This window comes from Marivivens aquimaris (genome assembly GCF_015220045.1).
Taxonomy (GTDB): Bacteria; Pseudomonadota; Alphaproteobacteria; order Rhodobacterales; family Rhodobacteraceae; genus Marivivens; species Marivivens aquimaris.
Genome location: NZ_JADBGB010000006.1, coordinates 57,672 through 112,582, shown reverse-complemented (window position 1 = coordinate 112,582; position 54,911 = coordinate 57,672). Strand labels below are relative to the sequence as shown.

The following is a 54,911-nucleotide window of genomic DNA, read 5'->3' as shown; positions in this document are numbered from 1 at the left end:
GTTCGGGACGCTTTATCCACTGATCCTGGAGGCTGTCACCGGGGACAAGATCTCGGTCGGTCCACCTTTCTTCAACGCGGCCTTCATTCCGATGATGCTGGCACTGGTCGTGTTCATGGGTCTTGGTCCATTCCTGTCGTGGAAGCGGGCTGATATCGCCGGTTTGCTCGATCGCATCCAATTCGTGGCCGTGCTGGCGGTCATTGCAGCCTTGGCCGCATGGTATCTTCTGAACGGTGGGCCGATCATGGCCTATCTTGCCATCCTCGGCGCAGCGTGGCTGCTTTTTGCGACCCTGCGGGAATGGGCGCTACGCATCCGTCTGTTCGAGGTTTCCCTTGCAGAGAGCGCGAGACGCGTGCGCAACCTGCCACGCGCCTCTCACGGTATGACGCTTGCCCATGCCGGCGTCGCTGTGTTGATGATGGGGATGATCGGCTCGACCGGATGGAAGAGTGAGGAGATCGTCTTTGCCGCCCCCGGGACCGAAGTCACGATCGCCGGGTTCGACATCACCTTCGAAGGGGCCGCAAAGGTTCAAGGGCCGAACTACATCGCGGATCGCGGCACCCTTGTGGTGCGTCGGGATGGCGAATTGGTCACGACACTTTTCCCGGAACGGCGGTATTACCCGGTCGCGGAAAGCCAGACGACGGAGTCGGCCATCCGCTCCACATTGGCGGGTGATCTCTATACGTCGATTGCAACGCCAGCCTCCGATCAAGTGAACAACGCCGGAGCATGGACCCTTCGGATCCTCTATGAACCGCTCGTCAACCTGATCTGGATCGGCTCGATCCTGCTGGTGATCGGTGGCTGTTTGTCCTTGTCGGATCGCCGTTTGAGGGTCGGGGCGCCGCGCCGTGCCAAACAGCCAGCCACCGATGCCGTTCCTGCCGAGTAGGAGAGAAGATGAAACGTCTCATTGCCGGGCTGCCGTTTATTGCGGCGGTCATATTCGGTGGGTTTTTTCTCTGGGGGCTCAATCCCGACCGGGATCCCAACGAGATCCCTTCCGTCCTGATCTCGCAACCGGCCCCGGCGTTCGACCTCGATCCCGTGCCGGGGTTGGAGACACCCGGCCTGGCCCGAAGCGATCTTGTCGGCAACGAACGACCGGTCGTGGTCAATGTCTTTGCGTCCTGGTGCGTGCCCTGCCGCGCGGAACATGCCGTGTTGACAAGATTTGTCGAACGAGACGGCATGCGGTTGTTCGGAATAAACTACAAAGACAAACCTGAGGATGCCGTGAAGTGGCTCAATGACCTCGGCAATCCCTACGAGCGGATCGGGTCCGACCTGTCGGGCCGGACCGGGATCGAATGGGGCCTGTCGGGCGTGCCGGAAACCTTCATCGTCGATAGCGATGGCACCGTTTTGTTTCGCTATGTCGGGCCGGTCGTGGGTCCGGACGCCGTCGAACGGTTCACGCAAGCCCTGAAGCAGGCAGGCGCACTGCCAAATGGAGCAGGTTCATGAGACAGTTGATTTTCGCGTTTTGCATCGGGCTCCTTCCCTTTGCCGCCAATGCGGTGGAACCGGACGAAATGCTGACCGACCCGGTATTGGAACAGCGTGCGCGGGAGATTTCCAAGGATCTACGATGCGTCGTCTGTCAGAACCAGGACATCGACAGTTCGAACGCGGGTGTGGCGCGGGACTTGCGTCTGCTCGTACGCGAGCGCCTGGTCGTTGGAGACAGCGACGCGGAGGTGATCGAATACATACGGGCGCGGTACGGGGATTACGTGCTGCTGAAACCGCCTCTGGAGCCTGCGACCTACGCGCTTTGGTTCGCTCCGATCGCTTTCGTTCTGATCGGGGTTTTCGTTGGTGGCGGGCTACTGATGAGTCGGCGAAAGCAAGAGGCATTTGAAGACTTGGGCTCGGAGGATGAGAACACCGTGTCCGAAATTCTCAGGCAAAACGAAGCGGGGGATGCGTCATGATCTGGGGTATTTTCGTTCTTTTGACGCTGGTCGCAATCGGAATTGTCCTCTACCCGCTGCTGCTGTCCAAATCGAACACTCTCACCAGAGGGGATGCGGTACCGGCGATCCTCGCCGATCAGATGCGGGAAATCCAACGAGACATGGACCGCGGTTTGATTTCTGAACAGGAAGCTCAAGCGGCCAGACTCGAGATCAAGAAACGGATCCTCGCGACGACCCGCAATTCGGAAGAAAAAGCCGGATCATCCCGTAATGGTGGCAGAGTCACTCTCGTTGTCGCGGCGGTCCTCGCGCCGGTTATTGCCGCGGGCTACTATCTGACGATGGGATCGCCGGAGGTTCCTTCAATGGCCTTCGCTGCCCGTGCAGAGGAGCGGGCACAGACTGATGAAGTGACGGCGCTGGCAATACAACTTCGCGAAAGGCTTGTATCCGATCCGACCGGCGGCCCTAGCGAAGGGTGGATGCTGTTGGGCCAGACCTATCAGCGCATGGGCAGAGCAGCCGATGCCGTCGAAGCCTTCGAAGTCGTTGCCGAACGGGAGGATGCCACCTCCGCGACATTCTCCATGCTGGCAGAGGCTGTCGCGGTTGCCAATGACGGCGTTGTTATTCCACGGGCGAAATTGGCCATTGATCGCGCTTTGGACCTTGACCCATCCAATCCTGCGGCAACCTACTTCGAGTCTCTGTATTACTTTCAGCAAGAAGAGACGCGTAAGGCCTACGATCTGCTTGTTTCACGACTGAATCAGGAAGAGGCTTACGTTCCCTGGATGGAGACCTATGCAGCGCAGATCAACCGGATTGCAGCGGCAGCTGACCTTCCGGTCGTCAATCTACCCAGCGGGCCGACGTCGCAACCAGGCCCGAGTGCCGCAGATGTCGCGGCGGCGTCGGAGATGAATGACGCGGATCGCGCGGAGTTCATCCGATCGATGGTCTCGCGGCTGGCCGAGCGTCTTGAGGATGAACCGGACGATCTGGATGGTTGGATGCGGCTGGCAAATGCCTATACCGTCCTTCAGGAGCCCGATCGCGCCGTTGAGGCCTACCGCAAGGCTGAAGCGCTGTTGGAGCAGCAGCCCGCCAGTGATCCTCGGCGTGCGGCGGTCCGTGCCGCGCTTGAGCGGCTCGGCGGCTGACTACTGCTCGGTGTCCCGGTCGAGCAGGTCACTCCTGTCCGGCAACCTTTGCGGAAACATCCCGACCACTGGCTTGCGCCAAGGCGTTCATCACGTCCTCGGTTTTTAGCAATTCGGACAGCACAATGCCGTTCGGTGCCGATGGTCCGTAGACGGCATTGAAGGGGATGCCGTATCTGCCGAAACTCTCAAGGTAGCGGGAAATGCGCGTGTCCGGGCGTGTCCAATCTGCCTGCATCGCCGTGACTCCAGGCGCTTCAAGCGCGCTCCGGACTGGCTCCCGATCGATGATAAGTGTCTTGTTCGCTTTGCAAGTCAGACACCAGTCAGCGGTCACATCGACAAAAACGACCTCTCCTGCGGACACGCGTTTCGCTATTTCCGAACGATCAAATGCGATCCAAGCCATTGCCAACTGCGGCGTCGAACGCGCAGGTGCTGATTGCTGCAAGAGAGGACCTGCGGCAATGGCCAGGACAAGGCTGGCTATGGCAATAGACCACCTGAATTGGGACTGCACATTCGGGAGAGATAGTATCAGAACGGCGAGACCGGACAACGCCGCGACCGCGATGACAGACGCAAGCCCGGCGACACCGTCGAGCACCCAGAACAGCCACACGGCGGTTGCAAGCAACAAAACCCCCATGACGCTTTTGATGATCAGCATCCATCGACCAGGCTTGGGCATCAATGCGACCAGACGCGGGAACGCGGCGATGACGAGATAGGGCAGGGCGAGGCCGAGCCCGAGGCTCGTAAAGACGATGAGGATTTCCACGCCACGCCCGGCCAAAGCAAAGGCCACCGCGGTGCCGAGGAACGGTGCCGAACAAGGCGTCGCCATGACGGCACCGAACATGCCAGTGAAAAAGTCGGCGGAATACCCGTTGCGTCCTCCGGCCCCTGCAAGCCGCGTCTGCATGCCGTGTGGAAGGGCGAACTCGAACGCTCCGAACAGATTTGCCGAAAAGACGAGCAGGACAGCGATCATCGCCGCAAGAAACAGCGGGCTTTGAAACTGCAAACCCCACCCGACGCTGAGGCCTGCCGTCTGGAGCGCCCAGAGGACGAGCGCCAGACCCCACATGAACGTCATGATGCCGGCGCTGGCAGCGACGAAACCGAACCGGACACGGGTTGTGTCGTGATCGGTGTGTTTGAGCACAGACGACACCTTGATGGACAGCACCGGCAGCACGCAGGGCATCACATTCAGGATCAATCCGCCCAGCAGCGCGATCGCGGCAATCCAGATCAGTTCCATCATGTCCGGTGTCGTGGCGGCCAGTTCAAAGGGTGGTGCTATTCCTTGCGCCACGCGATCCGCGATGATCGTGAAGGCCCGGTTCTCGCCGTCGGTGACGGTAATCGACGGAGCCACTGTCACATCCGTATTCGACGAGAGGATCGGCAAGCGCGCCCAAAGCAAACGATCCTCTTCTCCCAAACGGATATCGGGTTTGCCAAGCGCAACACCCATACCCAGTTCGGGAAACACATCCGGCGACTGGAGTGGTTCATCGACGCGAAGGCTGACGATCAACTCCGTGAGGTCTTCGTCGATGAAGGCATTTGCCTCGCTGACGCCGCTCGTCTTGGCCCCTTCGGGGACGCGCTCGGAAAACGTACCGATCAGCCCAGCCGAAGTGCTGTCGATGACGTTGCCCCGTCCGAGGCGAAGTGACAGGTCAAACTCTTCCGGGACACAGACATTGGAGCACACCAGCAGTTTGACCTGCGCGGAAAGAGTCACAGGTGCGCCGGGATCTTTGAGCGTTATGCGCAGCGGAAAGACGACTTCACCCGCATAACCAAAATTTTCGATGCCGAAGGCGGTGAAGCGCGTCGGGGCGGGCCACATGAATTCGACATCTGCGACGTTTTCGGAACCGCTCCATTCGACCGAAGGCGGTATTCCCACCTCGCCCGCCGACCGCCAATAGGTCTTCCAGTTTTCGTTCAGTTGAAGGTGAAGCCCGGCTGACAGAGTCTGTGTGTTCTCGGGAACGCCGTCCTGTACACTAATGAGATGCGCGGTGAGTGGCGCGCTCTGGTATTCAGCAGAGGTTGCTGCCGCGACACTTCCAGAGACAACGGCCAGGAGCACGAAGGGAATAAGCAAAACCCGTCGCAGGATCAAAAGGCAATCGATCAAGATACCTGCTTCCTTCCCATATTTTCCGCAGATTTCGCCAGGACGGCGGAAATTGCGTCAAAGTCCACCTGTGGCAAAACCCTGACGACCGTCCGCACAGACAATTCGCGCAACACCAGTCGCAGAAGATGAAAGGGTTCGACACCCATCCGGCAGAAGGTCTGACGCTTGCTTCGTGGACACGATAGCCTTCAGATCTAGGCAGTCTGCAAGGCTTCCCGCGCAACCTCCAAGTAATGTAACCATCAACAGCAATACGAATACCTTTGCTTTCCCTCGCACATCACTGCCTGTTGCGGGCGACGCTAGGAATCACGGAACTTATGGGCTCGGGCGCTTCCTCGATAGTATCGTTTGCCTTGTCGGAATGGCACGATTTCCCCATGAATCTATGCATCACAAGATGCGCTCCAACGCACAACAGGAGCGGGGCGAAAGCCGATGCATTGCCCCACATACCCGCAAGCGTTCCGCCAGCGAGAAAAAAACCGATCACGGGCAACAGCATCACAATGCAACACGCCATCATTCCGTAATGCATGAGCTTGTCTGTAATCGGCTTATTCTTGGGATTTTCGTCGTCCATGACACCCTCTTTGTCTCGTTCCTGGCGTCATTTGCGACCCTCCAGCAGGGTAAGGTCAAGGATACAAATGGATACACTTCTCGCGGCCTTGTCAGGTTGCCTGATGCCGGGTCTCCCGTAAAAGACATGTACAAACCGTAGGCTAGGAGTGTGTCATGACGACATCGCGAAACAACAAGGTCAACCGGCGAAGCCTATTGGGTTTCGCGGCGGTCGCTTTGGCTGCACCAAGTGTGGTTAGATCCGAAGTCAGTCGTCGCAACATTTCCTCTTTCCGAACTCACGACTGGCAAGACCATTTCGATAAGCTGGGAAAGGGGATCATCATTTCCGATACTGTGACGAAGGCGCTTCAGCACTGGACGGCAGACGGCGAAATGCGGATCTATCCGACATCTGTTCCGCTGACAGATGAACTTACGAAGCGCGGCTATACCGAAGTTGTCGAAAAACGCAAGAATCCCAGCTGGGCACCAACACCTTCCATGCGGGAACGCAATCCGGAATGGCCGGCACGTATCGCGGGCGGCGATCCAGAAAATCCTTTGGGCACTCGGGCGCTTTACCTTTCATGGCAGTATTACCGTATTCACGGAACACAGGATACGCGCAAGATAGGCCGGCGATCGTCGAATGGCTGCATTGGCCTTTTTAACGAACAGGTGGAAGAGCTTTATGAGCGCGTGCCCGTCGGCACTCAAGTCAAGCTCATCTGAACCAGCAGGCAAGACGGAATTTACTGGCATGGACAAATTGACTGCGCTGATTGGGGCCGTGTTCATCTTGGGTGGAGGGGTTGCCGCTTGGCAGTTTTTTGGGATGGACAATGCAACAGTTGGCCACTCCATGACGCCACCTGACACGAGTGATATCGCTGAGGGCGGCCCGATCGTTCAGGTCCAGCTGCCTGACGAGCTCTCGCAGCAGGCGGCGCTTGGGAAGAACATATTCGAGGCAAAATGTTCCGAGTGTCACGGCGAAAATGCCGCCGGTCGCAACGGTGTTGCGCCGCCTCTCGTGCACAAGATCTACGAACCGAGCCACCATTCGGACATGGCTTTTGTTCTGGCAGCTCAAAACGGCGTCCGTGCACATCACTGGAATTTCGGTAATATGCCTAAGATCGAGGGATTGACCCAAGGAGACGTCAAGATGGTGGCCGCCTATGTCCGCGAATTGCAGCGGGCCAACGGGATCAACTGATGCGTTGGTCGAAGACGAACCGATGGATTCTGTCGGCCGTTTTCGGCCTTTTCCTTGTAGTACTCGGGGTGCCAGAGGCGCCGGTATATCATGGTGAAACGTCGTTGGGGCAGGAATACCATGGTCACGAAGACGCAGGGCCATCGACCGAGGCCTCTGGCCACTGCCATCCAGGCCTCGATTGTTCTGTCCCGGCAGCGTTATTGCTTCAGCCGAACATGGCGTACGAGCCTTCTTTTCTGAAAGCCGTCATGCAAGACGGCGCGATCCAACGAACCGAATTGCGCCCGATCAGCGATCCTCCACCGCCCCGACGGTGGGTCTGATTTCACATCGCTCGAAAAGCAGACCCAAAGAAGGATCGAAGACATGAAAAAGACGACTATCGTAGCGGCAGTGTTGATTGCAGGTACTGCGGTCACGGCATTCGCGCATAGCGGAGCCACCGGCATCGTGAAAGAGCGCATGGATGCCATGCTTGCAATGGGGAAGGCGGTCAAGACCGTGGCCCCGATGATGCGGGGCGAAACGGCCTATGACGCAGAAACAGTGCGCGATGCCGCGCGCCTGTTCCAGCAGCACGCCGGTGAGAGCATGACAAAGCTGTTCCCAGAGGGCACAGGGGGCATGCCCTCGGAAGCCAAGGACGAGGTGTGGACCGACTGGGAGCGCTTCGCGGCATTGGCAAGTCAGCTGGAAGAATACTCTGAGGGCCTGGAACGCGCAGCCGACAATGGATTGGGCGGCATGAGCGGCAATACCTCCATGGATGGCGCCTCGATGATGGGCGGCGGGTCAATGATGGGAGGCGATACAACCATGATGGGCGGGAGCACGATGATGGGCCGAGGCGACATGATGGATGCGGCCGCCATTGCCGAAATGCCCGCCGACGCAGCATTCGCGATGACGACCCAGGTCTGTTCCGCATGCCATGAACGCTTCCGGGCGGAAGAAGACTGACCATGCGCCGGTTCTTGACACTCGTCAGCGGGGCCGCCGTGCTGGGCGCGGCCAGCCTCGGCGTCGTGATTGCATGGCCTGTCGGCAGTGCAGTGACTCCGATTGCAATAGAGGGCAATGTCGACCGGGGCGCGTATCTGGCGCGCGCCAGTGGGTGCATTGCCTGTCATACCAATTTCGAAGCGGGCGGCGCGCCACTTGCCGGAGGGGCGCCGCTCGAAACCCCGTTCGGAACGTTCTACCCGCCCAACCTGACGACAGACCCGGAACATGGCATGGGCGAATGGACGGCAGAACAGTTCGCAAAAGCCGTGCGGCAAGGCATCGGCCCCGATGGAACGCCGTACTATCCGTCTTTCCCGTACACCTTCTATGCGGATTTTTCTGATCAGGATATCGCTGACCTCTGGGCGGCGTTTCAAACCGTGCCGCCCGTGGACGAGCCTGCACCAGAAAATGATGTCAGCTTCCCATTCGACCAACGATGGGGGCTGAAGCTCTGGCGAGCGGCGTTCTTCTACGATCCGGATACCGAACCGATTGAAGGGCGAAGCGACGCATGGAATCGAGGACGGGAATTGGTGCGCGGTGCGGCACATTGCGGAGCCTGCCATACGCCGCGCAATCTTGCGGGAGGCCGCGATATCGGTGCTTCCTTTGCAGGCAACGCCCAGCTTCCCGGTGGCAGCAAGGCCCCCGCGATACGGCCAAAAGACCTGGTCAAAAATGACTGGACGGTTTCAAACCTCGCTTATGCGCTCCAGACCGGCATCACCCCTTCGGGCGATGCTTTCGGCGGCAGCATGGCGGAAGTGGTTCGCGAGGGAACTCGGTTTCTGACACCTGCCGATCGCGAAGCGATGGCGCTTTTCCTGCTGAACAAGGACACGGTCGAGGCGGAGAACCCCGCGTCGAACTAACACCACGCGGGGGCAACACGCCCCCGCTTTCTCGAGGATCGAAATGAGACAAACACGTCGGGATTTCTTGCGCCATGCAACACTGGCGGCCTGCGCGGCGGCCATCCCGCAGTCGGCTTTTGCCGCGACCCCGTTCGAGGACCTGATTGCCAAGGTTGCACGTCGACAGCTTCTTCCGGACACCTACCCGGAAACAGAGATCTGGGGCTATGACGGCCTCGTTCCGGCCCCGGAAATCAGGGTCACACAAGGCGATCGGGTGCGTCGCAGGTTTCGCAACGAGGTACCCGATCCCAGTTCGGTTCACTGGCACGGAATCCGGATCGACAACGCGATGGATGGCGTTTCAGGGCTGACCCAAGAGGCCGTAGCGCCGGGTGGAACCTTTGACTACGACTTCGTCGTACCGGACGCGGGCACCTATTGGTATCACGCGCATAATCGCTCATACGAGCAAGTCGCGCGTGGTCTGCGCGGTGCCTTGATCGTCGAAGAGGTCGATGGACCGGACATCGACCGCGAGGAAGTCATCGTTCTGGAGGACTGGTTGCTCGACCCTGAGAGCGGGCAGCTGTTCGACAATTTCGAACAGCCCATGATGATGAGCCACGGTGGACGTACCGGCAACTTTATCACGACCAACGGGCGCTATGACCTGACCTTGCCCGCGCAGCGCAACGAGCGCATTCGCTTGCGGATCATCAACGCAGCAAGCGCTCGAATTTTCCCGCTGAGGCTCTCTGGATTCAGTGGCTGGACGGTGGCCGTGGATGGAATGCCAACCGGCCAACCCCAGTCGGTTGACGGCGAGTTGATCCTCGGCCCGGCACAGCGCGTCGACTTAATTGTGGATGTGACCGAAGACGAAGGCGGCACCGCCCAATTGCTTCGCATCGGCGATGATGATCAACTGACCCCGTTGGTGAGTTTTCTGGTCAACGGCACAGCCAGTTCAGTACCAAGAGGCAAGCCACTGCCGTTGCCGCCGAACCCCGCGGCACACGCCCCGGACCTTGCCGATGCGCGTGATTTGCGACTGGTCATGTCCGGCGGGGCAATGGGGCGAATGCAGTCCGCATTGCTTGGCGGGGAACGTCTTGGATTCCGTCAGCTTGCCCAAGCGGGCAAATTCTGGGCCCTGAATGATGTCGCCGAAATGACCTACACGCCACTGGCCGATCTATCCCTGAACGAGCCGGTGCGCCTGAAGATCGAGAACCAGACCGTTTTCCCACATGCGATGCACCTGCACGGGATGCATTTCCGCGAGCTGCGCCCCGGCGGCGCGTTCGGGCCGATGCGGGACACGATCCTGTTGGCCGGCAACGAGTCCCGGGAGATCGCCTTTACGGCAGACAATCCCGGCAAGTGGCTGTTCCATTGCCACATGCTCAGCCACGCCGCATCTGGCATGACAACCTGGATACGGGTCACATGAGATATCTCGTTTGGTCCCTTCCGATCACTGTCGCAGCAGCCGCCTTCACGTATTGGCTCTCGACCAGTGCATCCTCGGATGTCGGCAGCGCGTCCAGGGCGGAGAGCTACGACATCGAAGAAGGCGCGTTGCTCTACGCAGAAAACTGTGCGTCTTGTCATGGCGCGGGTCTGGAAGGCCAGCCGGAATGGCGAACGCCCGGCGCGGATGGGCGCCTGCCAGCACCACCACATGATGAGACGGGTCACACCTGGCATCATCCTGACAGCCTGCTCTTCGATTACACAAAACTGGGGGGTGCGGCGCTTCTGGCGCGTCAGGGCGTCGAATTCGACAGTGGCATGCCCGGTTTCGCAGACGTGCTGACCGACCAGCAAATTCACAACATCCTGGCCTTCATCCGGTCCACCTGGCCAGACCGCATCCGCGAAGTCCAGGCCGCGCGGACAGAAGCCGACGAACAACGGGGAGAGAACTAAAATGCGTTTCAGACAAGCCTTCACGACGGTCGCGATAGCTGCCTTGCTTCCGATACCGGCACTCGCGGACGAACTGTCAGAGTCCCGGGTCAAGGAACTTGTGCTCGAGGCAATCCGCGAGAACCCGGAGATTGTCATGGAGGCCGTGGCGATCCTCGAACAAAGGCAGGCGCAAGCGCAGGAGCTCAGTCAGGCCCAAGTTCTGAATGACCAGCGCGATCTGATCGAGAACGATCCGAATGCGCCGGTTCTCGGCAACCTGGAAGGGGACGTCACTGTTGTGGAATTTTTCGACTACAACTGTCCCTATTGTCGGCGGGTCAAACCCGAGGTGCGGGCTTTGATCGAAGACGATCCCAACATTCGCCTCGTCTATCGTGAATGGCCCATTCTCGGAGACGGATCGGTGTTTGCCGCGAAAGCGGCCTTGGCAGCGCGCAAGCAGGACAAATACGAAGAGTTTCACTGGGCAATGATGGGGCTGGAAGGCCGCGCGGAAGAGGCCTCCGTGCTGCGCGTGGCCGAGGAGATCGGCCTGGATATCGCGCAGTTGCGCAAGGACATGGAGGCCCCCGAGGTCGAAGAGCACATTGCGACCTCCATGCAACTGACCCAAGCTCTGGGCTTTAACGGCACGCCGTCTTTCGTGATCGGGGATGCGCTGGTCCCGGGCTTCGTCGAAAAGGCGCAGCTTGCCGACTTGGTCGAGGAAGCCCGCAAAGTCGAAGACTGAAATTCTGTGCCCGGACCACCCTTGGGTGGTCCAGGCACTGCATCAAGCGGCCGCAGGTTCCACGTTGTAGCCCGCATCCCGAATGATCGCTTGGACCTGATCGGCTGGTAACACGCTGTCGACATGCACCTGTCGGGCAGAAAGGTCACATTCTACGCCTGCATTCGGATCTGCGCTCTTCACCGCGCTTTCGATTGCTGCGGTGCAATGCCCACAGCTCATGTCCGGAACGCTGAACTTCATCGGAACCACTCCTTGATCTGATTTCTATCGGTGACATGGGGCTTCCCCCCGCTGGAAGGTCAAGTGAAGAAATTTATTTGGCGCCCTCCCATTGACCCTCCAGTAACTGGAAGCCTCATATTCCACTTCGAATGGAAAAACAGGTGACACATATGCCCGAACCCAAACAGATCAGCCTGCCGATCGAAGGCATGTCATGCGCGTCCTGCGTTGGCAGGGTCGATCGCGCATTGAATGCAATCGACGGCGTAGAGGATGTGTCGGTGAACCTTGCCTCGGAAACTGCTCGCATGAGCGTGGACGCGCTCAAGCGCATTCCCGACATCATCGAATCCCTTCGCGAGCTGGGCTACCCCGCGCGGAAGGCCAGGGCCGAACTCACGATTGCAGCGATGTCCTGTGCCTCTTGCGTCGGGCGGGTCGATAAGGCGCTTGCCGCGGTGCCCGGGGTGGTCGAGGTGAACGTCAACCTCGCCTCAGAGACGGCGACGGTCGTTTACGTCGAAGGTCTTGTCACGACATCCGATCTGATCGAATCAAGCGGCGCGGCAGGGTATCCAGCAACCGTGGCAACGGCCCAGGCCGGTGACGACAGAGTTGCGCGCAAGGAGGAAGAGGCTCAGGCGCTTGCCAAACGGGTCACCTTTGCGGCCATCCTCGCCTTGCCGGTCTTCCTGATCGAAATGGGTGGCCACGTCATTCCGGCCGTTCATATGCTGATCGAGACCACGATTGGCCAGCAGACGAGTTGGCTTCTTCAGTTCGTGCTGACGACAATCGTTCTCTTCGGCCCGGGCCGGACGTTTTACACCAAGGGTTTCCCGGCCTTGTTCCGGGGTGCCCCCGACATGAACAGCCTCGTCGCGGTCGGCACCGGGGCGGCTTACCTTTATTCCGTGGTTGCGACATTCGTACCGTCGGTCCTGCCTGACACGCTGCGCACCGTCTATTTCGAGGCGGCAGCGGTCATCGTCGTTCTGATCCTTCTGGGGCGGTTTCTTGAAGCGCGCGCCAAGGGGAGAACGGGCGCGGCCATCCAGAAGCTATTAGGGCTTCAGGCGCGGACTGCACGCGTGATGCGGGACGGAGAAAGCGTCGAGATCGAGATCGATGCGCTGGTTCAGGGTGACATCGTCATCGTGCGCCCTGGTGAACGCATCGCGGTCGATGGCGAGGTCATCGAGGGGACCAGCCGCGTCGACGAAAGCATGCTGACAGGCGAGCCGATCCCCGCTGAAAAAGGTGCCGGAGATACGGTGACCGGCGGGACGGTCAACGGCGCCGGAAGCCTACAGTTCCTCGCCACGCGGGTCGGCGCCGACACGACCCTGGCGCAGATTATTCGCATGGTCGAAGAGGCCCAGGGCGCCAAACTGCCGATCCAGGGATTGGTCGACCGGATCACCTTGTGGTTCGTGCCTGCCGTGATGGCGATCGCGGCGGCGACCGTGCTGGTCTGGCTGTTTTTCGGGCCTGATCCGGCCCTGACGATGGCGCTGGTCGCCGGTGTGTCGGTGCTCATCATCGCGTGCCCCTGCGCGATGGGGCTTGCGACGCCGACCTCGATCATGGTCGGGACGGGACGTGCTGCGGAAATGGGTGTCCTGTTCCGTAAAGGTGACGCCTTGCAGCAACTTGATTCCGTTGATGTGGTCGCCCTCGACAAAACAGGCACGGTGACCGAGGGGCGACCCGCACTGACTGACCTTGTGCTGGCGGAAGGGTTCGATCGCCCAACAACGCTCTCGAAGATCGCTGCCGTGGAGTCGCTCTCCGAGCATCCTGTCGCGGACGCCATCGTGCGGGCCGCGCGGGCCGAGGGCGCACCTCTTGTGGCGGCCGAAGGCTTTCAATCGGTCACAGGTTACGGCGTGCGCGCCGTGGTCGAAGACGTGGAGGTGTTGGTTGGGGCCGACCGCTACATGGCGCGCGAAGGCATTGACGTCTCGGCATTGGCTCCAGAGGAAACGAAGATCGCAAGCAAGGGTCGCACGGCGCTTTACGCTGCCATAGATGGGCGTGTCGCCGCCGTGATCGGCGTGGCCGATCCGGTCAAACCGGCAAGCCGCGCAGCCATCGCAGCGCTGCACGAAAAGGGTCTTGCGGTTGCGATGATCACCGGCGACAAACGCGAAACCGCCGAAGCCATCGCCCGCGAAACCGGTATCGACCACGTCATCGCCGGCGTCCTGCCGGACGGCAAGGTTGCGGCGCTCGACAGTTTGCGCCAAGGGAACAAGCGCATCGCCTTTGTCGGCGACGGGATCAACGACGCCCCGGCGCTGGCGCATGCCGATGTGGGCATCGCCATTGGAACCGGCACCGATGTGGCCATCGAATCTGCGGATGTCGTCCTGATGTCGGGCGATTTGCGCGGCGTGGTGAACGCCTTCGAAGTATCGCGGCGGACCATGCGCAACATCCGGCAGAACCTGTTCTGGGCCTTTGCCTACAACGTGGCACTTATTCCGGTCGCTGCCGGGGTGCTTTATCCCGCCTTTGGGTTGCTCCTGTCACCAATCCTTGCGGCGGGTGCGATGGCGTTGTCCTCGGTGTTTGTCCTGACCAATGCCCTGCGGCTGCGGCGCATCGCGCCTGCGATGGACGAGCAGCGCGCAATCCCGGCAGAGCTGGCAGCCGCCACTCCTGCTCCAGCAGAATAACGGAGGTTCGACATGAACATCGGAGACGTTGCCCGACAATCGGGTGTGCCCCCAAAAACAATCCGCTACTACGAGGACATCGGGCTGATCCGCCCGAACCGTAGCGAGAACGGCTACCGCGCGTTCACCGAGAGCCACATTCACAAGCTGGCGTTTCTGGGTCGCGCACGGGCCTTGGGGTTCACCATCGAAGATTGCAGGACGCTCCTGTCGCTCTACGATGATGAAAACCGCGAAAGCATGCAAGTGAAGGCGGTTGCGGAAGACCATCTGCGCCAGATCGAGGAAAAGATCGCGAAACTGCAATCCATGCGCGCGACGCTCGCCGAACTGGTGGAAAAATGTGCCGGGGATCACCGGCCCGACTGCCCCATCATCGAGGATCTGTCGCCGGAGCGGTTGGCCAAGTGACAGGCAAGAAGGGGCTGTACCTCAGAACCAGATCGCGCGGACCGGCATCCAGATACCCATGAAGATCATCATCAGGTTTTCCGTCAGCGAAATGAACCCCAGCGGGACGGAACTGTCACCGCCGACGCAGGCGCATTTCAGCTCTCTCTTGTCGATATAAACAGCCTTGAACACGCTGACAGCGCCGACCGTGCCGATAAACAGGGCGACAGGCGCCGAGAGCCACAGCAGCGCGCCGGCAGTCATCAGGACACCTGCCAACGCTTCGCCGAACGGGTAGACCTTGCCGTATCGCACCCATTTGCGCGCCAGCAGATCGTAGTTGAGGAACATCGTCGAAAACCCTTCGACATCCTGCAATTTCTGGATCGCGAGAATGGTCATGGACAGCGAAATGAACCATTCGAACCCCCGCAAGGTAAGGACCGACCCGTACTGGTGCCAAGACAGGCCCAATGCCAACAGCGCGGCAACGGAAAAGATCGCGATGACCGGCTGGTAGGTCGTGTCGCTTTGCTCTTCCTCGGGTGGGTCAATGTCGAAAAACACCCTGAGATCATCGTAACCGCCGATCCGTTCGTCCCCGATGAAAGTCTGCGGCGTCGTCTCGACCCCGTGCTTCTCCATGAAAGCATCGGTGTCTTCACGGGTGTCAAGCGGATGGTCTTCCACCTCGAAGCCTTGCCGCTCCAGCAGGTCTTTCGATTTCAGACCGTAGGGGCAGACATGGCCCGGCATGACCATGCGATAAAGCTGCGCGGATTTACTGTCTGTGTCGCGGGGCATGTCCTTTCCTCCTTATCCGCTGCACGTAAGTTGACCACGGAACCCGGCTTCGTAGTCGGTTCCCGCGCTGACGATCAGATCGGTCAGGTCACCGTTCGTCTCTGCGATCTCGGCCGACAGCGGGCCTTCAGAAAATGCATTTTCGCCCTGCGCATTCAGGCGCACCAGATCACCGCTGATCTTCATTGCGGCGGCAGACCCTTCGCCGGTTTCACCAGTCACCAGTACAGCCGGACTGTCCGAGGTGTAAGCAAAGCGGCAATTTCCGCCATTCGGGAACACCGCAGCGATTTCGTCTTCCGTCAGAAACTCAGGATCGACCTTCGACACGACCTCCGTTTGAAGCGCCTGTTGCGCATCCACAACCTGCGCCGGCGTTTCGCTTCGCGTGGCCGATGCTTCGCCGTTTGCTCCAATGTCAGCAATAAGGTAGCGCATTTCGGCGATTTCCTTGTCCTGCGCATAGATAATGTCGTCTGCGAGCCCCCGGACGCGCGGGTCGGTGATCTCGGCACGAGTCGACGTCATGATGGCGATCGAGTGGTGCGGGATCATGGCGCGCATGTAGGACCTGTCCTGCACCGTGAATTGTCCGCGAACCAGCCAGAGGCTCGCCGCGAAAAGGACTATTGCGCCAACGAAAATCGCGATGTTGGCTTTGGTGTTCTGATACATGGACAACATGTACGCCAACATGATCACGGCCATGGTCGCCCCCATCAGGATGGCCATGTAAAGGCGTGTCTCCGAAAAGAAGATATGGCCCCAAAGATAGGTGTTCAGGTACATCAGAACGAACATGACCACGGTCGATGTTCCGATCATCATAAAGAATCGTGAGTAGTGCATTTCCAGTCACCTCCTTGCAGTTCTCTGTAAAACAACAACATTCCAGCGCTGGAGAGTTCCAAAAGCACGAATTTTCGTAGTTTCAAGGCAACAAAGGCGCGTCGTTTGCCCCGGTTCACGGCTTCTTTTCTTTGCCCCTGACGCGCACTGAATTTTCATGGGTCCGAGGAGATCGCGCCATGCAGAATTTCACGAGACGAGAATTGATTTGTGCCGGAGCGATGGGTTGCTTTCTGCCCACAACTGCCTGGGCCCACAAAGTCAAATTGCCCGAACGGTTCGAACCACAATTGGTAAACACCCGTCGTGGTGACTGGGTTAAAGGCGATGTCCACGTCGTTCCCGACGATTTTTTCCTTTATTTCATGCTCGAGGACGGGATGGCGATCCGCTACGGGGTCGGGGTAGGGCGCAAAGGTTTGTACGAACCCGGAGAGTTCACGGTAGCGCGCAAGGCCAAATGGCCATGGTGGCGGCCAACGAACGCCATGATCCGGCGCGAGCCACGCAAATACGCAAAGTACAAGGATGGACTGAAAGGCGGGCCAAACAACCCGCTCGGGGCCCGCGCGCTCTATCTCTACGATGCCGAGGGACGCGATACCTATCTTCGCATTCATGGAACGAACGCCCCGGAGACAATTGGGTCTGCCGTGTCGAATGGATGCGCGCGGTTGACGAATGAACATGTGAAGGATCTGTACGAACGCGTTGAAATCGGCGCCCGCGTCTTCCTGTATCCCAAAGTGACAACGGCGTGAGGAGTGTTCTGTCGCCTTGAAGTTCCTCTTCCGGAAATGGCACAAGTGCGGCAGTTGGCGAAAGCCAGTCTATCATTCATGAGGTGACGGAATTGTCTTTGAGCCGGAGGTCTTTCCTTGGCGGGATGACCGTTGCGCTGGCTGGTACCCGCTTGCCAGCAGCGACACACGAGTTGATCCTCGCGCCCCAATCGATCAAGGCGCACCTTGCTGGGTACGACGTGTCGATGTTGGGCTTCAACGGTGGTCTGCCGGGCCCAGAAGTCAGAATGCGACAAGGACAAACCGCCCGCATTACCCTCGATAACCGATTGGAGGAGGGCGCTCTCGTTCACTGGCATGGGTTGCGGGTTCCAAATCGGATGGATGGTGTCAACGTCCTCACTCAGGATGTGGTCATTCCGGGCGACTCGTATCGTTATCAATTCGGCGTCCCGGATGCCGGCACGTATTGGTATCACTCGCATTACCTGTCTTACGATCAGGTCAGCCGCGGTCTTTTCGGCGCCTTCATCGTCGAGGAGCAAAATGCGCCGGCTGTCGACCATGACATCGTTGTTCAGTTCTTCGATGTCTTGTTGGATCAGTCCGGACAGTACGACGAAGGGTTCAACCCGGCTCATTTCGCGACCGAGGGCCGTATCGGCAATACGGTCACGGCGCTTGTTTCCAATGGAACCAGCAAGAATGTGAGACAAGGCGACCGCCTGCGCTTGCGCCTGATAAATCCCTCTATCGACAGGGTTTACCGTGTCGGGCTGGACGGTCTGGCAGGCAAGATCGTTGCACTGGATGGTATGCCCCTGGCGCAGCCACAGACACTCGAACCCATCCTCCTAGCTCCGGGGCAAAGATGCGATGTGATTGGTGATGCGACCGGGCCTATTAGATTTGACGACAGCTTTGGAGAGCGGACGTTGAGCCTTGGCGAAATCGCTGTTTCCGGCTCTCGTGAGCCTGCGAAAGCGCCCATCACCGCGTTGCCCGCCAACCGAATGCCCGCCCCGCAAAACCCCGGCCAAACCGCGGAGCTGGTGCTCCAGGGAGGCGCGGGAAGCGCGTCCCACAGCGGCACAGGGACATGGGCGCTCAATGAAGTATCCGGCCTGCCTCGAACCCCTTTCCTATCTGTCGCGCAGGGGACGACCGCGCGCATTTCGATCCGCAACGAAACCGGGTTTCCACACGTCATGCATCTGCATGGCCACCATTTCTGGGAACTCGATGCGGCGGGTGAAGCCGGTCCATACCGGGACTCGACCTATTTGGAGATCGGCGAGACGCGGGAAATTCTCGTCGTCCTGGACAATCCGGGATCCTGGATGCTGCATTGCCACATGTTGAGCCATCAAGCCGACGGTATGGCAACGTGGATCAGAGTCGGCTGAGGGTCGCGACGGATACATACCGTTACAAATCTCTGAATGATAACAGGCCTTCTGCCGTTTACGTAACCTGACAAGCGAGAAACAGGTCCATCGATTGCCAACGGGAGCGTTCATTGACCCTGACACCAAAATCTCTCGGCATGACTGCGGCGGCAGGATCAGCCGCCTTGCTGTTAGGGGCCTTCGTTTTCCAGGCTCTTGGCTACGCGCCTTGCGCAATGTGCATCTGGCAACGCTACCCACACGCAATCGCCATTGGAATGGGCGCTATGTTGCTCTTTGCTCTGCCGATCCTGCCAATCCTGATAATCGGTGCCCTGTCGGCACTCAGCACATCCGCGTTGGGAGTGTTTCATACCGGGGTCGAGCGCGGCTGGTGGGAGGGACCGACTTCTTGCACAGGATCCGGCGTCGATGTCTCCCAAATGTCGGTATCGGAATTACTGCCCTCTGCCAGTTCAAGTGCTTCGACCCTTGTTCTGTGCGATGAGGTTGTCTGGGAATTTCTGACGTTGTCCATGGCGAGTTGGAACGCGATCCTAAGCGGTGTCCTTGCTTGCCTTTGGTTGGTCGCAATCGCAAAGAGTCTTAAGGTTCGGTGGCGTCGGGTCGCAGACGTTTCTTGAATCGTCCCGCATTCATCCAAAACAAACAAAGGGCTTCGTTTCATGGTTACAAGACGACACTTTCTTGCACTCTCCGGCTCGCTGTTTTCAGCGTCTCTGAGTTCGCCCGTGTTCGCAAAGACCTGGCCGACGAAAGCCGAAAAAGCGGCTTGGGATGCGCAGGTCACGCCCATCAACTATGACCCGGCAACATCCAACCCATGGGGCTTGCATCCCAGGCTGTTGCCGCAACGCGTTTTGGCAAATGACGGTTTGCGCCCGGGTGACATTCACGTCGATGCGATCGCGCGCTATCTGTACCATATCGAGGAAGGTGGCACCGCGATGCGATACGGGGTGGCGATTGCCAAGGGCGATCTCTATGAACCCGGCACCTATACGATCCGCCGAAAGGTCGAATGGCCGCACTGGACGCCAACGCAGTCAATGATCGAACGCGATCCGGAGGCTTACGAGCGGTTTGCCGACGGTATGGAGCCCGGCCCCAACAATGCCTTGGGCAGCAGGGCTTTGTATCTATTCGTCGGAGATCGGGATACGTACCTTCGAATTCACGGAACGCCGAGCCCTCGCAGCATTGGCGGCCGGGCCAGTTCGGGATGCGTGCGCATGGTGATGGCCCACATCAATGATCTCTATCCGAATGTCGCTGTCGGATCGACGGCGTTTCTTTACTCGGCCGAAGACAGCGTTACCGCTCGAAGCTAACCTATTGCATCTTTGGCTCACACGCCGAGGACTGCGTCGTGCAGGGACATCTTCCAATGAATTGTTGGACGAACACTCACGGCTGTGTCGCAAGTGAACTTTCGAACTGTGCGATCGCTACGGATTTGTCGTCCTCATCATTCTCGAACAGCTTTGTGGTTCGCACGCCCGGCAACTTGCCAAAATCCGCCATCAGGCGCTTTGGAAAAAATGTGCGTCCGATGGATTCAAATCCTGGTAATTGTCTGAGTACCGCGGAGGTACTGGCACTACAAAAACCGGAAGCGGCTGGGCCGCTGGCAATTGCAAGCCGCAAGGCCTGCTCCGCGACTTCGGGGGACACATCGATCTCTTGTATGACGACGTGGTAGGTCTCCCGTGCATGAGCCCGTGCGTAAAAATCGGCCACTTGTGGAGTAATGCCATAAAGCACATCTCCCCGTTCCGGTACCGCGCTCAGCCGGACCGTTCCTGCCGGATCGAAGATAACGCGCTGCGACCCATTGATCATGACGCTGCTATGCGCACCCGCCCCGGATCTGTTGCTGATCATGGTGTACAGCGTCAGCGCAGCCGGTCCGTCGTGACGGTAGGATGCACTACTGATGACTTCGGCTGAAGCATCAGGGCGCATGTCGTTTCCTGCACCGCACCCCGCCAAAATCACCACGGTTAGAACTGAGAAAATGCGATTGGAAAAGCGCACCTTGCAGCCTCCTGCCATGAGTTGAATGATTGAATTTTCGGGATATTCAGGGCCTCTAGCAATCTCGACATCAACTCTTCCGGATTTCACCTCTACCGAAACATGGGTTCGGTTTCGGTTGGTATACGGATCCTCGACACCTTTTTTTCTGGATATCGCATGTTTCAGATGAAGAGGAGCGTTCGCCCCGAATTGATTTGTCGCAATTTGTAACAGACCCCGCCTTTGTGACCTCGCGATACAAAACACCGGCTCGCGTGGCATTCCGCATCTGCAGGTGCCCCCCATATGCTGGGTATCGCAACACTGACACGAGGTGATCGAAATGAAACGCAACACTTTACTCGCTGCAATGACCCTGGCTGCAACCGCCCTTGGCGGTGCCGCATTCGCGGACGCCAACCACGGGCGTGGGGGACAATTTGGCGCCCAGAGCGGACCAGGCATGATGCAGAACGGTGGTCCCGGTATGATGGGGAACATGGGCGGAATGATGGACATGATGAAGCGCATGCACGGAAACATGATGGGCGCAGGCATGATGGGCGCAGGCATGGGCAGTGGTATGATGAGCCCAGGCATGGCTGGCGGCATGATGCAAATGTTCGACACTGATGGAGACGGCACAACGACGCCGGAAGAAATGCGCACGCAGCTGGAGGCCAAGCTTTCCGAGTTTGACAGCGACGGGGATGGAAGCCTCTCGATTACTGAATTTGAAGCTCTCCACAGCGCGATGATCCGCGAAATGATGGTGGATCGCTTCCAACACCTCGATGCCGATGGCGACGGCGCGGTGACGCCGGAAGAGATGGCCGCTCCGGCCGATAGGATGGAACGGATGCAGATGATTCGGTCGAACATGGCAGATGACGCGCCCGTGCGGCCCGGCAATGGCCAGGGCATGGGCGACGGCACCATGATGCAGGACAACTGAGTCGTGGCGTGCCGGTTCTTTTACCGGCACCCTTTCTCGAAGCGCCAAAACCATACGCCGGTGGGACATTGAACCCAACAGCGGCATGAGGCGTTCAGCCTCCGTAGGCAGACAGTTTTAGAAACGGAAAGGAAACAACCCATGTCATATACCCATGATCGCGTCTTGAAAGATACCACTATCGATGACGCGGAGATGCGCGTCCGAGACGCTCTGTCAGACAAGGGATTCGGCGTTCTGACCGAGATCGACGTCAAGGCGACGATGAAAAACAAGCTGGATGTGGATATGCCAGCCTACCGCATCCTGGGGGCCTGTAATCCGGGCATGGCGCACAAAGCCATCGAGATCGAGCCTCGTATCGGCGCGATGCTCCCGTGCAACGTGATCCTGCGGCAAGTGGACGGCGGTACCGAAATCAGCGCCGTCGATCCTGTCGCTTCGATGCAGGCGGTACAGAACGAAGACCTGGCCGCGGTCGCCGGCGAAGTCCGCGATCTACTCCGGGACGCCCTCGACGCCGCGTGATGGGGATTGGATATCCTATCCCCGATTGAGCACCTTTGGCATTGCTCGATCAATGCCATTTGAACCCACATCTGTCTTTTATTAGGAACTCACCCAGTGTTGCCAGCGGCTTTGCCATTTCCGGACATCGGAACCGACCTCTTCTCCTTCGACATCGGGGGGGTCACATTTGCACTCCGCTGGTACGCGCTAGCCTATATCTTCGGTATCCTGATTGGCTGGCGCATTTGTTTGAGTGCCATAAGCCGTCCAGCGCTCTGGACGTCAGCTGGACCGCCGCTTGACCGAACGCAGATCGAAGATCTTCTGACGTGGATTATCATCGGCGTGATTGCTGGCGGGCGTCTGGGCTTTGTATTGTTCTACCAGCCCGCATATTATCTCGCCAATCCCTTGGAAATTCTGATGGTCTGGCAAGGCGGCATGTCTTTCCACGGGGGGTTCGCGGGCGTTGTCATTGCGGCCTTGCTGTTCTGCCTTAGACAGAACGCGTCATTGCTCAGCACTGGCGACTTGCTGGCTTTGGCAACACCACCAGGCTTGTTTCTTGGGAGGCTGGCGAACTTCACCAACAATGAGTTATGGGGGCGTCCAACGGACGTTCCCTGGGCGGTGATCTTTCCCGGCGAAGTCGCGCAGGCCTGCCCAGGGATTAGCGACCTCTGCGCGCGACACCCGTCGCAGCTGTATGAGGCGCTATTGGAGGGGCTCATTCTTGGAATGCTGCTCATTTATCTCGCTTGGGGCCGGGGCTGGCTGAAAATGCCCGGTGCCTTGGCTGGCGTGTTTCTGACCGGCTATGGTCTTGCCCGAAGTTTCGTCGAGATGTTCCGGCAACCGGACCAACAATTTGTGACGGCGGACAACCCGATTGGCCATGCGTTTCATTTTGGTGAGTGGGGTTTGACGATGGGCCAGTTGCTCTCCATGCCGATGGTGTTGGTCGGGCTGGCGTTGATCGTGTTCGCCAAGCGGGTATGGGGCCGGAAAGCGCCACCCCGCAGAGCCGCAATGTAATCTCCATACTGATCTCTCTTGACCTTCCTGTGGATGGAAGCCTTAGGCAAGAGAAGCATTCTCGGAAAGGACCGCAAAATGAGCACCCCCGACAGTTCTCAAACCACAGCGACTTCTTCGGTATTCGTTTGCCCCATGCACCCTGAGGTGCGACAGGTTGAGCCCGGCAATTGTCCGAAATGCGGAATGCATCTCGTGCCGGAATCGGAGCTCGATGTCCATTCAGCACATGATCATCACAACCACCACGCGGATGCCACGCCGGCCGATGGCCGTTATGATCTGGTTCCTACAGGGCATAATGGTCCCATTTACACCTGCCCGATGCACCCTGAGGTGCGGCAGCCTGATCCGGGCGCGTGTCCGATCTGTGGTATGGGATTGGAACTGGAATCCGGTGTGCCGGGCGATGAAGGTCAAAATCCCGAACTGGTGGATTTCACACGGCGGTTCTGGGTCGGCACAGTCCTGACGATCCCTCTCCTTGTCCTCACGATGGGGCCATTCGTCGGTTTCCCCGCAGTCCGGACTTTTTTTGGCGAAAGCACTACACAATGGATCGAATTGATCCTGGCAACGCCAGTGGTCTTGTGGTGCGGCTGGCCGTTTCTGGAACGCGGATGGATTTCGTTCCGCACATTGAACCTCAACATGTTCTCCCTGATCGGCATGGGCGTTCTTGCCGCCTGGCTCTTCAGCGTCGTTGCCGTTCTCGCACCGGACATATTCCCTGATGGGTTCCGAGACTCCGAAGGCCATGTCGGCGTCTATTTCGAGGCGGCGGCGGTGATCGTGACGCTGGTGCTGCTCGGCCAGGTGATGGAACTACGCGCCCGCGAGGGGACCGGCAAGGCGATCCGCGCGCTTCTCGACATGGCGGCAAAGACCGCGCGGGTCATCCGGGACGACGGATCCGAGGAGGAAATCCCGCTGGAGGACGTGCAAGTCGGGGACCGGCTGCGCGTGCGGCCCGGTGACAAGGTGCCGGTCGATGGCGTGGTTCTGGACGGCCGGTCCTCGGTCGACGAAAGCATGATCTCCGGTGAACCCGTGCCGGTCGAGAAGACCGAGGGCGACCCGCTGACCGGCGCGACGATCAATGGCACCGGCAGTCTGGTGATGGAGGCGACGCGTGTCGGGTCCGACACGATGCTGGCTCAAATTGTCGAGATGGTGTCGAACGCGCAGCGCTCGCGCGCCCCGATCCAGAAATACGCCGACAAGGTGGCGGGATATTTCGTTCCGGCCGTCATCGGTATCGCGGTCCTGTCCTTCATCGCCTGGGCGATCTGGGGGCCCGCGCCTGCGCTTTCCTACGCATTGATTTCGGCGGTGGCGGTTCTGATCATCGCCTGTCCTTGTGCGCTTGGCCTGGCGACACCGATGTCGATCATGACAGCGACAGGAGGGGGCGCTCAGGCAGGGGTGCTGATCAAGAACGCCGAGGCGCTGGAGCGGTTCGAGAAAGTCGATACCCTGATCGTCGACAAGACCGGCACGTTGACCGAAGGCAAGCCGCGGCTTGTCGACGTACTCCCGCAACCCGGCCACGACGAAGGCGAGACGGTCATGTTCGTTGTGCTGGATGGCGAGATCGCCGGTCTAGTTGCTGTCGCCGACCCAGTGAAGGAGACCACGCCAGAAGCCATCGAGGATCTGCATGAACTGGGGTTCCGCGTCATCATGGCGACCGGCGACAACGAACGCACGGCCAAGGCCATCGGCACGCGGCTCGGAATCGATGAGATCCGGGCCGACGTGCTGCCGGAGGACAAGGCGCGGATCATCCTTGAGTTGCAAGAGGCGGGCCACAAGGTCGCCATGGCCGGGGATGGCGTCAACGACGCCCCCGCGCTCGCGCAGGCCGATGTCGGCATCGCCATGGGCACCGGCGCCGATGTGGCCATCGAAAGCGCGGGCGTCACGCTGGTCAAGGGCAACCTTGATGGTATCGTGCGTGCGCGGCGGCTCGCCCGGGCCACGATGCGCAACATCCGCCAGAACCTGTTCTTCGCGCTGATCTACAACGCCTCCGGCGTGCCGGTCGCGGCGGGAGTTCTGTTTCCCTTCTTTGGCATCCTCATCAGTCCGATGTTTGCTGCCTTCGCCATGAGCGCGTCGTCAATCTCGGTGGTGCTCAATTCGCTGCGCCTTCGCGGCGTTCGTATCTAGAAGCGCGCAACAGCGTTCGGATGAACCAAAATTAAAAGGGGGCCATTTATGCAGAGCGAAAAAGAAACGTACCGCGAAAATTCCATCAGTCTGGGCGGAGCCGTTGCGATGGGGACAGGCGTGATGATCGGCGCTGGAATCTTTGCGTTGACGGGGCAAATCGCGCAGCTCGCCGGCCCGCTTTTCCCGCTTGCATTCATCGCCGGCGCGGTCGTCACAAGCTTCAGCGCCTACAGCTACATCAGGATGTCGAACAAATGGCCGTCCTCGGGTGGCATCGCCATGATCCTGCAGAAATGCTATGGCCCCGGAGCCATCGCGGGCGGGGCCGCACTGCTGATGGCGCTCAGCATGGTGATCGCGGAAAGCCTCGTCGCGCGAACCTTCGCCACCTATGTCCTGCGCCCTTTCGATATCGAAGGTGGCCCATTGGTCCCCGCTCTGGCTGTGGCCGTGATCGTTTTCGCCTTTTTGGTGAACATGGCCGGAAACCGCTCGGTCGGGCTGTTCTCGTTGATCATGGCCGCGATCAAGATCGGAGGCATAGCTCTGTTTGGCATCGCGGCCCTGTGGTCCAGTGGTTTTGCGTTCGCCGCGGCGTCCGAGACCTCACAATCCTACGGGCTCACGGGGTTCATCGCCTCTACGGCGCTGGCCATCCTTGCGTTCAAGGGATTCACCACGATCACCAACAGCGGAGCCGAGATCACTGAACCAAATCGCAATGTTGGCCGAGCGATCATGTTCTCTATCGGAATCTGCGTCGTCGTCTACCTGTTGGTCGCCTACGGGGTCGGTTCGAGTCTCACGATCGAGGAGATCATCTCAGCGCGTGACTATTCGCTGGCACAAGCGGCGCAGCCCGCCCTTGGACAAACCGGCTTCATACTCACGGTGATCCTGGCCGCTGTCGCAACGGCGTCCGGCGTTCTGGCCAGCGTCTTCGCGGTGTCGCGTATGCTGGCGATGCTGACCGACATGGAAATGATCCCGCACAGCCACTTCGGTATGCCAGGTCCCATCCAACGCCACACCCTGGTCTATACTGTCGTCATCGCCGCGACGTTGGCCGTGCTCTTTGATTTAGGCCGGATCGCATCCCTCGGTGCTTTCTTTTACCTCGTCATGGACATGATCATACATTGGGGCGTGTTCCGCTATCGTCGAGCAGACGTCGGCGCCTTCGGTATCGTGCTTTTGACTGCCCTGTCGCTCGATGTAGTTGTATTGGCAGCTTTCACCGTGATGAAGCTTCAAAGCGACCCGATGATCGTTCTCTACGCCGCTGTCGGAATGATCGCTGTCTTCGCCTTCGAGCGTGTTTACTTGTCGCGGTGGGTGGCACCGCAAGTCGCACACGCCCACGGTGATTAGCCTGCCATCACTTGGCCTGAAGAGATGCGATGGCTTGTGCGCCGATCGTGATCAGCCCGACCGACAAGGCAAACGCAGCCAAGGCAAGCAACATCACGCCCGTGTTCATGGGAAAGCGACGACAAATCGGTCCAAGAAAGTTCGACCGCCCGAGAGCCGAAACGTAGAGCGGCAACGCGCTAATCATGGTCGCATAGAGGTAAACGCCGGAGATGTTCTCGAAAAACGCCGAACGCGCAAGAGTCGGGGACACGACCGCCAAGGCGGTTGAACGATTGCCGCCGAATGACCCGAACCAGTCGGCAGATAAAACGTAGATAAGCGCGTGGAGGCCTAGAAAGAGAAGGGCTCTGAGCAAGACATCGACCAGCACGAAAAACGCCGTGTCTCTTGGGCCGGCCTTTGGATGTTTTGTAATGGCGAACAGGAAAAAACTGACATAGTTGACGGCAAACACTACGAGCAAACCGTTGGTCGCAACCTGCCTTAGAAAGCGCATGAGTGCCGGTCCGCCGGCAGCAAGAGCCTGAGCAAAGCCCGGAGCCAGTAAGACATAGAGAAACAGGACTGGCAGTAATGCAGCGAAGCTGACCAGCAGGACATTCCTAACAAACTGAGCCGCGGGCATACTGATAGAGAAAAATCTATCCATTGAAATAGCCTGCCATGTGGGCACCACTAGGTCGATGATACGGGGCGTTGTTGCACAAGTCTGACGCCTCAGGATTCCCTTCGCGAACCCATGCTGTTAGCCGCATTCCATGAGCAACCCATCTCCCGCCCGCTATCGTACGACCAACTGGTCCAGCTACAACGCATCGCTGCGCAAGCGGGGGTCCCTGCTGATCTGGGTCGACGAAGACATCACTTGGCGCGCGCCCTCACCGCCGCCCTCCTAGCCGGCACGATATCATTTCTGTCCCCCTGCGTGCTACCTCTTGTGCCAGGTTATGTCTCCTACGTAACCGGGCGCACAGCCGCTGAGGGCGGGGTGGTCGGCGCTTCGCCGTCGCGCGCGGTCTGGCTGAGCCTGTGTTTTGTCCTCGGCTTCTCCACCATCTTCATGGGACTTGGCGCATCCGCGACTGCAATGGGTCAGGCCCTGCTTCGGTGGCGGTATGAACTCAACCTCGTTGGGGGCGGCATCATCATTTTCTTCGGGCTCTTCATGATAGGAGCCGCGCGTGTTTCGGTCATGGAACGCGACTTCCGATTCAATCTCAACATCCCCGGGGGCCAACCCGCTGCGTCCTATGTCCTCGGTCTTGCCTTCGGTTTCGGCTGGACTCCGTGCATCGGCCCGATCCTCGGCGCGATCCTGACAGCCAGTGCGGCGAGTGCCACGATGGGCGAAGGTATCATGCTGCTTGCCGTCTATTCCGCCGGCCTTGGAATACCGTTTCTGATCGTGGCCGGATTCACCGACCAGATCGCGGGACGGTTGCGGGCCATCGGCCGGGTTGGCCGCCGCCTCCACCAGCTTGCGGGCATAGTGATGATCTTGATGGGGCTGGCGATGATGACAGGGCAGTTGAGCGCGCTGTCATACTGGATGCTCGACGTATTTCCGGTTCTGGGACGGATCGGATAGCTCCATTAGTAGCAGCGTCTATTGATAACAGAAAATTTTCTTGAACCTCTAGTAGCTTTAGGAGTTAAGCCACCGACAAAGAACGGCACCATGGAGCAAGTTGCCAATAACGCCTCACTCCTTCCCGGGCGAACAACACTGCGTTCGGGGTAAGGTTCGGTTTGCCGTCCAATGCGTGAACGGAGCAATCTATATGCTGACAAGACGACATTTCATCCAGACGACCACCGCGCTGTTTTCGGCATCGATATCCAGCCCGCTCCTTGCAGACACGTGGCCTACCGATGCGCAGAAGGCAGCTTGGGACGCACAGGTTACACCTCCCGGCTACGACCCGGCCACGTCCAACCCTTGGGGCCTTCACCCTCGCTTCCTGCCACAGCGGGTCCTCGCGAAGGACGGACTTGTACCCGGTGATATCCATGTCGATGCTGTTGCGCGCTATCTCTACCACATCGAAGAAGGCGGCACGGCGATGCGCTATGGCGTGGCGATCGCGCGCGGTAAACTTTACGAACCGGGCACCTATACGATCAAGCGCAAGGTCAGGTGGCCGCATTGGCAGCCGACACAAAACATGATCGACCGCGACCCAGAGCTTTACGCCGATATCGCTGACGGTATGGAACCCGGACCTGAAAACGCGCTCGGATCGCGAGCCCTCTATCTCTTCGTCGGCGACCGAGACACCTATCTAAGGATTCACGGGACACCGTATCCAAGAAGCATTGGCGGCCGTGCGAGTTCCGGCTGCGTCCGAATGGTCATGGCACACATCAATGATCTCTATCCCAACGTCGAGATTGGCTCGACGGCATTCCTGTACTCGGCGGAAGACAGCGTCACCCCGAGAAGTTGACTGGCGCATCATGTGTTACGCGTGGGCTTGACGCATCTATGGGCTGATCAGGACTGGCGCGAAGTGCAGATGGGGTTGCCACCTGCCGAGCGTAGCGGAACCAAGGTGTTTTCCACCGGACCGCTGTGTTCATACCAATAACAGCCATCCTCGGGACGAAGCCGCGCCGTGGTGAGATCCTGACCAGGCGCAGCAAGGGCAATGACGGCCTCGGGAACACTTCCCACTTCGTTGCGAGCGCCGCCGTCGTCCAGCGTTGGCACCGCGCAGCCAGCAAGCACCAATGTCGCTGCGATAATCGGCGCGTTTCGTTTCTGCATGTCTACCTCACTCATTCTGATCGCTTCGTACCGGCAAGCGTTGCTCCAACCGCGTCGTTTCAAGGGGGCGGCTAGCTTCAAGCCTCCGCAGGGCGCCTTTCTTGCTGGACGAATATCCACTTGTTGCCCTTGAAGCTCTAGTTACTGTAGGGGCTATGTCAATGTGGAATCAATGAATCCTGAGGTCAATCCATGTCTTCCGACGGCAACCGCAACGATCACGGCCATCCGGGTGATCAAGAGCATTCTGACCCAAGAGGCAACTCCTGTTGCGACGCCAGCAAGGACGTCGCGTCCACGGCGCCAGCGCCGTCTGGCGGAAGGAGCTTTCAGGTCTCCGGGCTCGATTGCGCCGAAGAGGTGGCGATCCTGAACCGGGTTGTCGGGCCGAAAGTGGGCGGAACCGAACACCTGGCATTCGACGTGATCAACGGGCGAATGACCATCCTCGATAGCGCCGAGAGGATACCAGACGACGAAGTCACGCAGTTGGTCGCAACGACCGGCATGAGCGCCAAGCCATGGGATGCCGACAACGCAGCAGAGGACCAGGCGGCGCATCTGGCACGTCAGAAGCGCTTTACCTCGTTGAGCGGCGGCTTCTGGGCGGCGGGATTCCTTTTTCACATTGTCGAGACCGGCATGGGCGGCGCGCTCGGGCTCTTTGCGGGCCATGGCGAGGTGCCTATGCCTATGGTGGAAGCAGGGATCTTCGCCGTCGCGATTCTTTTTGGCGTCTGGCTTGTCGCGCCCAAGGCCTGGTCTTCGGCGCGGAGGCTTAGCCCCGACATGAACCTGCTCATGGTGGTGGCCGTCGCGGGCGCCATCGGCCTCGGCGAGTTTTTTGAGGCCGCGACGGTCGCCTTCTTCTTCTCGCTTTCGCTTTATCTTGAGAGCTGGAGCGTGGGGCGGGCGCGTAATGCGGTTTCCGCGCTCCTCGATCTGGCGCCGCCAACGGCGCGGGTTCTTTACGACGACGGATCTGAATCCGACGTTCCGGCCGCGGCCGTGGCAGTCAATGCAAGGTTTATCGTGCGCGGCGGCGACCGGATCCCCCTCGACGGTGAGGTCGTGGACGGGGCAGGGGCCTTCGATCAGGCCCCAATTACTGGGGAAAGCGCGCTAGTGCCCAAGGAACCAGGCGACGAGGTCTATGCCGGCACGATCAACGGCGAGGGCACACTGACGGTGCGGGCGACGAAGGCCGCCTCGGACACGGTGCTCGCGAAAATCATTCGCATGGTGGGCGATGCCCATGCCCGCCGCGCGCCGGTCGAACAGTGGGTGGCCAAGTTCGCGCGCATCTACACACCCATCGTGATGGCTTTGGCGATCGCCATCGCGCTGGTGCCGCCACTGCTGCTCGGCGGCGCCTGGGACTACTGGTTCTACAATGCTCTGGTCCTTCTGGTCATCGCATGTCCTTGCGCGCTGGTCATTTCTACGCCGGTCTCCATCGTGGCAGCGCTGACCGCGTCGGCACGGGCGGGGGTGCTCATCAAGGGCGGCGCCTATGTCGAGGCGCCGGGGCGGACCACGGCACTGGCGATGGACAAGACCGGGACGATCACCATGGGCGAGCCTGAGGTGGCGGCGGTTCACCCACTGGTCGGCGTTTCCGCACGCGATCTCATGGCGCTGGCAGCAAGCCTGGAGGCGCGGTCTTCACACCCGCTGGCACGCGCCATCCTCTCGCGCGCCGAAGCCGATGGTGTTTCCGTGTCTGCCGCAGAGGACACCCGTACCGTGCCCGGGCGCGGTCTGGAAGGACGCGCCGACGGGCGCGCTATCTGGCTCGGCTCGGATCGCTTCGCCGAAGAGAAGGGGTTCGGCAATGCCATTCCGGCGGATCTGCGGGATCGGATCGAAGGGGCAGGGAGCACCCTCGTTGCCGTGGGTGACGAGACCGGCGTGACCGGCGTACTGGAGCTTCGCGACCGCATCCGCCCAGATGCAAAGGGGATCGTTGCGCGTCTGCATGCGCAGGGTGTGAAGACCATCGTGATGTTGACGGGCGACAACGAACGCACCGCGCGCGCGGTGGCAGCCGAAGTCGGCATCGACGAGGTGCGCGCCGAACTTTTGCCAGAAGACAAGGTGACGGCCATTGAGGAACTCGTCGAAAGCCACGACATGGTGGCGATGATCGGCGACGGTGTGAATGACGCACCGGCCATGGCGCGGGCGCATTATGCCATCGCCATGGGCGCTGTCGGATCGGATGCCGCGATCGAGACGGCCGACATCGCGCTGATGACCGACGACATCGGCAAGGTACCCTGGCTTATCGGCCATTCGCGCCGTGCCATGACGATCATCCACCAGAATATCGGCATATCGCTGGCGACCAAGGCGCTGTTCGTCGGGCTGACCGCGTTCGGTATGGCCTCAATGTGGGGCGCCATTGCTGCGGATGTAGGCGTGTCTCTGCTGGTGGTCGCCAACGCACTTCGGCTCCTGAACGGCCATCAGGTTGAGGCCGGGCCTTCAGGCGGAGAACCGGTGGGCGAGCAGATGGCGAAAGGAGCACTGGCGCACGGTCATTGATCCGGCGGTTTCGGTAGCTCGATATCGCTTTTGCGGTCCAGCCACGCCAGCGCCCCGACAGAGAATTCCGAACCCCGGTAGGGTTCCGTCCAGGCGGTCTCGATGTCGTCCCAGGGCAGAGGCTCGAGATTTCCAAGAAAGAGCGTCAGACGGTAGGCCGCTGCCTCGGGAAGCCAAGGCGCCTCCTTGGCCGGCGTCGCGGCGACAGGTCCGGACAGGAGGAGCGCACTTGCGAGTGTGGCGAGCAGCACTCTCATAATATTTCGCATCACCACGGCCTCCAAAGTAAAAAGTTAGACATGGCTAACTTATCTACCCGAAGCAAACAAGTTGTCAATCCCGCTGTTTCGCTGCAAAGTCCCGAGTATGACAAAGCTACAATCACAAGGGCGTGAGCCATTCGAAGCGGTCGACCGGGCTCCCGAGGCGCAGGCCGATGGCTTTGCGACCGTGCGTCAGGCACATGAAAGCGAGATGGCGGAGGATTACGTCGAACTGATCGCGGAACTGATCGAGACGCGCGGGGAGGCCAGACCGGTCGAGATCGCCGAGCGGCTTGGCGTGAAGCCGCCGACCGTGACCAAGAACATCTCGCGGCTCAAGGCTGCTGGTCTGGTCCGGCGGGAGCCATACCGCGCGATATTCCTCACCGATGCCGGGCAGGACCTCGCGGAGATCTGTCGACGCCGCCACAGGGTCGTCGTCGCCTTTCTTCTGAGCCTGGGAATCGACGAAGAGACCGCGGAACGCGATGCGGAAGGGATCGAGCATCACGTCAGCGGGACGACATTGGAGGCGTTCGAGCGACGGCTCAATCAGAAATGAGCTCGCCTAGATGCACATTCGCGCGATTCTCTATCGGGACCTCGAGCTATCAGGTCTTCAAGCCGCTGACACGTTTGCGCAATTTCGAAGCTCGCTAGCCGAGAACCCGCGACAGCACGATGGTTGCAAACAGGGCGACAAGTCCGAAGGCGATCGCAGACGCTACCGCATATTGGAGGATATCCAGGTGATTCCCCCTCCTCCGTCGTGCCAGATAGCCACCCCAGATCGCGCCTCCGATAGCGCTCACGATCACAAGCATCAGGATACCTCCGTTCCAAAATGCCGCGCATCGGGATCTCGTCCGAGCAAACTGGCCAGCCAGCCGAAGACCCAGCACCCAAAAACAAGAACCAACAAGGTCCAGTCGCCGAACCGCGCATAGGGCGTTGGAGTACGCGCGCCCGGCAGGCCGGCATCAATGGTGCCTGTTTCCCCGGTATCAAGACGCGCGACGACATTTCCATTGGCGTCGATGATCGCGGATATCCCAGTGTTGGCCGCCCGGACCACGGGAAGTCCCTCCTCGACCGCGCGCATCCGCGCGGAGGCGAGGTGCTGCTCGGGTCCGATGCTGGTTCCGAACCAGGCATCATTTGTGGCGTTGAATATCCAGTCGGGGCGGAAAAGGTCATCGACCACGTGGCCCGGAAAGATGATCTCGTAACAGATCGCCACCGCGACCAGAGGCGCGCCAGGGATCGCCAGCGTGCGCGGCCCTGGTCCCGGCGTGAAATCGCCCAACCCTTCGGTCAGCCGCTCGATGGGCAGCCAGCCTTTCAGGGGCACATATTCCCCGAACGGAACAAGATGATGTTTTGCATACCCCGTCAGAACCTCGCCGCTGCCGTCATAGGCCTGAACCGTGTTGAAATATCTGGTTCCCCCATCGCCCTCCACTCGGTCAGGCGCACCTGTCAGTAGGATCCTGCCGTCTGGCAAAGCTGCAGATATCCGCGCGCGTGCCGCAGCATCTTCGTCCAGAAAGCCGGGGAAGGCCGTTTCCGGCCAAAGCAGCAAATCGAAACGTCCGGGTTGCGCGGACAAGCCCAGGTATTTTTCCAAGGTTCGCTGGCGGCTGCCCGGTACCCACTTCTCGACTTGTGGCACATTGCCTTGGACGATGCGCAAAGCAACGTCTGTCGGCGGCACGTCCTGCCCTGACCGAAGCGCACCGCCAACCCAGAAACCCGCCACAGCAACGGCGAAGAGCACGAGAACAGGCGCGCGTCTGTTTGGTGCCGCCACAATCAACACACCGGGCAACAGCCCGATAAAGACCGTGAGAAAGCTTAGCCCATAGCTTCCGACCCAGGCGGCCGGTTGGCGCAGGGCGGCATGTTCGACAAGAGCATAAGCGGCAAGGTTCCAGGGAAACCCCGTCAGGACATGACCGCGCAGCCATTCTGCGGCAACCCAGCAGGTTGCAAGCAGAAGACCTGCCGTAATGCCGCCGACAGCACGGCGCTGCATGATGGTGGCAAATAACATCGCCGCAATCGCTGGGAATATGGCCAGTCCGGCGGACAGTCCCGCGACTGCCGGGATCGCAAGGGCACCGAAACGTTCGGCATCGACGTAGAAGCTCTCGGCGATCCAGGAAACTCCAAACCCGAACTGGCCCATTCCGAAGACCCAGCCGATGAAGAAGGCGGGCGCTGTCGAAACCTGCCGGAGGACGAGAAAGAGTGCTGAGAAGGCGACCGGAACAACGATCAGCCATGAGAATGGTGGAAGGGTTAAAACCGTTAAACCGCCCGCTGCAAAGCTAATCCCTGATCGCAGGGGAATGTAACGGCCACGACCCGTCAGTGGTCGCAAGCCCGCCATCATGTGCCAGTTTTCAACTTGGCGCTCAACCAAGGGGCTATGAGCAGTAGGCCCACGCCACTGACCACGAAAACATCCGCCATGTTGAAGGCGGGCCAATGCGTGGATCCGACATAGAAATCGAGGAAGTCCGTCACACCCCGAAACCGGATGCGGTCGAGGACGTTGCCGAGCGCGCCACCGATAATCGCACCATAGGCGATAGCCTCGGCCCGGTTGTCAGTGCGCAATAACATGACAGTCAACCAGCCGCAGACCGCGAGGGCCAACACTGTAAGGCTCCACCATGGCGCTCCACCAAGTAATCCAAATGTCACGCCATCGTTGCGCAGGTAGATGAGATTGAAACCGGGAAAGACCGGAACTCCGGCGCTCAAATCTGCCGCATTGGCGACGACAATTGCTTTTGTCACCTGATCGACAAGAAAAGCAGTTCCAGCCGCAAAGAAACCTTGGAAATGGGACTGTTTCATCTCATCCTCCCAGCCATACATCGAGGAACAACATGATCACCAGGCCAACCGCGAGACCGAGTGTCGCCCTGTTTTGATGGCCAGAACGGTGGGTTTCGGGAATGATTTCGTGGCTGATGACGTAGAGCATCGCCCCGGCGGCGAAGGCGAGGCCCCATGGCAACAGCGGCTGCGAGATGCTGATGATCCCAGCCCCAAGAAGCCCGCCTACCGGCTCGACAAGACCTGTCAGGGCGGCAATGCCCCACGCACGGCGCCTGGAATATCCCTCACCAAGCAATGAGACCGCTACGGCGAGACCCTCGGGAGCGTTTTGCAGCCCAATGCCAATCGCAAGCGGCAAGCCACCAGAAAGACCGTCAGCCCCGAACCCGACACCAACGGCGAGTCCTTCGGGGAAATTGTGGATCGTGATCGCGATGATGAAGAGCCAGACGCGGCGCAGCGAAGCAGAGTCAGGGCCTTCCCGCCCCGACTTGAAATGCTCATGCGGCAGCCGTTCGTTCATCAGAGCGACCGCGCCCATGCCAAGCAAGATAGCAACACAAACGATGGCCGCCGGGAGAGCACCGTTGTCGAACTGTCCTTCGGCTGCATCGAGAGCCGGGATGATCAGCGAGAAAAACGATGCAGCGAGCATGACACCCGCTGCAAAGCCAAGTAGCAGATCGCGTGTAGCCCGGGATGGGATGCGCCCGAAAAGAACGGGGATCGCCCCGACCGCTGTCAGCGATCCGGCGGCCAGACTTCCTAGAAAGCCAAGGGTAATTGGGGAGAGGGGTTCCAAGCGTTGAGGTCTCGTCGATACGTCAGTCAGCGGCCGAATAACTGCTAAAGATCTCGGTCGATCCATCGCCGCGGATCAGGAAGACCTCATAAGCCTCTCGATCGTCTTCCGGTCCCATGCCCGGCGATCCATAGGGCATTCCGGGCACCGCCAACCCCACTGCATCTGGACGCTCATCCAACAAACGCTGAATGTCTGATGCCGGTACATGTCCTTCGATCACGTAGCCGTCGACCAAAGCCGTATGGCAGGAGACCATGCGCTGAGGCACGCCATTGTCGAGTTTGAAGCGCACAAGAGATCCCCCGAACATGTCCTCGCCTGTCGGCGCGAATCCGCTTTCCTCGAGGTGCTTCATCCAGGACAGACAACAGCCGCAGCCGTTTGTCTTCCGGACATCAATCTGGATCGCATCGGCGACCGCTTGCGCTGCGGGAAACAAGGCCAGCGTGACTGCAAGGGCGGGAGCCAGTCGTTTCATGGATTAAAGCCTTTCGGTTGTTGTTTGCACAAATTCGCTGGTGAGCCTCTCGGCCAGTAGCGAGCGTGCCTCAGCCAATCGCTCAAGTGCAGCCGTGTCATCCGCATCCCGCTCGGCCGCCTCTGCCAGTCTGTCGTCTGAGAGAGGATCGGTCGGGCGACCATCGACTAGAACCTCATAATGGAGATTTGGGCCGGTCGCGGTGCCGGTCGCACCGACGCGACCGATCATGTCTCCGGCCAAAACGCGCTGCCCTTGTTCGAGTGTGTCCGGCACCTCGCTGAGATGTGCGTATCGTGTCAGGGTGTCGGATCCATGCGCTATCTCCACCACCCGGCCATATCCACCACGACGTCCGATGAAGCTCACGCGTCCGGGTGCTGTCGCTTTCACCGGCGTACCGCGGGCCGCAGCAAAGTCGACCCCGGTGTGCATGCGCACATTCCCATAGACCGGGTGTGTGCGACGGCCAAAGACGGAACTCAGCCGCGCTCCTTCCACCGGTTGGGCAAAAAAACGCAGGACCTCTCCATCGACATAGATCGTTGCTTCACCGCTGCCGTCATCCGGCCAGACGATCTCGTAGACCGTTTCACCAAGGTCCAGTGTGGCAAAGGCAAGTTCGGGCTGACCGATCCTCTCGTTTCCGTCGCGGGCTTCGCGCCAAAGAATACGCATCGTCTCGCCACCGGAAAGTTCGCGTCGAAAATCTACTGTGCCGCCCAGCATCTGCGCCATGTCGACCGCAAAACGAGCAGGGATGCCTGCTTTGTCCAACGCCGCGAAGACAGAGCTTTCGATCACTGCCTCGCCCGCGAACGTCACCATTTCAGGGTCTGGCTCCAACACGCGTGTGACAAGTTCTTGACCAAAGACCGTTTCGATCCGCACCCCATCGTCAACTGCCAGTTCCACGCGGCTCGGATTTCCGTCCACCTTTGAGATCACAGTGATCTCATGGCCCGGGCGCAATCGGCGCAGGTCATATTCTGCACCAAGCGCGAGCGCGATTTCGGCACGCGCAGGCGCAGCGATACCCGCGTTCGCCAGGACCGCATCCAGCGTCTCGCCCGACGCGATCTCACGCGACCAAGTGATCAAAGGCGGTTCAATCTCGGGCAAGGCGGTTTCTGCGAAGACAGATTGCAAGAGCGGCAGAGGTCGCATTGGGCTAGCATTGTCGGCGTGAAATGCAGCGGGCGGTGTCACATCGTAGTCGGCGATCTGAGGCATCGAGAGCGGATCGGGAGTCCAGAGGGTCGCTTCAGCAATCGCAGGAGGCACTGGCTCTTTAGAAAGAACGCCAGAAATGGCGATGGCGGTCAGCGAAAAAGCGCCTGCGACCACAGCGCTCGCCAAAACAATTCTAATCTTCATGTTGCCCCCTCTACGTCTTCTGTCAGTGCACGCCGGATCTTCGGCACTGCGAATTCTCTTGGCTCGTGATAGTCAATCATGGTGACGAGTTCACCCTTGGCATCGAACAGGAATACGCTTGCCGTATGGTTCATTGTATAGTCGCCGCCTTCGGTCGGGACGCGCTCATACGAGGCACGAAATCCTTCTGCAGCGCGGGCAACCTGGTTTGCCGGCCCAGTCCAGCCGCGAATAGCCGGATGAAAATAGCCGACATATTCGGCCATGGCCTCGACCGTGTCCCGCTCCGGATCGACTGTGATGAAGACCACGTTCATCCGCGCGGCGTCGTCCCCGAGATCTTCAAGCCAACCTGAGATATCCGATAACGTCGTGGGGCAGACATCCGGGCAGTAGGTGAACCCGAAAAACACCATGGTCGGGCGTCCGATCAGGGTTTCCGGGCCCACTTCATTGCCTTCGTGATCGGTCAGTCGGAAATCCATCGCCGACAGGGGGAGAGGCCTTTGGCCGGCCGGTTTTGGTGCACCGGGACCATCCACCCGCCACCAACCGACGCCGAGCATCAGAGCGACAGCGCCTACACCGGCTGCACCGTATTGGACCACATGTCGACGCTGCATCAGCTCTCCGGCCCGCGCGCGGCGATCCCCAGAATTGGGACCTCAACAGTCACTTCACCACCGTCCGAGAACGTCAGTGTCAGTGGGAAGGTCTCGCCTTCGATCATCGGGTTTTGCAGCTTCATGAGCATGGCGTGCAGCCCTCCCGGTTCCAATGCTACGCTTTGGCCCGGTTCAATCGTGATTTCGTCAGCAGGCGCCATAGAACTGACGCCGTCGGCGTTGGTTTTCGTCTCATGGATCTGGGGCATCACGGCCAGTGGTGTTGTAAGCCCGGTCAGCGTGACCGTGTCTTCACCGGTGTTGCGCACAGTCATATAGGCCGCACCAGGGCGGTTGACCCCGATTGAAGCACGGGACCACGCGTTTTCGACGACCACATCCTCCGAACCGGCAAATGCCGGAGTCGACATGCCCGAGAGTAGCAAGACAAGGGGCAAACCATTGATGTAAGATCGTTTTGTCATGAAGAATTCTCCTGTATCTGGCCGAGCATCAACTTTGGCTGGCCGCAACTTCCGCAGCCACCAGTCGCCGCAGTTCGGCCTCACCGAACGGGTCTAATGGCTTGGCGTTGACGAAGAACGTGGGCGTTTGTCGCACGCCTACCGCTTCGACATCAGCGCGGTCCTGATTGAGCACCGCCACGACACCGGGGGCCAGCATCTGTGTCCGAGCAGCTTCGACATCCAGACCACCGCTTGCGGCAATCTCAAGGATCAAACCCGGTGCCGGAGTGCCATGGGACGCCCATCGCGGCTGCTCGCGCAGGACCGCTTCCAGCACGGGTTCGAACACATCCTGCATCCGCGCAGCTTCGAGAACACGGATCGCTTCCACCGAAGCGTCCCCGTGAAACGCGGTGTATCGAATTACGACACGGATCGCATCACCGTGCTCAGCCATGATCTCTTTGACCACGGGATAGAATGCGCGGCATGCCTCGCAAGCTGGATCGAAAAACTCGACAATCGTGACAGGTGCCGTTTCGGGGCCGAGGATCGGGGAATAGGGCCGGATCAGCACATCGTTCACTTCGGGCGCGACAGGGACTGCCTCTGCCATGGGTTGGGGGCGGGTGGCATACCAGGCCGCGCCGCCAAAACCTGCGGCGCCAACAGCCAGAACGGATAGAACGAGGCCGCGTCGATTCATGTTTGTTTTTCCTTCAGTGAAAGGGCCGACAGCATCCCGATCATCGTGAAGGCGACAAGCGCCAACAGCGGAATCGGAATGCCGAAGACCACCTGGTTGTCGTCGGTACAAGAGGGGCCGGTCGCCGTGCAGGGCTGGATCGCCTCGGGGATCAGCCCGACATAGAGGCCGATGTGATACAACGCCACTGCCGCCCCCCCAAGCGCTAGCGCAACGCCATAGCGCCCCACGCGGGGATCCTGCCACCACAGCCCGAGCCCAAGAACGATAGCCAGGGGGAACATGAAGGCGCGCTGGAACCAGCAAAGGACGCAAGGCGTTTGACCAAGCACCTCGCCAATAAAGAGCACGGCAAGCGATGCGATAAGCGCAATGATCCAAGCAAGAACAAGGGCCGCTTCTCCGGAAAGGCGGGTCATGGCAATCAGATCCTCTTTCTCAGATCCGCAAGGATCTCTTCGGCGGGTGTGCCGTAGGGCCAGGAATTGGCGAAGCCCGCCCGCGGATCAAAAAGAAACAGGTGCGATGTGTGCCCCATTGTGTATCCACCCGGCGCGGTGGCCTCCTCGATCCTCTCAAAGAAAATTGGGAAGGTCTCGGATGTTGCGGCGATCTGCTCCGGCGTGCCGGTCAGCCCGATGATCCCAGCGTCGAACAGGGGCACATACCCGGCAAGTGCTGTCGGCGTATCCCGCTCCGGATCAATCGTTATAAAGATCGGCTGGACCTTTGCCGCCTCGTCGCCCAAGCCCTCCATCACGGCCGCGACTTCGGACAGTGTTGTTGGACAGACGTCGGGGCAATTGGTGAAACCAAAGAAGACCAGCATCCAGCGCCCTGCGAAATCTTCGTCTGTTTGGACCATGCCGCGATGATCCGTGAGTTCGAACTGCGCAAAGAAAGGTGGTTCGGTCTCGGCTTGGGCAATGTCGGCGCGGTAGTCCGCCCACATTAGCAGCCAGATGAAAACGAACGCCGCCGCGCCCGCCAAAACCCATAGTACTTTCTGAAGATTTGAAAGCTTCACGCGCTCCGCCCGAATTTGATTCTATATTTTCAGCGCGTTTACACCCTCTAGCTACTGTAGGTTCAAGACTTATTATGGATGGAAGAGCGATGTTCACTGACCTGTGAGATGCCAAGCGGAACTTGTGCAAAAAAACGCTTAAAGCTACACGGGCTGTAGATAGTCTGGAGAGATGATATGCTGACAATCGGCACTTTGGCAAAAAAGACCGGGACGAAGGTGCAGACGATCCGCTATTACGAGCAGATCGGACTCTTGCCCGAGCCCGGGCGATCGGCTGGCGGTCAGCGGCGCTATGGAGATAGTGAGCTTGACCGTTTGTCTTTCGTCCGGCATGCGCGGCAACTCGGGTTCTCGCTGGACGCGATCCGTGAGCTTCTCGATCTGAGCGATCATCCGGACAAGTCTTGCGCGGAGGCCGATGCCATCGCTCGCAGGCAACTTAAGCAGGTTGAGCAACGTATGGCCCGACTTGAAGCCCTTCGGACAGAATTGCAGAGGATGGTGCATGAATGCAGCGGCGGGCACACGGCCGATTGCCGTGTGCTGGAGGTGTTGCGCGACCATTCCGAGTGCCTGACGGACCACGACGAGATCGGCGCCTGAGATGACCGCAGTGCTCGTCTATCCGCTCGCGGCCTTGGCTGAGATCGCCGGATGCTTTGCCATCTGGGCATGGTGGCGTCTTGGCGCGTCCCCTCTTTGGCTTGTCCCCGGTGTAGCGGCGCTGGTGGCGTTCGGCTGGCTTCTGGCTCAGGTCGACACTGTGGCTGCGGGACGCGCCTTTGCGGCCTATGGTGGGATCTATATTGCCGCGTCCATTCTCTGGATGTGGCTCGCCGAAGGGCACCGGCCGGACAGGTGGGATCTGCTCGGCACCGCTGTATGCTTGTTGGGTGCCGCTATCATCCTCGCGGCACCCCGCGGAGCGTAAAAAACGGCATTGCTCCTACAGTAGCTTTAGCTTTTACAACGGTGCGCGTTTCACAGGCTAAAGCAAGGCAGGAATTGAATGTTCGAAATCTCAGGTGTTGGAATCGTCGCGGCTTTTCTGGGTGGCGCTATATCCTTTCTGTCGCCTTGCGTCTTGCCTCTTGCACCTGGCTACGTCTCTTACATCGCGGGACAGCCCGCCGCGAAATCCGGGGCGGCGCGCAGCATTGCCGAACGGGCGCGCAGCGTGGTCCTGAGTTTGTGGTTCGTGCTCGGGTTTTCGACAGTCTTCGTGGCGCTCGGGGCCGGGGCAAGTCTTTTGGGCGGGATGCTCTTGCGCTGGAAATACGAACTCGGGCTTGCGGGTGGCTTCTTGATCGTCTTGTTCGGACTTGTCATGATGGGCGCGATCAAGATCCCCGCAATGATGCGTGACACGAGGCCCGACGTAAAAGTTGACGGCGGCAGCGCCGTTGGAGCCTACCTTTTGGGTCTTGCCTTTGCCTTTGGCTGGACGCCCTGCATAGGCCCTGTGCTTGGGTCGATCCTGGCAGTAAGCGCGACATCTGGAGCGGACGGGATGGCCTTGCTGGCAATCTACTCCGCAGGGCTTGGACTGCCGTTTCTAATCATAGCGCTCTTCACCAACGAGATTGCAGGCAGGCTAAAGCGGATCGGTGCGGCTGGTCGATGGCTCTATCGTATATCGGGCGGACTGATGGTGCTGATGGGTATCGGCGTGATGACAGGTCAGATCAGCCGCCTTGCCTTCTGGCTGCTCGAAACCTTCCCGGCCCTTGGCACTATCGGATAGAGCTGTGATCGAAAGTAACATTTGAGAAAAGGCTTGTCTCTCTAGTCACTGTAGAGATTAAGACTCCTCGTGAACGATTCGAGGAGAGACCCTGTGGCACCCACCGATTCCTATTTAACCGCAACAAGACTGCTGGATTTTGACTCGCCCTCAATCTCGAACCTGGTACGAGATCGTGGCTGGCATGACCTTGCCCGTGTCGACCGGATTGGCGCGGTTTATGACTTTGTCCGGAACGTGATTGCGTTCGGCTACAACCGCGTCGACGACATTCCCGCCTCTGCGGTGCTGACCGACGGCTACGGGCAGTGCAACACGAAAGGGACGCTTCTCATGGCACTGCTGCGCAGCGTAGGCATCCGCTGCCGACTGCACGGCTTCACCATCCACAAGGCCCTGCAGCGTGGCGTGGTGCCCGAATTGGTCTACCCCCTCGCACCGTCCGAAATTCTGCACTCGTGGGTCGAAGTCGAAACAGAAGAGGGCTGGATCAATCTCGAAGGCTTCATTCTGGACGCCCCCTTCCTGCAGTCGCTTCAGAAGGAATTCAGCGAAACAGAAAGCCTTTGCGGCTACGGCGCTGGAACGGATTGCCTGAGTGCGCCACCAGTCAGTTGGAACGGCGGCAGCACTTATATTCAGAAAACCGGTATCGTTCGTGATTTTGGAACCTTTGATGCGCCCGATGACTTTTATTTGAAATATAGTCAGAACTTCGGATTTGCGCGTGACTTTCTCTATCGCCACGTCATCCGTCACTGGATGAATGCCCGGGTTCGCCGCATCCGTCGTGGAATGTTGCCAAAGGTCCCTGGTCTCAGTCGACCGAACCACAGCCATGAGGAGAACAACCGTGCCGCATGATCATGGCCATACCCACATTGATCCTGAATCAGGTGATCGTAGGGTCTCCATCGCAATCTGGGCCAACGGGCTTCTGACCGTCGCGCAGATCGTTGGCGGCATCCTTTCCGGCAGCCTGGCGCTGATCGCAGATGCCCTACACAATTTTTCGGACATGGCGTCACTGGTGATCGCGTTCGTTGCGCGCAAAATCGCCAGACGACCCGCCGATGAACGCATGACATTCGGCTATGGTCGGATTGAAATCGTCGCGGCACTCATCAACTACACGACCCTGATCCTGATCGGTTTCTACCTGATCTATGAGGGTGGCATGCGGATGATCGACCCGCCCGAGGTCGCTGGTTGGACGGTGGTGATCCTGGGCGGTGTGGCACTCGTCGTCGACACGTTGACGGCGCTGCTCACCTATTCGATGCAGAAAGGCAGTGTGAACATCCGTGCGCTTTTCCTGCACAACCTGTCGGACGCTTTGGCCTCTGTGGCAGTCATCATTGGAGGGTCCCTGATCATCCTCTACGACATGCGATGGGTCGATCCCGCAATCACCATCGGCATTGCCCTTTACATCCTCTATCTGGCTTTCACTGAGATTGGCGGTCCGATCAGAACCCTGATGCTCGGCAGCCCACCCGACATCGACAATGCAGCCGTCGTTGAGGCGCTGCGGAGCGTCGATGGTGTAGCGGACGTTCACCACGTGCATCTGTGGCAGATGGAGGAGCACAAGGCGGCGCTGGACTGCCACGTGGTGCTGACAGCGGGCGGCTGGGGTAAAATCGAAAAGATCAAGGCAGCGATCAAGGACCGGCTGAAGGAGGACTTCAACATCGCCCATTCCAGCCTGGAGTTCGAACACGAAGACCGCGCACACGAAAACGCTGACCTTTACGGTCACGGCAAACCGGAAAAAGAGGAGGAAAACCATGTTCACCGAGACACTGACAGCTCATGACGACACGATTGGCCTCGCCTGCGAGGGCAAGCTCAGCGAAAGCGACCTGAAACGGATGCACGCCCTGCTTCATGAGCGCCTGCAAGAGACAAGTAAGCCCGGCCTGGTTCTCGATCTCACGAGGTTCGAAGGCTACGATGGGCCGTCCGCTCTGCTCGAAGATCTGAAAATCGACACAGCCCATAGGAATGACTTCCGCCGCGTCGCTGTGGTGGGCGAAGGGGCTTTGTTGGAGTGGGGAACCAGGTTCGCCGACGTGCTGACCACGGCAGAACTCCGTTAGTTCGACCCGGCGGAAATGAAGGCGGCAATCGCCTGGGCAAGTGAAAGGTAGAGTAGCTTTCAATCAGATGCCTTCGCAGAAGACAGCATCTGTTCGAAACCATAAACAAAAGAACTACAGCAGTTGCGAGACCCAAGAGCAATCCGAAAGTTCTGAACATGGTCGCTCCTTTCGCAAAGGAGTAACTTTGGTACGGTGGCACTGCCCTTGCCGGGGCATTATCAAATCGTAATGTTTTAGCGGCTCAGGGCGCCAGTTGGTTAACATAAACTTCATTATGCGTAACTGACGCCATTTCGTGCCATGGTGTATTGACGGCACTTTATACGCGCTATAGTAGCATTTCTAACATTAGGCTCCTGGAACTACATGCAATTTGGTCCTTTATCTCTAAGCACCGATTTTCGACTTTTCCGCACCCCCAACTTTGAATGTAACATATATCGCGTGGCGATATTTCGTGCGCCGTGTCCGTCTCAAAGGCATGAGACTGCGGGACCGTGTAGCACTGAACATCCAGGAATTGAGACGCGCCCGCGGCCTCAGCCAGGAAGCGCTTGCTCATCAGGCCAACGTAAGCCGCGGTCACATGGGCAGGCTCGAGAACTCGAAATTTGCGGCCTCCCTCGACCTTCTCGAACGCATCGCCAAGGCGCTCAATGTCGATCCCGAAGAGCTTTTTGCGAGGCGTTAATCCGCTTCCTGAGGCTTTGATCCCGCCGCAATTTCAAAAGGCAAAACGGCAAGAACTGTACGAGTAGCGCGGGTACATGGCGAAGAGAAAGACAGGCTGGCCTTTCCAGGAAGGGTTTATCATCGACGGAACGAACGAAACCCATGTGTTTACCGACTACCGCTGGGATGATGGAAGCGTGAGCCGCCGCCAGTTTGTGGACCCATGCAGTTACGACCCTACGCTTGTCGTAGTACGGACAGTTTCACTCAAGCTGCCGGACAGCCACGATTAGTAGGAGAACCACTCCGAATGGCCCATGTTGCCCTCAAAGTCACCAAACTCGACCATGATGCTGCGGGCATAAAAGTGCCATAAGCCTCCGCCCGACGGATAGGCGATCTCCTGTCCACTTTCCGAGATGAATGTCGCGGGCCAAGGCGTGTAGGAACCGTAGACCCGCTGGATGTAGCGGCAGCTTCGGTTCTCGCGATCGCAGGAGCGGATCGACCAGTCCCATTGACGCGGCTCGTCGCGCGGCTCGTAGGAGCGCCCGGTGAACCAGATCACATGAGTGCGGTTCAGCCATTCATACTCCGGCAGATTGGTGTCGAGCTCGCCCTCGCCGCCGGGTCCGCCCAGCTCGACCGGCACATGGGCAAAGGTGCAGACCCCGAAGGGCGGCAGGCTTGGCCAGGGCGTGATGCGGCGGATCATGGTGCGATAGGCCCGCGCGCAGACAGCGCTCGGGGGGAAACCACCTGCCATACAGAGCATGATGGCGCAGTCGATGTCATAGGCCTGCGCCTTTTCCGGGGCGCCAAACACCGCCAATACCCCCATCGCCGCTGCCATCACCTGTCGTCTCATGTCGCTCTCCCGCAAAAGTTGCGGCAACTATCTTGCAATATGTATTTTCCTGCAATATGTCGTATTGACTCCGTATGACTTTATGGATTTAAGCGCAGGAAGTAGAAGGGCTCTCGTGGGGAGAGTCCGAACATGCCGATAGCGCGCAACCAGATCCTGATCACCATCGATGGTGTCAAAGACCTGTCCGAGAAGGGCATCGCGTTCCGCTGCCGGTATGAACTCGTGGGGTTCACGGACGATGGCAAGCCGCGCTACCAGTGCATCTACCTGCGCGAGGGCGAGCCGGAAGCCATTCTGGTCTCGACCCGGATCACCCCGCACGGGCCAGAGCCGCGGTACTTCAACATATGGCCGGGCCTCTTCAAACATCATCTCGAATTCGGTGACGGGCGCGATCTGCGCTTTGGTCCTGACTACAGCATCACCCTCGAGGAGCGCGGCTGACGTCATCGCCTTCGGCCGCGACGGGACAGCCCGGACCTCGGGCTGGACTTTTCACGGTGAGCGCCCTGCATGGGCTGGTTTGGATCATAGCGCTGAGGCCGAAGTCATTCTGGCCTCGCTGGACACCACGCCGCCTTCCGGTCGCGATGACATCCTCGCCCTGATCCGGACGACTGCTGACCGCCACCAGGGGAACCGCGCCCTGCGTCAGGTTGGTCTGAGTGCTGACGACTGGCAGGTCTTGTTCCGCGCCCTGGTCGAAGCTGAAAGCAGCTACAACCCGACCGCCGTCAGCCCGAAGGGCGCCTATGGTCTCGGCCAGCTGATGCCGGACACGTCCCGCGGCCTCGGAGTCGATCCGCGCGATCCCTCCCAGAACCTCGACGGTGCCGCGCGCTATCTGCTTGCACAACTCGGAACGTTCAAGGACATCGACTTGGCGCTGGCAGCCTATAACGCCGGACCGCACCGGGTGGTCGAGTATTCCGGCATTCCGCCTTTCGCCGAGACCCGCGACTACATTGCGCGCATCCATCGGATCCGGTCCCGGCTGGCAGGCACGCCCATTGCTGCTCGGGACATTCGCGTCGCAGCCCGGGTGCCTGCGCGCGCTCCGGTCCTCATCGATCTTCAGTAAAACAAGGGAACTTCGCATGCTTCGACATCGCCTCAGCCGCCTCTTGCCTGCCGCCACAACCCTGGCGGCTTTCGCAACTCCCGCCCTCGCGCAGGACTTGTCGCCGATCCAGACCATGCTGGAAACCGTCGAGGCCGCGCTGACCGGTCCGATCGGGATCGCGGTCGCCACGCTCGCGGTCATCGGCACCGGTTTCATGTGCATGATGGGACGGCTGAACTGGGGCTGGTTCGCCTCGGTCATCATCGGGATCGTGCTGATCTTCTCGGCCGGCACCATCGTCGACGGCTTCTCCTGAGAACCGAGTAGAGCAGTGGCAGAACGATCCCCCCTCTTCCTGGGTCTCGCCCGTCCGCCCAAGTATCTGGGTCTCCCTGTCGGATACCTGGTGGTGCTGGCGACCGGGGTCGTTCTGCCGTTCATCTGGACGAAGTCCATGGTCTTCTTCCTGATTGGTCTCGTCGCCTATCCGATCCTCTGGTTCGTCGCCGACCGCGAGCCGCATTTCTTCGAGGTCCTGCGCGTCTCCTACGGCTCGGTGCGCCCGACGAAGAACCGGGCCCTGCACGGAGGCGACAGCTTTGGCGCTTGATGCGGGCACTCTTTCCACTTTTGGGGCCGCCCTGCATCAAGCCGGCGGCGGGGCGTTCGCGCGGGAGAGCTATCTCGCCGAACACCTGCCGTATTTTGCCCTCGCGGATGACGATGTGATGGTGCTGCGCGAGGGCGACCTCTTGGCCACCCTGCGCCTTGATGGTCTGAACCCGATGACCACTGAAGACGCCCGGCTCGACGCGCTCAAACGCGCGGTCGCGGCCATCGTCGCCCAGACCGGCAACGCCTTCGGCTTTTACATCCACCGGATCTCGGTCCCGCAGGATCTCGGAATGCGCCCCATCGAGGAAGACAGCTTCGCCGCGGCGATCGACGCGCGCTGGCAGACCCATGTCAAAGACCTGCGCCCAGCCAAGCGCCAGCTCTATCTCAGCGTCATCCGGCGCCCCGATATCTCCGCCCGCATTCCGCTCCTGCGCGCGCTGGCCCGAAAGGCTTGGGTCAAGGACCGCGCGACGCGCCTGCAGGAGCTGAACGAGGTCATGGGCTTCTTCGAGGTGGCGCTTGCCTCGGCCAATCCCGTGCGGCTCACGAAGTCCGGCGGGGAATGGCTGGGCTATCTCAACACGCTGAACGCTGGGGCATTCTCCCCCATCGCCTTCGGACAAAGCGCTCTGCCTCTTTCACATACTTTGAGCAATTGCCGCGCGACCTTTGACGGCGACGTGGTCACCCTGACCGATGCCGTGACCGGCGAGGTCAAATACGGCGCGCTCTTTTCGATGAAGACCTATCCTGCGCTGACAGATGTGACGCTGCTCGACGCGCTCGACCTGCCGCTCGACATCGTATTGACGAACTCTTTCAGCCCGATACCGAACAACATCATGGCCGAACGCATCCAGCGGATCATCCGCCAGATGCATGCCTCCGACGATGCTGCCGTCTCCCTGCGCGAACAACTCGGCCAGGCCGCAGATGATCAGGAAGCAGGCCGCATCGCCTTTGGCGATCATCACCTCTCGATCGCCGTCTATGCCCCAGACCGCGACACGCTCGAACGCGCCGCCGCCCAGATCAAGCGCGTCGGTCAGGAGATTATGTCCGTCATTGTGCGGGAGAACATGGCTCTCAAAGCCACCTACTTCGCGCAATCCCCCGGCAATTTCGGCTACCGGGCGCGGAAGACGCCGATCTCCTCGATCAACTTCGCTGATTTCGCGGCGCTCCATGGCAGCGTCGAGGGGCGTGGCCCTGATCAGTCGCCCTGGGGCCAAACCATCTCGGTCCTGCCGACGGTCGGCACCTCGGGCTATCGGTTCAATTTCCACGAGGCGGGCGGCCCCGGTAAGGAACCGACCGTCGGCCATACACTGGTTCTGGGGCGCACCGGCACGGGCAAGACGCTGACTACCGCCTTCCTCGCGGCGCAGGCGCAGCGGGTCGGCGCACGGCTTTTCTTCTTCGACAAAGATCGCGGCCTCGAGATGGCCGTCCGTGCGCTTGGCGGCCGCTACAACGAAATCCGGGCCGGTGTTCCCACGGGCCTCAACCCGCTCGCCACGGAGACCGACAAGCGCGGCCGCGCCTGGCTCTCGGACTGGCTTGCGACCCTGCTCACACGAAATGACACGCTCTCGGGCGAGCAATCCCGCCATATCCAGAGCGCCGTGGGTCAGAACGCCGATGCGGGCGCGGCCCTGCAAAGCTTTGTCAGTTTTGAGACCCTGTTCCAGTCGCTCGATGATGATGGCGAGCTGCAGTCCCGCGTTGCCGAATGGGCGCCGGGTGGTCGCTATGGCTGGGTCTTCGACGAACCAGAACGCGGCGCGGGCCTCCAGCTCATAGGTGACATCGTCGGGTTCGATATGACCGAGATCCTCGACATGACCACCGAGCGCATGGCGGTGCTCTCCTACATCTTCCGCCAGATCGAACGTGTAGTCGAGGATCGTCGTCCCACAATCATCGTGCTCGACGAGGCCTGGAAGCTCTTGGACGATCCGTATTTCGGGGCGCGGCTGGAAAACTGGCTGGTGACGCTCAGGAAGATGAACTGCGTCGTGATCATGATGACGCAGTACCCGAGCCAGCTGCGCGACAGCCGCGTCGGCAAGACCATCGTCGAAACAGTCCCGACCCAGATCCTCTTCCCGAACGATCGCGCCACCGTCTCCGATTACGATTTTCTCCGCATCAACGCCAAGGAGGCGGCCCTTCTGGTGCAGCCCACCATTGGCCAGCGCATCGCGCTCGTGCGCTCGGCGGGGGATAGCGTCTTCGTTGACGCCGATCTCTCCGCGCTCGGCGCCCTTCTCCCCATCCTTGGCGGTGGCGCCACCGGCGAAGCGCGCGTGCCCGCCGATTGGCGCGTCGACCCTGATTTCTGGAGACATGTGATATGAGTTCGAAACCCCTCCTCGCGCTTTGCGCCGCCGCGAGCCTTCTGGCAGCTTGCGAGAAATACACCGAGAAAACCTCGCCCTGCTTCGGACGCAATGGCGAGCCGCAGGTGACGCGGTCCGCGCTTTCCTTCTCGACCATGGGCGCACCGGTGCAGGAGACGGCCAAGCCCGACTGCACCTTCGAGCCCCTGCCCCGTCCGGAATGAGCCGTGGCGCGATCATATCCGCCGGGCTCTGCCTTAGCCTCGGTGCCCTGCCTGCGCATGCCCAGGGCGTGCCGACGCAGGACAATTCCGCGATCGGTCGCGCCATCGCGCGGGTGACTGCGCTTGCCGAAGATCTTGGCGTCCAGCAGGACAAGGATCGGACGGAGTCCACGTTGGCCGATGTCCAGGCCGACCAGCTGCGCGTCCTCGAAGAGATGACCGCCGCGATCACCGGGCCCGGCTTCGATATTCGCGCGCTTGAGGGCAATGCGGATTTCGGGGTGGCAGCGGTCTATCCCAATACCGATGCGAACCCGATGAACAGCCGTCTCTTCGGCGAAGGCCGCGAGACGGTCGAAATGATGATCGTCGAGGTGGCAGGTGAGTTCGCAGGCGCGCCCGGTGTGGCCCGCGCGGGTCTCTCGGCCACACAGTGGCGCTGCCTCTTCCAGGCCCTGATCAAACAGGAAAGCCGCTTCAACGTCGCCGCTGAAAGCCCGGTCGGGGCCTATGGACTGACCCAGCTCATGCCCGGCACCGCCTCCGATCTTGGAGTCGACCGCTATGACGTGAAAGACAACCTGCGCGGCGGCGCACGTTACATCATCACGCAGCTGAACCGCTTCGGCAACATCCCCCATGCACTTGCGGCCTATAACGCAGGCCCCGGTCGGGTCATCGAATATGGCGGCGTGCCGCCCTTTGCCGAGACCCAGGGCTACGTGCGCAACATCTCGAAGTTCTACAACGAATACCTGGCCGTGGTGGGCGGTGCCGATGCGCTTGGCACGCTCTCACCTTCAGACTTTGCGCTCGCCGAATATGCCAGCATCTCCGAGGCCGGCGTCTATTACGCCGCCGACAGCTCGGCCACGACCGAACAGGTCATCAATCGTCTGCGCGCGATCATCCTGCAGATCGATGCCCAACCCAATGCCAAGGCGGCCTGGGAACTCAACACCTACGCCAAGGCCGAGATCGGCCGCATCCTCAATCTCCGCGTCCGGCTGATGGCCGCCAACCAGCAGCGCGAGGCGGCCTATGCGCAGCACCTCGTCGCCGATCGGCTGGCCGAGCGCGACTTCATGCAGATGGGAGTTCCCGAATGAGACATCTTCTCCTGACGGTGGCCGCAGTCACCACACTCGGACTCGCCTCGCCCGCCACGGCCCAAGGCGTGCCAACCTTTGATGGATCACAGCTTGGTCAGCTTGTCGCCCAGCTCGAGCATATGGCCGAGGACCTGAATGTCCAGATGCAGCAGCTCGCCACCATGCGGTTGGAACTGGAAACCCAGCTCTCGCAGTTGACGAACCTCGAGGCGCAACTGACCTCCCTCATTGAGGGCAGCGGGCTCGGAGAACTCTTCGCCACAGTCGAGGAGTTCCGAGCGCTGCGTGGCGAGCTGGTGGCCCCCCTCAATACTGCGCAATCGCTGGCGAGCGGGGATTTCCTGAGCGGCTTCAATCCCGGCGCCGAGCTTTCGGCCTCGGTCGAGCGAGTGCTGTCTGGCAGCGGCTTCACCTCGGAGCGCCTGAGCACGCTCTCAGGCTCCGATCAGCCCGCCGACAACCGCATCGCCACCTCGGCCGGGGCCAGCGCCATGCTCTCCGTCGCCGCGCAGGAAAGCCATGAGGAGGCGGGTCAAAGCCTCGAACGGCTCGAGACCATGGTCGGGCTCATCGACGATCAGGACGGTCTGAAGGCCGCCGTTGATCTCAACACCCGTGTCACCGCCGAGCTCGGCATCATCCTGACCCAGATCTGGCGGCTTGAAGCGGCGCAAGGCGTCAGCGCCGGCCAGCTTGGCGTCGTCGATGCCGCGACGCTCGCGGATGAACGCAAGTTCCGGTCGATGGCGGTGGATCCATGAGGCAAGTCATGACCCTCAGCTTGGCACCGGTTCTATCTCTTGGTCTCGCCGCGCTTGTCGTGGCCGCCCTGCCCAGTGTTGCGTTGGCCCAAACTCCGACCACGCAGCCCTCCGGTGACACACCCTTCAACTCGATGGCCATCGCGCGGGACGAGGCCGACGCATGCCGTGTCCCGAAACCGCCCGCCGATCTGGCCGAGACCGCCTATCTCCGCAACGGCTACCGCGCGATCCTGCGCATCCTGATCGCCGAGGAAGCCCTCGCCTCGGAGAGCTGCACTTGCCTGCTGGATCAGTTCACCTGGGAACAGGCGCTCACCGCTCTGCCCCGGTTCCAGACATCGGACAATCCTCGCCTGCCGTTCAAGGTGCTCGACCTCTACGCGCAGGCAGACGCGCTCGAGGCGCAAGTTGTGGAGGCCTGTGCGGAATAAATGGGGGTCATTCGCGACATCCTGAGCCAGGTCGACGCCGCGGTGGATACCGTGGCGCAGGACGGCTTTGTCTCTTCGGCGGGCACGGTTGGCGACGTGATCTCCGCCGGGGCCGCGCTCCTTGTCGTGCTTCTCGGGATCAATGCAGTCATGCAGCTCCGCCCCCTGCCCTTCGGCACCGGCTTTGCCTTCGGAATGAAGGTGGCTCTGGTGGGCATATTCGCGCAGAGCTGGGACAATTTCAGCGTCATCTATGGCATCGTCACCCAGGTCCCCGACTCTATCGGCGCATCCATCTTGGCCCTCACCGGTTCGGGCGACGAAGCTGGCGTCTATGAAAGCCTCGACAACATGGTCGCCCGCATCACCGCCTATGGCGATACGATCGGCGACCGGGCGGGCTGGGTCTTCGGCGCGGTCCTGGGTGCCATCTTCTTCGTCCTTTCCGCCGTTTTCGCCGCCGTCACCGCCGGGATCATCGCCTTCGCCCGCATCGTCTTCGCGCTGATGATCGTGATCGCCCCCTTCATGATCGTGACCTCGCTCTTCAAACCGACCCAATCCCTCTTCGAGGCCTGGACCCGCGCCACCATCGGCTATGCGCTCATGCCGGTCGCGGCCGCCGGGGCCGCGGGCATCATCGTGGCGATCGCCGAGGCCATTGGGGATGCTTCCGCCGATCCGGGCGATGTCGAGACCGTCAGCCTCATCCTGCCCTTCCTCGTGATCCTGATCCTCAGCGCCGGGATCATGGCGTCGGTGCCCTACATCGCCTCCAACCTTACCGGCGTGGTGGGCATTGCCTCGAATGCCGTGGGTCTGACCGGCCTCGCACGTCAGGGCTTCGTGAACACGCGCGAGTACGGCACGGGTGCCGCCTCGCGTCTCGTCACCGGCAAGTCTCCGCAGGAACTGAACCAGATGGCCAATGCGGGCGTGGTGAAGACCGGCGAGCTGATCCGGCAAAGCCCCGGCGCGCTCCTCTCCGCCGCCAAGGCCTTTCGCAAACCCTGATTTGAAAGACGACCACTTTGAAGAAGACTGTAACCAGTTCCTCCGCGCCTGACCGCGACGCTTTCGAGGCGGATTTCATCTACGGGCCAAGGCGGCGTGAGCGCTTCGCATGGTTTGTCGCGGCGGCCGGTGTGCTGGTCGGCGTCGCCGGCATGGTCGCGGGCGCCAGCCTCTTTCCGCTCAAATCGACCGAAACCTTCGTCGTCGTGGTCGACAAGGAAACGGGCGAGATGGATCGGGTCGCCGCCGTCCAGGCGCTGACGCTGTCCGAGAGCGACGCCATCATCCAGGCCAATCTCGTAGCCTATGTGGATGACCGCGAGACCTATGACCTGACCGATGGCGAGCAGCGTATCAACTCGGTGCTGGATCGTTCGGACGGCGATGCGGCACACACTTTGCGCGATCTCTGGTCCTCTACCAATGAGGACTACCCGATCACCGTCTATGGCCGCGACGCCAAGATCGAGGTGGTGATCAAGTCGGTTAACCAGATCGAGCGCGGTGTGGCGCAGGTCCGCTTCACCCGCACGCTGCGCCGTCCCCGCGATACCCGCACCGTGACCAGGTCTTATGTCGCCACCGTCGGCTACGACTTCCAACCCGAAACCCGCCAGCGCCTTCAGGACGTCTGGGCCAACCCCTTGGGCTTCGTGGTGACCTCCTACCGCGTCGACGCCGAGACCCTGGAGAACTGACCAAGATGAAATCCCTGCCCGCGCTCCTCCTGGCGCTTGCTCTTCCTGTTGCCGCCTATGCTGAAGCCACGCCGCAAGGCGGCCCGCTCGACATCCGCATCCGCACTGCCGTCTATAATGAAAACCAGGTCTACCGGATCGAAACTGACTTGCGTCATTCGACCACGATTCATTTCGGGGCTGGGGAGAGGTTCGAGGCGGTGATTGTCGGCGACACCGAAAGCTTCCAGGTCGATCCGATCCCCGAGCTTGGCAATGTGCTCACGATCAAACCGCATGTGGCCAATGCCTCGACCAACATGACGGTGATCACCAACCGCCGCACCTATTCCTTCCATCTGCGCGAGGGCTCGATCCCGAACCGCACCGGAATGTTCTTCGAGGTACGCTTCCGCTACCCCGACGAGGAGCGCCGCGCGGCAGGTGCGACCCAGCCCAAGGGCTTTGAGGCACCGCGCAACTACAACTACCGCGTCTCGGGAAAAGGGGATTTCCGCCCCAGCCATATCTACGACGACGGGCGCTACACGTATTTTGTCTTCCCGGAGAGTGGTCGCCAGCCCGCCCTCTTCAAGGCCGATGACCAGGGCCGCGAACGCACGGTGAACT

At 60.1% G+C, this 54,911-nt stretch carries 65 protein-coding genes and 1 pseudogene (2 of these 66 cut by a window edge); 46 read left to right on the top strand and 20 right to left on the bottom strand.

Annotated elements, in window-relative coordinates:
* The 4 genes in view from IF204_RS19850 to ccmI are tightly spaced (at most 8 nt apart) and all read left to right on the top strand, a layout consistent with a single transcriptional unit that may run on beyond the window.
* Positions 1 to 904, top strand: the 3' end of a protein-coding gene (locus tag IF204_RS19850) for a heme lyase CcmF/NrfE family subunit (protein ID WP_012187039.1). Its footprint begins 1,097 nt before the window's first position; only the last 904 of its 2,001 coding nucleotides appear in the window; its start codon lies beyond the left edge, outside the window; its stop codon occupies positions 902 to 904.
* 8 nt (positions 905 to 912) lie between these two features.
* The gene (locus IF204_RS19845) at positions 913 to 1,479 is read left to right on the top strand and encodes a DsbE family thiol:disulfide interchange protein (RefSeq protein WP_009807483.1); all 567 of its coding nucleotides are present in this window, start codon (positions 913 to 915) and stop codon (positions 1,477 to 1,479) included.
* Complete coding sequence (locus tag IF204_RS19840) at positions 1,476 to 1,949, top strand: cytochrome c-type biogenesis protein (protein ID WP_009807484.1); 474 nt, start codon at positions 1,476 to 1,478, stop codon at positions 1,947 to 1,949. The genes IF204_RS19845 and IF204_RS19840 overlap by 4 nt, the downstream gene beginning before the upstream one ends.
* Positions 1,946 to 3,097 carry a c-type cytochrome biogenesis protein CcmI gene (ccmI, locus tag IF204_RS19835; protein WP_008327282.1) on the top strand — a complete coding sequence of 384 codons (1,152 nt, stop codon included), beginning with the start codon at positions 1,946 to 1,948 and terminating at the stop codon, positions 3,095 to 3,097. The genes IF204_RS19840 and ccmI overlap by 4 nt, the downstream gene beginning before the upstream one ends.
* 28 nt (positions 3,098 to 3,125) lie before the next feature.
* Here ccmI and IF204_RS19830 read toward each other — a convergent pair whose 3' ends face one another.
* Positions 3,126 to 5,255 (bottom strand): protein-disulfide reductase DsbD family protein, encoded by a 2,130-nt coding sequence (locus IF204_RS19830; protein WP_194098749.1) that lies wholly within the window; start codon positions 5,253 to 5,255, stop codon positions 3,126 to 3,128.
* A gap of 283 nt (positions 5,256 to 5,538) precedes the next feature.
* The gene (locus tag IF204_RS19825; protein WP_007803398.1) at positions 5,539 to 5,841 is read right to left on the bottom strand and encodes a DUF2933 domain-containing protein; all 303 of its coding nucleotides are present in this window, start codon (positions 5,839 to 5,841) and stop codon (positions 5,539 to 5,541) included.
* A 155-nt stretch (positions 5,842 to 5,996) separates the two neighbouring features.
* Here IF204_RS19825 and IF204_RS19820 point away from each other — a divergent pair, with 155 nt between their 5' ends.
* The 7 genes from IF204_RS19820 (at position 5,997) to IF204_RS19790 (ending at position 11,577) form a co-directional block, all read left to right on the top strand.
* Positions 5,997 to 6,557, top strand: a complete 561-nt coding sequence (locus tag IF204_RS19820) for a L,D-transpeptidase (protein ID WP_194098748.1) — start codon at positions 5,997 to 5,999, stop codon at positions 6,555 to 6,557.
* A 28-nt stretch (positions 6,558 to 6,585) separates the two neighbouring features.
* The gene (locus tag IF204_RS19815; protein WP_194098747.1) at positions 6,586 to 7,044 is read left to right on the top strand and encodes a c-type cytochrome; all 459 of its coding nucleotides are present in this window, start codon (positions 6,586 to 6,588) and stop codon (positions 7,042 to 7,044) included.
* 369 nt (positions 7,045 to 7,413) lie between these two features.
* The gene (locus IF204_RS19810; protein WP_007803403.1) at positions 7,414 to 8,007 is read left to right on the top strand and encodes a c-type cytochrome; all 594 of its coding nucleotides are present in this window, start codon (positions 7,414 to 7,416) and stop codon (positions 8,005 to 8,007) included.
* Between the two features lie 2 nt (positions 8,008 to 8,009).
* Complete coding sequence (locus IF204_RS19805) at positions 8,010 to 8,927, top strand: c-type cytochrome (RefSeq protein WP_007803405.1); 918 nt, start codon at positions 8,010 to 8,012, stop codon at positions 8,925 to 8,927.
* Between the two features lie 43 nt (positions 8,928 to 8,970).
* On the top strand, positions 8,971 to 10,365 hold the full coding sequence (locus IF204_RS19800) for a multicopper oxidase family protein (RefSeq protein ID WP_194098746.1): 1,395 nt from the start codon (positions 8,971 to 8,973) through the stop codon (positions 10,363 to 10,365).
* Positions 10,362 to 10,844, top strand: coding sequence for a c-type cytochrome (locus IF204_RS19795; RefSeq protein ID WP_007803408.1), 483 nt, complete (start codon positions 10,362 to 10,364; stop codon positions 10,842 to 10,844). The genes IF204_RS19800 and IF204_RS19795 overlap by 4 nt, the downstream gene beginning before the upstream one ends.
* A 1-nt stretch (position 10,845) precedes the next feature.
* The gene (locus tag IF204_RS19790) at positions 10,846 to 11,577 is read left to right on the top strand and encodes a DsbA family protein (RefSeq protein ID WP_009807488.1); all 732 of its coding nucleotides are present in this window, start codon (positions 10,846 to 10,848) and stop codon (positions 11,575 to 11,577) included.
* 42 nt (positions 11,578 to 11,619) lie between these two features.
* On the opposite strand, the gene IF204_RS19785 is transcribed toward IF204_RS19790, so the two are convergent.
* On the bottom strand, positions 11,620 to 11,820 hold the full coding sequence (locus IF204_RS19785) for a heavy-metal-associated domain-containing protein (RefSeq protein WP_007803412.1): 201 nt from the start codon (positions 11,818 to 11,820) through the stop codon (positions 11,620 to 11,622).
* A 152-nt stretch (positions 11,821 to 11,972) separates the two neighbouring features.
* On the opposite strand from IF204_RS19785, the gene IF204_RS19780 reads away from it, so the two are divergent.
* Both IF204_RS19780 and cueR read left to right on the top strand, forming a co-directional pair.
* A complete protein-coding gene (locus IF204_RS19780) occupies positions 11,973 to 14,483 on the top strand; it encodes a heavy metal translocating P-type ATPase (protein ID WP_040182674.1) in 2,511 nt (836 codons plus the stop codon).
* A 12-nt stretch (positions 14,484 to 14,495) separates the two neighbouring features.
* Positions 14,496 to 14,894, top strand: a complete 399-nt coding sequence (gene cueR, locus IF204_RS19775; protein ID WP_194098745.1) for a Cu(I)-responsive transcriptional regulator — start codon at positions 14,496 to 14,498, stop codon at positions 14,892 to 14,894.
* Positions 14,895 to 14,915: 21 nt separating this feature from the next.
* Here cueR and IF204_RS19770 read toward each other — a convergent pair whose 3' ends face one another.
* Together IF204_RS19770 and IF204_RS19765 are read right to left on the bottom strand one after the other, a co-directional pair.
* A complete protein-coding gene (locus IF204_RS19770) occupies positions 14,916 to 15,680 on the bottom strand; it encodes a MauE/DoxX family redox-associated membrane protein (RefSeq protein WP_012187037.1) in 765 nt (254 codons plus the stop codon).
* A 12-nt stretch (positions 15,681 to 15,692) separates the two neighbouring features.
* Entirely contained in the window at positions 15,693 to 16,529 is an 837-nt protein-coding gene (locus IF204_RS19765) for a DUF305 domain-containing protein (protein WP_012187184.1), read from the bottom strand.
* A 179-nt stretch (positions 16,530 to 16,708) separates the two neighbouring features.
* Between IF204_RS19765 and IF204_RS19760 the strand changes: the two genes are divergently transcribed.
* From IF204_RS19760 to IF204_RS19745, 4 genes are all read left to right on the top strand, one after another.
* A complete protein-coding gene (locus tag IF204_RS19760; protein WP_012187183.1) occupies positions 16,709 to 17,290 on the top strand; it encodes a L,D-transpeptidase in 582 nt (193 codons plus the stop codon).
* A 125-nt stretch (positions 17,291 to 17,415) separates the two neighbouring features.
* Entirely contained in the window at positions 17,416 to 18,678 is a 1,263-nt protein-coding gene (locus IF204_RS19755) for a multicopper oxidase family protein (protein ID WP_194098744.1), read from the top strand.
* 140 nt (positions 18,679 to 18,818) lie between these two features.
* A complete protein-coding gene (locus tag IF204_RS19750) occupies positions 18,819 to 19,304 on the top strand; it encodes a disulfide bond formation protein B (protein WP_194098756.1) in 486 nt (161 codons plus the stop codon).
* 42 nt (positions 19,305 to 19,346) lie between these two features.
* Entirely contained in the window at positions 19,347 to 20,012 is a 666-nt protein-coding gene (locus IF204_RS19745; protein ID WP_194098743.1) for a L,D-transpeptidase, read from the top strand.
* A 76-nt stretch (positions 20,013 to 20,088) separates the two neighbouring features.
* Here the strand turns inward: IF204_RS19745 and IF204_RS19740 are convergent, their stop codons facing one another.
* Positions 20,089 to 20,700, bottom strand: a complete 612-nt coding sequence (locus tag IF204_RS19740; RefSeq protein WP_054540624.1) for a hypothetical protein — start codon at positions 20,698 to 20,700, stop codon at positions 20,089 to 20,091.
* 343 nt (positions 20,701 to 21,043) lie between these two features.
* Here IF204_RS19740 and IF204_RS19735 point away from each other — a divergent pair, with 343 nt between their 5' ends.
* From IF204_RS19735 to IF204_RS19715, 5 genes are all read left to right on the top strand, one after another.
* On the top strand, positions 21,044 to 21,655 hold the full coding sequence (locus IF204_RS19735) for an EF-hand domain-containing protein (protein WP_228069711.1): 612 nt from the start codon (positions 21,044 to 21,046) through the stop codon (positions 21,653 to 21,655).
* A 141-nt stretch (positions 21,656 to 21,796) separates the two neighbouring features.
* Positions 21,797 to 22,183: a DUF302 domain-containing protein gene (locus IF204_RS19730; RefSeq protein ID WP_103911580.1), complete on the top strand. Its 387-nt coding sequence runs from the start codon at positions 21,797 to 21,799 to the stop codon at positions 22,181 to 22,183.
* A gap of 96 nt (positions 22,184 to 22,279) precedes the next feature.
* On the top strand, positions 22,280 to 23,200 hold the full coding sequence (gene lgt / locus IF204_RS19725) for a prolipoprotein diacylglyceryl transferase (RefSeq protein ID WP_194098742.1): 921 nt from the start codon (positions 22,280 to 22,282) through the stop codon (positions 23,198 to 23,200).
* A gap of 78 nt (positions 23,201 to 23,278) precedes the next feature.
* Entirely contained in the window at positions 23,279 to 25,372 is a 2,094-nt protein-coding gene (locus IF204_RS19720) for a copper-transporting P-type ATPase (RefSeq protein ID WP_228069708.1), read from the top strand.
* 48 nt (positions 25,373 to 25,420) lie between these two features.
* Entirely contained in the window at positions 25,421 to 26,746 is a 1,326-nt protein-coding gene (locus IF204_RS19715; protein WP_194098741.1) for an APC family permease, read from the top strand.
* 7 nt (positions 26,747 to 26,753) lie between these two features.
* Here the strand turns inward: IF204_RS19715 and IF204_RS19710 are convergent, their stop codons facing one another.
* Complete coding sequence (locus IF204_RS19710) at positions 26,754 to 27,398, bottom strand: hypothetical protein (protein ID WP_103911577.1); 645 nt, start codon at positions 27,396 to 27,398, stop codon at positions 26,754 to 26,756.
* A gap of 109 nt (positions 27,399 to 27,507) precedes the next feature.
* Here IF204_RS19710 and IF204_RS19705 point away from each other — a divergent pair.
* The 3 genes and pseudogenes from IF204_RS19705 to IF204_RS19695 all read left to right on the top strand — a co-directional run.
* Positions 27,508 to 27,627 (top strand): annotated as a pseudogene (locus tag IF204_RS19705) (IS5/IS1182 family transposase); the annotation flags it as partial.
* A complete protein-coding gene (locus tag IF204_RS19700; protein WP_007803446.1) occupies positions 27,615 to 28,337 on the top strand; it encodes a cytochrome c biogenesis CcdA family protein in 723 nt (240 codons plus the stop codon). The pseudogene IF204_RS19705 and the gene IF204_RS19700, both read left to right, overlap by 13 nt.
* A 193-nt stretch (positions 28,338 to 28,530) precedes the next feature.
* Entirely contained in the window at positions 28,531 to 29,196 is a 666-nt protein-coding gene (locus IF204_RS19695) for a L,D-transpeptidase (RefSeq protein WP_007803448.1), read from the top strand.
* 47 nt (positions 29,197 to 29,243) lie between these two features.
* On the opposite strand, the gene IF204_RS19690 is transcribed toward IF204_RS19695, so the two are convergent.
* Positions 29,244 to 29,516, bottom strand: coding sequence for a hypothetical protein (locus tag IF204_RS19690; protein ID WP_012187176.1), 273 nt, complete (start codon positions 29,514 to 29,516; stop codon positions 29,244 to 29,246).
* 192 nt (positions 29,517 to 29,708) lie between these two features.
* Between IF204_RS19690 and IF204_RS19685 the strand changes: the two genes are divergently transcribed.
* A complete protein-coding gene (locus IF204_RS19685) occupies positions 29,709 to 32,063 on the top strand; it encodes a heavy metal translocating P-type ATPase (RefSeq protein WP_228069701.1) in 2,355 nt (784 codons plus the stop codon).
* On the opposite strand, the gene IF204_RS19680 is transcribed toward IF204_RS19685, so the two are convergent.
* Positions 32,057 to 32,332, bottom strand: coding sequence for a hypothetical protein (locus IF204_RS19680; RefSeq protein WP_012187175.1), 276 nt, complete (start codon positions 32,330 to 32,332; stop codon positions 32,057 to 32,059). The genes IF204_RS19685 and IF204_RS19680 overlap by 7 nt on opposite strands.
* A 97-nt stretch (positions 32,333 to 32,429) precedes the next feature.
* On the opposite strand from IF204_RS19680, the gene mntR reads away from it, so the two are divergent.
* Complete coding sequence (gene mntR / locus IF204_RS19675; RefSeq protein ID WP_008327326.1) at positions 32,430 to 32,888, top strand: manganese-binding transcriptional regulator MntR; 459 nt, start codon at positions 32,430 to 32,432, stop codon at positions 32,886 to 32,888.
* Between the two features lie 261 nt (positions 32,889 to 33,149).
* On the opposite strand, the gene lnt is transcribed toward mntR, so the two are convergent.
* The 10 genes from lnt to IF204_RS19625 are packed head-to-tail and all read right to left on the bottom strand — an operon-like array spanning position 33,150 to position 40,605.
* A complete protein-coding gene (gene lnt / locus IF204_RS19670) occupies positions 33,150 to 34,721 on the bottom strand; it encodes an apolipoprotein N-acyltransferase (RefSeq protein ID WP_194098740.1) in 1,572 nt (523 codons plus the stop codon).
* A complete protein-coding gene (gene lspA / locus IF204_RS19665) occupies positions 34,718 to 35,212 on the bottom strand; it encodes a signal peptidase II (protein ID WP_009820121.1) in 495 nt (164 codons plus the stop codon). Before lspA ends, lnt begins: the two co-directional genes overlap by 4 nt.
* Entirely contained in the window at positions 35,193 to 35,978 is a 786-nt protein-coding gene (locus tag IF204_RS19660) for a ZIP family metal transporter (protein WP_040652270.1), read from the bottom strand. Before IF204_RS19660 ends, lspA begins: the two co-directional genes overlap by 20 nt.
* 22 nt (positions 35,979 to 36,000) lie before the next feature.
* Positions 36,001 to 36,459, bottom strand: a complete 459-nt coding sequence (locus tag IF204_RS19655; RefSeq protein ID WP_009820119.1) for a DUF411 domain-containing protein — start codon at positions 36,457 to 36,459, stop codon at positions 36,001 to 36,003.
* A gap of 3 nt (positions 36,460 to 36,462) precedes the next feature.
* On the bottom strand, positions 36,463 to 37,836 hold the full coding sequence (locus tag IF204_RS19650) for a M23 family metallopeptidase (protein ID WP_194098739.1): 1,374 nt from the start codon (positions 37,834 to 37,836) through the stop codon (positions 36,463 to 36,465).
* Positions 37,833 to 38,459, bottom strand: a complete 627-nt coding sequence (locus IF204_RS19645) for an SCO family protein (RefSeq protein ID WP_043872276.1) — start codon at positions 38,457 to 38,459, stop codon at positions 37,833 to 37,835. Before IF204_RS19645 ends, IF204_RS19650 begins: the two co-directional genes overlap by 4 nt.
* Positions 38,459 to 38,926 (bottom strand): copper chaperone PCu(A)C, encoded by a 468-nt coding sequence (locus IF204_RS19640; RefSeq protein ID WP_040652268.1) that lies wholly within the window; start codon positions 38,924 to 38,926, stop codon positions 38,459 to 38,461. Before IF204_RS19640 ends, IF204_RS19645 begins: the two co-directional genes overlap by 1 nt.
* Positions 38,927 to 38,954: 28 nt before the next feature.
* Positions 38,955 to 39,614, bottom strand: a complete 660-nt coding sequence (locus IF204_RS19635) for a DsbA family protein (protein WP_009820115.1) — start codon at positions 39,612 to 39,614, stop codon at positions 38,955 to 38,957.
* Entirely contained in the window at positions 39,611 to 40,033 is a 423-nt protein-coding gene (locus IF204_RS19630; protein ID WP_009820114.1) for a disulfide bond formation protein B, read from the bottom strand. Before IF204_RS19630 ends, IF204_RS19635 begins: the two co-directional genes overlap by 4 nt.
* Before the next feature lie 5 nt (positions 40,034 to 40,038).
* Complete coding sequence (locus IF204_RS19625; protein WP_194098753.1) at positions 40,039 to 40,605, bottom strand: SCO family protein; 567 nt, start codon at positions 40,603 to 40,605, stop codon at positions 40,039 to 40,041.
* A gap of 213 nt (positions 40,606 to 40,818) precedes the next feature.
* Here IF204_RS19625 and IF204_RS19620 point away from each other — a divergent pair, with 213 nt between their 5' ends.
* The 7 genes from IF204_RS19620 (at position 40,819) to IF204_RS19590 (ending at position 45,184) form a co-directional block, all read left to right on the top strand.
* Positions 40,819 to 41,247, top strand: coding sequence for a MerR family transcriptional regulator (locus tag IF204_RS19620; RefSeq protein WP_037239845.1), 429 nt, complete (start codon positions 40,819 to 40,821; stop codon positions 41,245 to 41,247).
* Between the two features lies 1 nt (position 41,248).
* Positions 41,249 to 41,575, top strand: a complete 327-nt coding sequence (locus IF204_RS19615) for a YnfA family protein (RefSeq protein WP_043872274.1) — start codon at positions 41,249 to 41,251, stop codon at positions 41,573 to 41,575.
* 78 nt (positions 41,576 to 41,653) lie between these two features.
* Positions 41,654 to 42,388 carry a cytochrome c biogenesis CcdA family protein gene (locus IF204_RS19610; RefSeq protein ID WP_008282973.1) on the top strand — a complete coding sequence of 245 codons (735 nt, stop codon included), beginning with the start codon at positions 41,654 to 41,656 and terminating at the stop codon, positions 42,386 to 42,388.
* Between the two features lie 93 nt (positions 42,389 to 42,481).
* On the top strand, positions 42,482 to 43,252 hold the full coding sequence (locus IF204_RS19605; protein WP_008282972.1) for a transglutaminase-like domain-containing protein: 771 nt from the start codon (positions 42,482 to 42,484) through the stop codon (positions 43,250 to 43,252).
* Complete coding sequence (locus IF204_RS19600; RefSeq protein ID WP_194098738.1) at positions 43,242 to 44,207, top strand: cation diffusion facilitator family transporter; 966 nt, start codon at positions 43,242 to 43,244, stop codon at positions 44,205 to 44,207. Before IF204_RS19605 ends, IF204_RS19600 begins: the two co-directional genes overlap by 11 nt.
* A complete protein-coding gene (locus IF204_RS19595) occupies positions 44,179 to 44,490 on the top strand; it encodes a SpoIIAA family protein (RefSeq protein ID WP_007803481.1) in 312 nt (103 codons plus the stop codon). The genes IF204_RS19600 and IF204_RS19595 overlap by 29 nt, the downstream gene beginning before the upstream one ends.
* 460 nt (positions 44,491 to 44,950) lie before the next feature.
* Positions 44,951 to 45,184, top strand: coding sequence for a helix-turn-helix transcriptional regulator (locus IF204_RS19590; protein WP_322743316.1), 234 nt, complete (start codon positions 44,951 to 44,953; stop codon positions 45,182 to 45,184).
* 270 nt (positions 45,185 to 45,454) lie between these two features.
* On the opposite strand, the gene IF204_RS19585 is transcribed toward IF204_RS19590, so the two are convergent.
* Positions 45,455 to 46,033, bottom strand: a complete 579-nt coding sequence (locus tag IF204_RS19585; protein WP_194098737.1) for a hypothetical protein — start codon at positions 46,031 to 46,033, stop codon at positions 45,455 to 45,457.
* Between the two features lie 132 nt (positions 46,034 to 46,165).
* Between IF204_RS19585 and IF204_RS19580 the strand changes: the two genes are divergently transcribed.
* The 12 genes from IF204_RS19580 to IF204_RS19525 form a co-directional block, all read left to right on the top strand.
* Positions 46,166 to 46,480, top strand: a complete 315-nt coding sequence (locus tag IF204_RS19580; RefSeq protein WP_008335576.1) for a hypothetical protein — start codon at positions 46,166 to 46,168, stop codon at positions 46,478 to 46,480.
* A gap of 79 nt (positions 46,481 to 46,559) precedes the next feature.
* The gene (locus IF204_RS19575) at positions 46,560 to 47,117 is read left to right on the top strand and encodes a lytic transglycosylase domain-containing protein (RefSeq protein ID WP_194098736.1); all 558 of its coding nucleotides are present in this window, start codon (positions 46,560 to 46,562) and stop codon (positions 47,115 to 47,117) included.
* Positions 47,118 to 47,133: 16 nt separating this feature from the next.
* The gene (locus IF204_RS19570; RefSeq protein ID WP_009574106.1) at positions 47,134 to 47,415 is read left to right on the top strand and encodes a TrbC/VirB2 family protein; all 282 of its coding nucleotides are present in this window, start codon (positions 47,134 to 47,136) and stop codon (positions 47,413 to 47,415) included.
* 15 nt (positions 47,416 to 47,430) lie between these two features.
* Entirely contained in the window at positions 47,431 to 47,709 is a 279-nt protein-coding gene (locus IF204_RS19565; RefSeq protein ID WP_038070148.1) for a type IV secretion system protein VirB3, read from the top strand.
* Positions 47,699 to 50,077: a VirB4 family type IV secretion/conjugal transfer ATPase gene (locus tag IF204_RS19560; RefSeq protein WP_194098735.1), complete on the top strand. Its 2,379-nt coding sequence runs from the start codon at positions 47,699 to 47,701 to the stop codon at positions 50,075 to 50,077. The genes IF204_RS19565 and IF204_RS19560 overlap by 11 nt, the downstream gene beginning before the upstream one ends.
* Positions 50,074 to 50,283, top strand: a complete 210-nt coding sequence (locus IF204_RS19555) for a hypothetical protein (RefSeq protein WP_194098734.1) — start codon at positions 50,074 to 50,076, stop codon at positions 50,281 to 50,283. Before IF204_RS19560 ends, IF204_RS19555 begins: the two co-directional genes overlap by 4 nt.
* Complete coding sequence (locus IF204_RS19550; RefSeq protein WP_194098733.1) at positions 50,280 to 51,392, top strand: transglycosylase SLT domain-containing protein; 1,113 nt, start codon at positions 50,280 to 50,282, stop codon at positions 51,390 to 51,392. Before IF204_RS19555 ends, IF204_RS19550 begins: the two co-directional genes overlap by 4 nt.
* Positions 51,389 to 52,156, top strand: coding sequence for a type IV secretion system protein (locus tag IF204_RS19545; RefSeq protein ID WP_194098732.1), 768 nt, complete (start codon positions 51,389 to 51,391; stop codon positions 52,154 to 52,156). The genes IF204_RS19550 and IF204_RS19545 overlap by 4 nt, the downstream gene beginning before the upstream one ends.
* 8 nt (positions 52,157 to 52,164) lie before the next feature.
* A complete protein-coding gene (locus IF204_RS19540; RefSeq protein ID WP_194098731.1) occupies positions 52,165 to 52,590 on the top strand; it encodes a hypothetical protein in 426 nt (141 codons plus the stop codon).
* Positions 52,591 to 53,604 (top strand): type IV secretion system protein, encoded by a 1,014-nt coding sequence (locus IF204_RS19535; RefSeq protein WP_194098730.1) that lies wholly within the window; start codon positions 52,591 to 52,593, stop codon positions 53,602 to 53,604.
* 17 nt (positions 53,605 to 53,621) lie between these two features.
* Positions 53,622 to 54,302: a virB8 family protein gene (locus IF204_RS19530; RefSeq protein ID WP_194098729.1), complete on the top strand. Its 681-nt coding sequence runs from the start codon at positions 53,622 to 53,624 to the stop codon at positions 54,300 to 54,302.
* 5 nt (positions 54,303 to 54,307) lie between these two features.
* Positions 54,308 to 54,911 carry the 5' portion of a TrbG/VirB9 family P-type conjugative transfer protein gene (locus tag IF204_RS19525; protein WP_194098728.1) on the top strand. It continues 119 nt past the right edge of the window, so 604 of the gene's 723 nt are visible here — the first part of the coding sequence; the start codon lies at positions 54,308 to 54,310; its stop codon lies beyond the right edge, outside the window.

Excerpts from the sequence above, each read along its gene's own strand:
- IF204_RS19785 (WP_007803412.1), bottom strand. The coding sequence starts at position 11,820 with ATGAAGTTCAGCGTTCCGGACATGAGCTGTGGGCATTGCACCGCAGCA.
- IF204_RS19815 (WP_194098747.1), top strand. The coding sequence starts at position 6,586 with ATGGACAAATTGACTGCGCTGATTGGGGCCGTGTTCATCTTGGGTGGA.
- IF204_RS19800 (WP_194098746.1), top strand. The coding sequence starts at position 8,971 with ATGAGACAAACACGTCGGGATTTCTTGCGCCATGCAACACTGGCGGCC.
- IF204_RS19780 (WP_040182674.1), top strand. The coding sequence starts at position 11,973 with ATGCCCGAACCCAAACAGATCAGCCTGCCGATCGAAGGCATGTCATGC.
- IF204_RS19680 (WP_012187175.1), bottom strand. The coding sequence starts at position 32,332 with ATGCGAAATATTATGAGAGTGCTGCTCGCCACACTCGCAAGTGCGCTC.
- IF204_RS19840 (WP_009807484.1), top strand. The coding sequence starts at position 1,476 with ATGAGACAGTTGATTTTCGCGTTTTGCATCGGGCTCCTTCCCTTTGCC.
- IF204_RS19690 (WP_012187176.1), bottom strand. The coding sequence starts at position 29,516 with ATGCAGAAACGAAACGCGCCGATTATCGCAGCGACATTGGTGCTTGCT.
- IF204_RS19540 (WP_194098731.1), top strand. The coding sequence starts at position 52,165 with ATGACCCTCAGCTTGGCACCGGTTCTATCTCTTGGTCTCGCCGCGCTT.
- IF204_RS19610 (WP_008282973.1), top strand. The coding sequence starts at position 41,654 with ATGTTCGAAATCTCAGGTGTTGGAATCGTCGCGGCTTTTCTGGGTGGC.
- IF204_RS19810 (WP_007803403.1), top strand. The coding sequence starts at position 7,414 with ATGAAAAAGACGACTATCGTAGCGGCAGTGTTGATTGCAGGTACTGCG.
- IF204_RS19630 (WP_009820114.1), bottom strand. The coding sequence starts at position 40,033 with ATGACCCGCCTTTCCGGAGAAGCGGCCCTTGTTCTTGCTTGGATCATT.
- IF204_RS19750 (WP_194098756.1), top strand. The coding sequence starts at position 18,819 with ATGACTGCGGCGGCAGGATCAGCCGCCTTGCTGTTAGGGGCCTTCGTT.
- IF204_RS19685 (WP_228069701.1), top strand. The coding sequence starts at position 29,709 with ATGTCTTCCGACGGCAACCGCAACGATCACGGCCATCCGGGTGATCAA.
- IF204_RS19765 (WP_012187184.1), bottom strand. The coding sequence starts at position 16,529 with ATGCACTACTCACGATTCTTTATGATGATCGGAACATCGACCGTGGTC.
- IF204_RS19555 (WP_194098734.1), top strand. The coding sequence starts at position 50,074 with ATGAGTTCGAAACCCCTCCTCGCGCTTTGCGCCGCCGCGAGCCTTCTG.
- IF204_RS19755 (WP_194098744.1), top strand. The coding sequence starts at position 17,416 with ATGACCGTTGCGCTGGCTGGTACCCGCTTGCCAGCAGCGACACACGAG.
- IF204_RS19585 (WP_194098737.1), bottom strand. The coding sequence starts at position 46,033 with ATGAGACGACAGGTGATGGCAGCGGCGATGGGGGTATTGGCGGTGTTT.
- IF204_RS19580 (WP_008335576.1), top strand. The coding sequence starts at position 46,166 with ATGCCGATAGCGCGCAACCAGATCCTGATCACCATCGATGGTGTCAAA.
- IF204_RS19655 (WP_009820119.1), bottom strand. The coding sequence starts at position 36,459 with ATGAAACGACTGGCTCCCGCCCTTGCAGTCACGCTGGCCTTGTTTCCC.
- IF204_RS19720 (WP_228069708.1), top strand. The coding sequence starts at position 23,279 with ATGAGCACCCCCGACAGTTCTCAAACCACAGCGACTTCTTCGGTATTC.
- IF204_RS19795 (WP_007803408.1), top strand. The coding sequence starts at position 10,362 with ATGAGATATCTCGTTTGGTCCCTTCCGATCACTGTCGCAGCAGCCGCC.
- IF204_RS19745 (WP_194098743.1), top strand. The coding sequence starts at position 19,347 with ATGGTTACAAGACGACACTTTCTTGCACTCTCCGGCTCGCTGTTTTCA.
- mntR (WP_008327326.1), top strand. The coding sequence starts at position 32,430 with ATGACAAAGCTACAATCACAAGGGCGTGAGCCATTCGAAGCGGTCGAC.
- IF204_RS19640 (WP_040652268.1), bottom strand. The coding sequence starts at position 38,926 with ATGACAAAACGATCTTACATCAATGGTTTGCCCCTTGTCTTGCTACTC.
- IF204_RS19535 (WP_194098730.1), top strand. The coding sequence starts at position 52,591 with ATGGGGGTCATTCGCGACATCCTGAGCCAGGTCGACGCCGCGGTGGAT.
- IF204_RS19650 (WP_194098739.1), bottom strand. The coding sequence starts at position 37,836 with ATGAAGATTAGAATTGTTTTGGCGAGCGCTGTGGTCGCAGGCGCTTTT.
- IF204_RS19550 (WP_194098733.1), top strand. The coding sequence starts at position 50,280 with ATGAGCCGTGGCGCGATCATATCCGCCGGGCTCTGCCTTAGCCTCGGT.
- IF204_RS19820 (WP_194098748.1), top strand. The coding sequence starts at position 5,997 with ATGACGACATCGCGAAACAACAAGGTCAACCGGCGAAGCCTATTGGGT.
- IF204_RS19805 (WP_007803405.1), top strand. The coding sequence starts at position 8,010 with ATGCGCCGGTTCTTGACACTCGTCAGCGGGGCCGCCGTGCTGGGCGCG.
- IF204_RS19595 (WP_007803481.1), top strand. The coding sequence starts at position 44,179 with ATGTTCACCGAGACACTGACAGCTCATGACGACACGATTGGCCTCGCC.
- IF204_RS19770 (WP_012187037.1), bottom strand. The coding sequence starts at position 15,680 with ATGCCCCGCGACACAGACAGTAAATCCGCGCAGCTTTATCGCATGGTC.
- lspA (WP_009820121.1), bottom strand. The coding sequence starts at position 35,212 with ATGTATGGCTGGGAGGATGAGATGAAACAGTCCCATTTCCAAGGTTTC.
- ccmI (WP_008327282.1), top strand. The coding sequence starts at position 1,946 with ATGATCTGGGGTATTTTCGTTCTTTTGACGCTGGTCGCAATCGGAATT.
- cueR (WP_194098745.1), top strand. The coding sequence starts at position 14,496 with ATGAACATCGGAGACGTTGCCCGACAATCGGGTGTGCCCCCAAAAACA.
- IF204_RS19790 (WP_009807488.1), top strand. The coding sequence starts at position 10,846 with ATGCGTTTCAGACAAGCCTTCACGACGGTCGCGATAGCTGCCTTGCTT.
- IF204_RS19570 (WP_009574106.1), top strand. The coding sequence starts at position 47,134 with ATGCTTCGACATCGCCTCAGCCGCCTCTTGCCTGCCGCCACAACCCTG.
- IF204_RS19615 (WP_043872274.1), top strand. The coding sequence starts at position 41,249 with ATGACCGCAGTGCTCGTCTATCCGCTCGCGGCCTTGGCTGAGATCGCC.
- IF204_RS19735 (WP_228069711.1), top strand. The coding sequence starts at position 21,044 with ATGAAACGCAACACTTTACTCGCTGCAATGACCCTGGCTGCAACCGCC.
- IF204_RS19645 (WP_043872276.1), bottom strand. The coding sequence starts at position 38,459 with ATGCAGCGTCGACATGTGGTCCAATACGGTGCAGCCGGTGTAGGCGCT.
- IF204_RS19760 (WP_012187183.1), top strand. The coding sequence starts at position 16,709 with ATGCAGAATTTCACGAGACGAGAATTGATTTGTGCCGGAGCGATGGGT.
- IF204_RS19545 (WP_194098732.1), top strand. The coding sequence starts at position 51,389 with ATGAGACATCTTCTCCTGACGGTGGCCGCAGTCACCACACTCGGACTC.
- lnt (WP_194098740.1), bottom strand. The coding sequence starts at position 34,721 with ATGATGGCGGGCTTGCGACCACTGACGGGTCGTGGCCGTTACATTCCC.
- IF204_RS19845 (WP_009807483.1), top strand. The coding sequence starts at position 913 with ATGAAACGTCTCATTGCCGGGCTGCCGTTTATTGCGGCGGTCATATTC.
- IF204_RS19715 (WP_194098741.1), top strand. The coding sequence starts at position 25,421 with ATGCAGAGCGAAAAAGAAACGTACCGCGAAAATTCCATCAGTCTGGGC.
- IF204_RS19695 (WP_007803448.1), top strand. The coding sequence starts at position 28,531 with ATGCTGACAAGACGACATTTCATCCAGACGACCACCGCGCTGTTTTCG.
- IF204_RS19620 (WP_037239845.1), top strand. The coding sequence starts at position 40,819 with ATGCTGACAATCGGCACTTTGGCAAAAAAGACCGGGACGAAGGTGCAG.
- IF204_RS19635 (WP_009820115.1), bottom strand. The coding sequence starts at position 39,614 with ATGAATCGACGCGGCCTCGTTCTATCCGTTCTGGCTGTTGGCGCCGCA.
- IF204_RS19825 (WP_007803398.1), bottom strand. The coding sequence starts at position 5,841 with ATGGACGACGAAAATCCCAAGAATAAGCCGATTACAGACAAGCTCATG.
- IF204_RS19730 (WP_103911580.1), top strand. The coding sequence starts at position 21,797 with ATGTCATATACCCATGATCGCGTCTTGAAAGATACCACTATCGATGAC.
- IF204_RS19710 (WP_103911577.1), bottom strand. The coding sequence starts at position 27,398 with ATGGATAGATTTTTCTCTATCAGTATGCCCGCGGCTCAGTTTGTTAGG.